This is a genomic window from Massilia sp. 9I (assembly GCF_902506415.1).
In the GTDB taxonomy this organism is placed as follows: Bacteria; Pseudomonadota; Gammaproteobacteria; order Burkholderiales; family Burkholderiaceae_D; genus Telluria.
Genome location: NZ_LR733275.1, coordinates 4054634 through 4111203, shown reverse-complemented (window position 1 = coordinate 4111203; position 56570 = coordinate 4054634). Strand labels below are relative to the sequence as shown.

Genomic DNA, 56570 nt, shown 5'->3' with positions numbered 1-56570 from the left:
AAGCGCGCCGGCCAGCACCTTGCGCCGCGCCATATCGGACAAGGGACGGCCAACGTAAACTTTCGAGCCCGGCACGCCGGGGATCAGGTGGCAGGACTGGCAGGCGTACTGGCTGACGGCGATCTTGCCGCGTTCCGGGTCGCCCTGCACGCCGGCGGGCGGGCGCTTGGGCGTGCAGCCGGCCAGGGCCAGGGCCAGCAGCAGCATCGGCAGCGTCTTCAAGGCGCCGCTCCCTGAGGAGCGTTCTGCGCCGTCCATGCGCGGTAGTCCTGCGCAGTCATGGTGGGCAGCACCGTGACGAAGGCGACCACCGCCCAGATCTCGTCTTCGCGCAGGTGGTATTCCCAGGCCGGCATGCCGCTCATCTTGATACCGTTCTTCGTCACCCAATACAGCTCGCGCGTCTTCCAGCGCTGGGTCGCGTCCACTAGCGGGCCGGGAATCGGCTGCATGCTCATGCCGATGGTGGACTGCGCAAACCCTGGACCGCCGTGGCACTGCGCACACTTGTCGCGATAGACCTGGGCGCCGAGCCGCAGCTGCTGCTCGCCCCCGAGCGGCGGCACCTTGACATCCTCGGCGTGGTTGCGCACCGAGTACTTCATCCCCGCTTCCAGCACGCGGTACACGGGAGGGAAATGCTGGGCGGTGGCGCCGATGTTGTACCAGCCGCCGAACAGCACGGCGAGACCCGCCGCGCCTGCGGTGACGCCCGCTGCCACGAGCGTAAGTACAGCGGTCTTGACGATCAGCCGTTGGCGGTTGTTCAGCATGGGCGGGGTGCGTCCGATTGGATTCGTTAAAAAAATTACATCACTGTTTGTGTATTATAAAAGCCACTCCACAATTCCGATTTCCAAGCGTGCGCACCCGTCCACCCTACGATTCCGTCCGCAAAAGCACACGACACGCCGGCCTGATGCTGGTGTCCGCCATGCTGCTCGGCGGATGCAAGGACGAGCCGCGCTCGATCGTTCCCGGCGGCGAGGTGGAGCAGGGCCTGCGCCTGGTGACCCAGTACCAGTGCGGCGCCTGCCACACGATTCCCGGCGTACAGGGCGCCGCCGGCAGCGATGGCCCCGCGCTCGACACGATCGGCCGCCTGAGCTACATCGCCGGCGGCATTCCCAACCGGCCCGACAACATGGTGCGATGGCTGCGCGTGCCGCATGCCGTCAAGCCCGGCACCGAGATGCCGCCGATGGGTCTTACGGAACAGGAGGCGCGCCACATGGCGGCCTTCCTGTACACCCTCAGGTAGGCGGCGCATGAACGATACGCTGCAATCGGTCCTGCATCCGGGCGGCTGGGACGCCGCCATCATCAGCCAGTTCGCCTGGGTGCTGTTCGGCGCCGGTACGCTGATTTTCGTGGCCGTGATGGCGCTGCTTTACTTGAGCCTGCGGCGCCGCGAGCGGCCGGCGCGCGCGCTGCTGTGGATCGGCGGCGGCGGCATCGCCTTCCCGGTCGTGGTGCTCACCGCACTGCTGGCATGGAGCACCTGGCGCAGCGCCCAGCTGGCGCCGCAAACCTCGCACGGCGCCCTGAACATCTCGGTGACCGCCAAGATGTGGTGGTGGGAAGTGCGCTACCACGACCCGGCCAGCGGGATTGAGGTCGTCACCGCCAACGAGATCCACATCCCGACCGGACGCGCCGTCCACCTGGGCCTGAATTCCGCCGACGTGATCCACAGCCTGTGGATTCCATCGCTCGCGGGCAAGCGCGACATGGTGCCGGGCCGCGTCACCAGCCTGACCCTGCGCGCCGAGAAGCCCGGCATCTACCGCGGCCAGTGCGCCGAATTCTGCGGCGCCCAGCACGCCAAGATGGCGCTGCACGTGGTGGCATCCAGTCCGCAGGAGTTCGAGTCCTGGCTGGCGCGCCAGGCCCAGCCGGCCCAGCTCGCCAGCACGCAGCTGCTCGAGCGCGGCCGCGCCGTATTCCTGGAGCAGCGCTGCCAGGCCTGCCACACCATCCGCGGCCTGGCGGAAGGCGCACGCCTGGGGCCGGACCTGACCCACGTCGGCAGCCGCATGTACATCGGCGCAGGCCTGCTGCGCACCCACCGCGACGCCCTCGGCGGCTGGATTGCCGACCCGCAGAAGGCCAAGCCGGGCGTCTTCATGCCGGGTTCCCGTGAGCTCGACAGCGAGACGCTGAACGCGCTGTCCACCTACCTCGAGCACCTGAAATGACGCAGCCGCTTTCCGACGCATTGCCTAATTCCCTGCCTCGCCCGGAGGGCGAACTCGAGCGTCTCAAGGAAGTCTGGCGCACGCCCACCGGCTGGCGCTTCTTCAAGTCGGTCAACAACACCAGCATCGGCCTGCTCTACATCGGCACCGCCCTGCTGTTCTTCATCCTGGCCGGCATCCTGGCGCTGCTGATGCGGGTCCAGCTGGCCGTGCCCGACAACGGCCTGCTCAGTCCCGGCACCTACAACCAGGTCTTCACCATGCATGGCACGGTGATGATGTTCCTGTTTGCGATCCCCATCGTCGAGGCGATCGCGGTTTACCTGCTGCCCAACATGCTGGGCGCGCGCGACCTGCCCTTCCCGCGCCTGTCCGCCTATGCCTACTGGGCCTATGCCTTCGGCGGCCTGGCCTTCTTCTGCACCATCTTCGTGGGACTGGCGCCGGACGGGGGCTGGTTCATGTACCCGCCCTATACCGGCAACCAGTATTCGCCCGGCCTGAACGCCGACTTCTGGCTGCTGGGGATCGGCTTCATCGAGATCTCGGCGATCGCCGGCGCGGTCGAGCTGATCGTCGGCATCCTGTTCACCCGCGCGCCCGGCATGACGCTGCGCCGCATGCCGGTGTATGCCTGGGCCATGCTGGTGGTGGCGGTGATGATCGTGTTCGCCTTCCCCGCGGTGATCGCCGGCACCGCCCTGCTGGAACTGGAGCGCGCCTTCGACTGGCCCTTCTTCATCGCCGAACGCGGCGGCGACCCGATCCTGTGGCAGCACCTGTTCTGGTTCTTCGGCCACCCCGAGGTCTACATCATCTTCCTGCCGGCGGCCGGCATGGTCTCGACCATGATCCCGACCATTGCCGCCACCCCGCTGGTGGGCCGGCGCGCCATCATCGTGGCGCTGGTGGGCGTGGGCTTCTTCAGCTTCGGCCTGTGGGCCCACCACATGTTCACCGCCGGCCTGGGCGTACTGGAGATGAGCTTCATCTCGGCAGCCAGCATGGCGGTCGCGATCCCGACCGGCATCCAGGTGTTCGCCTGGATCGCCACCCTGTGGAACGGGCGCGTGCAGATGCACTCGCCGGCCCTGTTCCTGATGGGCTTCATGTTCATCTTCGTGCTGGGCGGCCTGACCGGGGTGATGGTGGCCGTGATTCCTTTCGACTGGCAGGTGCACGACACCTATTTCATCGTGGCCCACCTGCACTACGTGCTCATCGGCGGCATGGTGTTCCCGGTGTTCGCGGCGATGTATTACTGGCTGCCCCTGGTCAAGGGCCAGGCGCTGTCGGAACGCGTGGCGCGCTGGGTGTTCTGGCTGATGTTCGGCGGCTTCAACCTGGCCTTCTTCCCGATGCACATCACGGGCCTGTACGGCATGCCGCGCCGGGTCTACACCTACGACGCCCAGATGGGCTGGGACTTCCTGAACCTGCTGTCCACGGTCGGGGCTTTTGTCTTCGCCTTCGGCGTGCTGCTGTTCATCTTTGACGTCGTGCGCAGCCTGCGCCGGCCGGAGAAGGAGGTGGGCAACCCGTGGAATGCGCCAACGCTGGAATGGCTCACCTCCGAATCCTACGGCAACCGCAGCATCCCGCGCATCACCTCGGTCAACCCGCTGTGGGACCAGCCTACGCTCTCGGATGAAGTCGACCGCGGCCAGCACTACCTGCCGCAAACCGCCACCGGCCTGCGCGAGACCATCGCCACCAGCCCGGTCAGCGCCGAGCCGCGCTACCTGATGGTGCTGCCGGGCGACAGCTGGCTGCCCGTGATCGCCGCCCTCGGCACTGCCGGCTTCTTCCTGCTGCTGACGGTGAAGGCCATGCTGCTGGCCTGGATATTCGGCTTCATGGCGGTGGCCGGCACCATCGCCTGGCTGTGGGAATCCGACCGCAAGCCGCCAGTCAAGCAGGCGCGGGTCAGCGACGACCTGGTGCTGCCGGTGAACGCCAAGACTACCTCTTCGCAATCCTGGTGGGGCACGATGGTGATGCTGGTGGTCGACGCCTGCATCTTCGCTTCCTTCGGCTACGCCTACGTCCACGTGTCGATGCGCCTGATGGTCTGTCCGCCGCCGGGCGCCGCCCTGCCCGAGCTGCCCTGGCAGCTGGCGTCCGGCGGCCTGCTGGTAGCCGGCTCGGTCCTGATGCTGCTGGCGCTGCGCGCGCTGGGCAAGCGGCGCCTGCCCTGGCTGGTGCTGGCGGCGTTGGCCTGTACCGCGGCCTCCTTCATGCTCGACCTGCGCGGCCACCAGTTCGCCGGGCTCGATCCGAGCGCCAGCGCCTGGGGCGCGGCGATCGGGGCCCTCCTCGCTTACCAGGGCCTGCACGTGGTGGTGCTGGCGATCGCCGGGCCCTACCTGTGCCTGCGCGCCTGGCGCGGCCACCTGGGAGAGCATAGCCGCGCCACGCTCGACAACGTCTCCCTGCTGTGGCACTACACGACGCTGCAGGGCCTGGCCGGCATGGCGCTGGTGCGCATCCTTCCGCTGCTGATGGAGTAGGCATGCACGATCATTTCTTCCGCCGGTTCGTGCGCGGCACCCTGCCGCTGCTGGTGTGGGCCGCGCACTTCGCCTTCTGCTACCTGTTGGCGGCGGCGCAGTGCACGCCGGCCGCGATGCGCGCCGGAGGACCGGACCGGATGCTCCTCGGGGGCGCCACCGCGCTGGCGCTGGCCGTGTGCGCGTGGCTGGCGTGGCGTGAGCGCGCCATCCTGCAGGACGCGCAAGGCGCGGGCCTGCTCCACTGGGCGGCAGCGCTCGGCGCCCTGCTGGCGCTGGTGGGGATCGCGTGGACCGGCCTGCCGCTGCTGCTGGTGGGCGACTGCGCGTAAATCAGCGGGCGCCCGGCGTCACGCGCCAGATCACGTTACCGACGTCGTCCGCCACCAGGATGGCGCCCGCCTTGTCCACCGCCACGCCCACCGGGCGGCCCAGCGCATCGCCCTGCTGGTCGACGAAGCCGCCCAGGATCTCGACCGGCTTGCCCGCCGGCCTGCCCGCCCTGAAGGGCACGTGGACCACGTTGTAGCCCGACAGCGGCGTGCGGTTCCACGAGCCGTGCTGGCCGATGATGGCGCCATTCGCGAATTGGGGCAGCAGATGGCCCGTATAGAAGGCCAGGCCCAGCGCCGCCACGTGGGCGCCGAGCGCGTAGTCCGGCACGATCGCCTTGGCCACCAGGTCGGGGCGTGGCGGCTGGACGCGCTCGTCCACGTGGCGGCCGTAGTAGCTGTACGGCCAGCCGTAGAAGCCGCCCTCCTTCACCGACGTCAGGTAGTCCGGCACCAGGTCGCTGCCCAGTTCGTCGCGCTCGTTGACGACGGTCCAGAGCACCCCGGTCTCCGGGTTCCAGGCCAGGCCGTTCGGGTTGCGCAGGCCGGAGGCGAACAGGCGCGTCCTACCGCTGGCGATATCGACTTCGAGGATGGCGGCGCGGTCGGTTTCCTTGTCGATGCCGTTCTCGGCGACATTGCTGTTCGAGCCCGAGGTCGCGTACAGCCGGCGGCCGTCCTTGCTGGCGATGATGTTCTTGGTCCAGTGGTGGTTCAGCGGCCCGCCCGGCAGCGCCGCTACCGGTTGCGCACCGGCCGTGATCTCGGTGGCGCCGTCCTTGTAGGGGAAGCGTACGATGCCGTCGGTATTGGCCACGTACAGCATGTCGCCCACCAGGGCCATGCCGAAGGGCGAGTTCAGGTTCTTCAGGAAGACCGTCTTCGTTTCGGCGGCGCCGTCGCCGTCGGCGTCGCGCAGCAGGGTGATGCGGTTGGCGCTCGGCACCGCGGCGCCGGCCTTGGCCATCACCTTGCCCATGATGTAGCCCCGGATGCCCTTCTTGTCTTCCGGCCGCTCAGGCGCATTGGTTTCGGCAACCAGCACGTCGCCGTTAGGCAGCACCAGCAGCCAGCGCGGGTGATCGAGGCCGGACGCAAAGGCCTTCACCGCGAGGCCGGCCGCGGCGACCGGTGTGCTCCCCGGCGGCCAGCCCTTGGCGGGCGCGATGTCGACGGTCGGGATGATGCGCTTGACCGGCGACGCGATCGCCGGCTCGAGGCCGACGTCGGCGCCGGGTGACAGGGTGGAACGGTCGCCGCAGGCGGCAAGCAGCAACAGCATGGCTCCGAGCGGGTAATGGCGCATGGTTTTCTCCTGTGGGCGGGCAGCATCCATCTTGCCAGATGCGGGCCAATCAGGGAATATCGCACTGCCCGCCGGCCTTCACGAGGGCGCCGCCAGTGCCTCCTCAACCCCGGCCGCGGCATGCGCCCGGCGCTCACGGCGCCGCCGCAGCACGAAGCCGACCAGCCCGGGCAACTGCACCGCCACCAGAACGGCAAACGCGGCGCGGTAGGCGATGGCGGGTGCATGGCCGCCCGCGTCGGCCGTCCACATCCCGACCATCACGCCGAAGCCCGCCTGCACCACGAAGGCGCCGATGAAGATCAGGAGGTTCAGGCAGGTGGCCGCGCGCCCGGTCAGTTCGCGCGGCATCGACTGGGCAACGATGGCGTACTCGATGCCGGTGATCGTGCCGACCAGCGTGAACAGCACCGACAGCAGCTGGAAGCTCGGCTGGTAGTTGACGATGAAGGCGGCCTGCACCAGCAGGAAGACACCGATGCCGGCGGCCGCGACGTCGAGCGGGGCGATGCCGCGCCGTCCCGCCCACTCGGTGATGGTGCCGACCGCGATGGCGCCGAAGATCACCGCCGTCATCCCCATGTAGAGCAGGTAGGCCACCGCATCGTCCGGGAAGCGCGCGACGTCGCTCAGCCAACGTCCGATCCACAAGCCCTGGATGCCGAAGAACACCGCATGCGGAATCAGGACCAGCGAGGCCGTGCTGCGAAACACCGGCGCCCGGAACACATCACGCAGCGCCTGGCCGAGCGGACCGCGCTTCGGCGCCGCTTGCGTGTCGCGCGGGTACAGCAGCGCGATCAGGAGCCCGGAGCAGGCGGTGAGCGCCCCCAGGATCGCGAACAGGCCACGCCAGTCGGTGTAGTCGAGCGCGAGCCGCACCGGCATGGTGGCGGTGGCGGCGCCCAGTCCGCCGACCGCGATCAGGTAGCCGTGCACCGAGGGCAGCTTGCTGGGCGCGATCCAGGTCGACACCGCCTTCACCGCCGCCATGAAGCAGCCACCCAGGCCGAGGCCCATGACGGCGCGCGCCACCAGCAGCTGGCCGAAGCCGCTGCCGCGCGAGAACAGCAGCGCACCCAAAGCGCCGACCAGCATCATCGCCAGCTGCACCCGGCGCGGTCCCCAGCGGTCGAGCGCAATCCCGACCGGCAGCTGGACCAGGGCGAAGGCGAAGAAGAAGGCGCTGGTGAGCAGCCCCAGTTCGCCCGGCGTGAGCGCGAGCGCCCCCACCAGGTGCGAGGCCAGCACCGCGTTCACGTTGCGCAGCAGCGAGGACAGGTAGTGTCCCAGCGCGAATGGCAGGAACACGTAGAAGAACACCGCCACGCCGGTCAGGCGTGGCGTCGTGGCGGGCGCCTGCATATCAGGTCCCTGAGGGCAGCTCAGGCCGCGTCCTGGGTGCTGCCGCACTCGCCATCGGCACGGATCTGCCCGGCCGGCACCAGCGGGATCACGCGCCCGCCGGGTCCGCGCAGCGGGCCGCCGCTCTCCTGCTCGAAGAAGAACTTGTCTTTCCCGAAGGCCGGCTTCAGGTGGTCGAGCCAGGTGGCGTCCGGATCGTACTTGGCGAAGAAGGGACGGCGCACCCACTCCGGATTACGCGCCTGCAGGAACTGCAGCGCGAACAGCTTCTCGCCGTTGATCGTGACCACGCCATCGATCACGACCTTGCCGGGGAAGGCGCTCATCGACGGCCCGCGCACGGTGCGCGACAGGCCCGACACCATCGAATAGGCCTCCTGGAAGATCTGGTGCGCGCGCGCCAGCGGCAGCGCGAAGTAGTCGCGCGGGCCGGTGTCGCGCTCGACGAACATGTAATAGGGAATGGCGCCCAGGCGCACGCCGGTGGTCCACAGTTCGGCCCAGCTCTTCGGGTCTTCGTTGATGTGGCGGATCAGGGGGCCCTGCATGCGCAAGGTGGCGCCGGTGCCGACGATGCGCTTGACCGCCTGCTGCGCTACGGACGCGCGCAGTTCCACCGCGTGATTGTAGTGGCCCATGATCGCCAGATTCTTGCCTGACCGGACCACCTTCTCAAACAGGCGCAGCAGGTCGTCGCTGTCCTTGTCCGACACGAAGCGCTGCGGCCAATAGGCGACCGACTTGGTGCCGATGCGGATGTTCTGGATGTGGGCCAGGTTCGGCTCCAGCAGCGGCTCCAGGAACTCGGCCAGGGAACGGGTGTTCATGATCATCGGGTCGCCGCCGGTGATCAGGACGTCGGTGACGTCGGTATGGCTCTCGAGGTAGGACACCAGTTCGCCGCATTCGCGCGCATCGAACTTCATGTCGTCCATGCCGACGAACTGCGGCCAGCGGAAGCAGAAGGTGCAGTAGGCGTGGCAGGTCTGGCCCGAGCTCGGGAAGAACAGCACGGTTTCCTTGTACTTGTGCTGCAAGCCCTTGAGCGGCGCATCGTTCACGCGCGGGACGTTGTGGGTCATCTGGCCGGCCGGGTGCGGGTTCATGCGCATCCGGATGCCGTGCACCAGCTTGGCGATCCCCGCCTCGTCCTTCTTGTACAGCACCAGATCGCGCAGCTGCTCGTATTCCTGCGCCGGCAGCATGTCGCGGTGCGGGAAGGTGAGGCGGTAGATCGGATCGTCCGGCACCTTGTCCCAGTCGATCAGCTCTTCCAGCACATAGGCATTCACGCGGAACGGCAGCACATGCGAGACCACCTGCACCGCTTCCTGCAGTTCCGGCGTCAGCCATTGCCACTGGCGCGCCGTATGGATCGATTGCCGGGTGTAGGGCTTGAACTTGGAGGGCGTCAATTCGGTCGTGGTCACGGGAATTCTCCAGGAGTGAATGAGGCCGGCGCGGAGCACATACACATGCAACGTTGCCGGGAAGAATTCATATTACGTTACGGAAAGTCTGGGAAATTGCCGTCAATCAACCAGAGTGTTCCGACAGCATGGGCTGGCACAACAATCGGGGCAATCCCTGTTCAGGAGCGTCCTACAAGGCTGAGTCAGCAACGACTGACACGAATGCGCAACGTTCCTAGGGCGTAGCGCAATGCGATTGCGCCACCGCAATTAGCCCCTCCCCCAGCCCGGTACATTTGCCAATGCACTTAAGAAATGTTGGTCCCAGAACATTCCACTCGAGGAGTTAATAATGAAACTGTTCGCAGCTACCGCCCTGTGCCTGGCTATCGTCGCCACCCCGGCTCTCGCCAATGCCCCGACCGAGAAAGACGCCATCGCGATGGTCGAACGCGGCGTGGCGCTGGTGAAAGCCAAGGGCAAGGACGAGATGATGAAGCGCATCAACGCCAAGGATGCGGAATACGTCCAGGGCGAGCTGTACATGGACATCCGCGACCTGAAGACCGGCATCGTGCTGGCCCATCCCTACAACCCCTCGATCGTCGGCAAGGACCTGACCGACGTGCCTGACGCGAACGGCAAGAAGTACCGCCGCGAGATCATCGAACTGGCTGCCGCCAAGGGCAAGGGCTGGGTCGACTACCAGTACAAGAATCCGACCAGCGGCAAGATCGAGCCGAAGACGACCTTCATCCAGCGCGTCGACGACGTGGTGCTGGAAGTCGGCATCTACAAGAAGTAAGTTTTCCTTTCCACGCCCGGAGTCAACATGCTGAACAAATTGCGGATCGGCCCGAAACTCCTGCTGGCCCCGGGCCTGGTGCTGGTGCTGCTGACGATGCTGTCGGCGGCCGCCTATTACGGCATGGTGCGCCAGAACGCCTCGCTCGAGCACATGGTGCAGGTGCGCGCCGCGCGCCTGCAGGCGGTGGCCGACGTGGCGGGCGAGGCGCGCTTCGCGCATGCCAACATCTACCAGCTGCTGGCCTGGGTCAACGGCAGCTTCGCGGCCAACCGCCTGGCCGCGCTCACCGCCGACATCCACAAGAAGCATGCGGGGATCAAGACCCGGCTGGACGACCTGGCCAAGCTGGCCGAGCCGAGCGAGCGCGCCGCCATCGAGAACGCACTGGCGGGGCTTGCCAGCTACCGCAAGATGGTGGCCGAAACCATCGAGCTGGCCGCGGTCGACCAGTCGATCGCCACCAATTCGATGCAAAAGGCCGAGAAGCAGTTCGTGGCGCTCGACAGCGCCCTGCAAAACCTGGCGGCGCTGGAAAAGAAGCTGAGCATGGAAGCCTACACCGCCGCCAAGGCCGAATTCCGCTCGCTCGGGATCACCATGGCCGCCCTGGTGCTGCTCTCGATCGCGCTGTCGCTGCTGGTGACGATGCTGGTGCGGCGCGCCATGCTGGCCGACATCCGCTCGATCGCCACCGTGGTCAATGAACTGGCCGACGGCCGCCTGCGTCCCTCCGGCACGCCCGGCGCCGGGCGCGACGAGATCGCCGACACCTCGCGCGCGCTCGACCACAGCATCGGGCGCCTGACCGGGGCCCTGCACAGCATCCTGGGCGCGGTGCGCTCGATCGACACGGCGTCGCAGGAAATCGCCAGCGGCAACCTGGACCTGTCGACCCGCACCGAGATGCAGGCCGGCTCGCTCGAACAGACCGCCAGCACCATGGAAGAACTGACCACCGCGGTGAAGGAAAACGCCAACAACGCGCAGCTGGCTTCCAACCTCGCGGCCGAGGCGGCGCAGCTGGCCTCGAACGGCGGCCAGGCCGTCGGGCGCGCGGTGGCGACCATGGAATCGATCCAGGCCAGCTCGCGCAAGATCGTCGAGATCACCGGTGTCATCGACGGCATCTCGTTTCAGACCAATCTGCTGGCCCTGAACGCCGCAGTGGAAGCCGCACGCGCCGGCGAGCAGGGACGCGGTTTCGCCGTGGTGGCGGCCGAGGTGCGCACGCTGGCCCAGCGCTCGGCGGCGGCGGCGCGCGAGATCAAGGCCCTGATCGCGGACTCGGTAAAGATCATCGAGGACGGCAGCGCCTCGGTGAGCGAGGCCGGCGCCAGCATGGGCGACATCGTCGCCTCGGTGCGCCAGGTGAACGACATCATCGGCCGCATCAGCATCGCCAGCACCGAGCAGGCCAACGGCATCGCCGAAGTGAACCAGGCGGTGGGCCAGATGGACGGCATGACGCAGCAGAACGCGGCCTTGGTGGAACAGGCCGCGGCGGCCGCCGAAAGCCTGCACGAGCAGACCGTGAACCTGGCCAAGGCGGTCTCGATCTTCAAGCTCGAGGGCGAGGACATCCCGGCCCTGGAGGAAGAGCCGATCGATGAGGATGGCGAATCCGCGGGCTTCCAGAACCCGCAGGAACGGCGTGCGGCGGGAAGCCCGATGCGCGGCAGGCCGGTCGCGGCCCTGCCCGCGGCTGCTGCGCCCCGGGCGAAACGGCGGCGCGCCTGACTAGCGGAAGGGCCGGCTGACGAAGCGCGAACCGGCTAGGCCAAAGCGCCAGGGCACGTCCATCGCCTTCGAGATGCCGATGCGCGGTCCGGTCACCACTTCCAGTCCTTGCGGCGCCGGCAGCAGCTCGAACGGCGGCGCCGACAGGGCCCTGCCGTTGTCGGCGCGCGTGACACCCAGCGCCTGGCACAGCTTGCCGGGGCCGGAGCACAGCAGCCAGACATCGTCCGCATCGCGGCGCCGGCGCATCTCATCCAAGCCCGCGAGCGGTTCCAGCGCGCGGATCAGGACCCCTGCCCCATGACCCTCTTCCCGGCACACGAAGTTCAGGCACCAGTGGATGCCGTAGGAGCGGTAGACATAGGTATGGGCGGGCGGCCCGAACATCGAGGCATTGCGCTCGGTCGGACCGGAAAAGGCGTGCGAGGCCGGGTCTTCGCGGTCGTAGGCTTCGGTCTCGACTATCCGTCCGCCGACGCCGTTCACCAGCACCGTCACACCGATCAATTGACGGGCGACGAGTTCCGCCGGCTGGGTGAAATCGATTCCTGCTATTGTCGAAATGGCCATGCGCGGATTCTACCTTGGGCGGTATTGCGGCGTCGTTTTGGTGGAATTGACACAAAAAATGATCCGAATGACAAAGGTTTGACATTGCCTTGCTGCAATAAAATAAGCGCTGAGGTATAGTGGAACGGTTGTTCGCTTTCCTCCCGCAATTCCTCCAGCCCGCGCCCATGAATACCGTCGCCGATCCTCTTCCGCAACTCGACCAGGTCGATGCCCTGATCAAGTCGATCCGCATCCCGCCGCGGCCGAGCCTGCTTGCCGACATGCAGCGCGAACTGGCCTCCGAAGACCCGTCGCCGGAAGCGATCGGCAAGATCGTCGCGAGCGACGTCGGCATGTCCGGCGCCCTGCTCAAGCTGGCCAATTCCTCGATTTACGGCGGACGGCGCAAGGCCAAGTCGATCGAGCAGGCGATCCTGTTCCTGGGGATTAACCAGGTGGCGGCCCTGATGACCGGCCTGCTGGCGCGCCAGGCGATCCCGACCAACAGCGCGGCCCTGGCCAGCTTCTGGGACATCTCGACCCGCCGCGCCCAGGCCATGGTGTTCCTGTCGCGCCGCCTGCGCATCGGCGAAGCGGACGTGGCCCACACCTTCGGCCTGTTCTGCGACACCGGCGTGCCCTTGCTGATGGACCGCTTTGCCGACTACGCGGCCACTTACGCCGCCGCCTCGCTGGAAGCCGAGCGCCCCTTCACCGCGCTGGAAGACGAGCGCCACTCGACCTCGCATGCCGCGGTCGGCTGCCTGCTGGCGCGCAATTGGGGCCTGTCGGCCGACGTCGGCTGGGCCATCCTGCACCACCACGATTTCGCGGTGCTCGAGGACGCCTCGACCGCCGGCGGCGTGCGTTCGCTGGTCGCTCTGTCGGTGCTGGCCGAGAGCGCGATCTGCCGCTACCAGGGCCACGCCGAGTCGCTCGAGTGGAACAAGGGTGGCGGCGCCGCCTGCGCCTACCTCGGCCTGTCGAGCGAGGAAACCGCCGAGCTGCTGGACGAACTGGTCGACGCCTTCCACGAAGAGTGAACGCTTTTTGACATCGCTTCGGCACAGGCAGATACTTCAGCCTGTAAGTACGATCCGGAGCACGTCATGAAACGCATCGCCATCCTGTTGTCCCTGTCCCTGCTGGCCGGTTGCGCCGGCATGCAGCCCCCCGCTGCCGCGCCGGTCCCCCTGTTCGCCGATGCGCGCTTCGCGCCGCCCTCCGAGAAAGTCGGGGCCGAGGAGCTGTTCACGCTCAGCCCGGCGATGCGCTCTTACCTGAACAGCCAGGCCTTTACCCGCCAGCTGCGCCAGCACGGCCAGCGCCAGGGCTTGGTCAGCGCCCTGTACAGCAAGAGCGACCTGAAGCTCGAATACGAATCCGCGCGCACCCGCACCGCGGCCGAGACCTTCGCCGACCGCTCCGGCAACTGCCTGTCGCTGGTGATCATGACCGCGGCCTTCGCCAAGGAGCTGGGCATGCCGGTGCGCTTCCGCAGTGTCGACGTCGACAGCACCTGGAGCCGCACCGCCGGCCTGTACCTGGCCAGCGCCCACGTCAACATCAGCATCGGCAGCCGCCGCGAAAGCGGCATGCGCAGCACCGACCAGGACGACATGCTGCTGGTCGACTTCATCCCGCAGGACGAAGCCTTGCGCATCCGCGCGCGCGAGCTGGAAGAGGACGAGATCGTCGCGCTCTACATGAACAACCGCGCCGCCGAGATGCTGGTGCAGGATCGCATCGACGACGCCTACTGGTGGGCGCGCGCCGCGGTGGCCAAGCGTCCGGGCATGGTCCCCGCGCTCAATACACTGGCGGTGATCTACGAACGCCACGGCGACGCCGCGCTGGCCGAACAGACCTACCGCACGGCGCTGCAGCGCGAACCTGAAAACATGACGGTGATGCGCAACCTGCAGCCGGTGCTGGCCCGGCTGGGCAAGGGCGACGAAGCGAAGACGCTGGCGCAGCGCATCGCCAGCATCGAGCCTTTCCCGCCCTACTACCACTTCGACAAGGGCATGGTGGCGCTGCGCGCAGGCGACTACGGCCGGGCGCGCGAGCTGTTCGAGCGCGAGGTCAAGCGCGCACCCTACAACGACGAGTTCCGCTTCTGGCTCGGCGTCTCGCACCTGAAGCTGGGCGACATCAGCCATGCGCGCGAGCAGATCGCGAAAGCGGTCGACACCAGCACGCGCCAGGAAATGCGCCAGGTGTATTCGGCCAAGCTGGCGCACCTGCGCCGCGTCGGCGCGGCGACCGGCACCCTGATCCGCTGAGGTCTCCCAGCAGGACGCCAGGCTTAAAACAGAGGCGCTTGCACAGCCCTCGGGTCCTTGCGCTTTGCTGGATCGGCTAGTTGACGCCAGACCTCCAGCTTCTGCTCGAAGCTCATCGCCATATGCGCCGGTGAGCTGGAGGGCAGCACGACGGTGCGATAGCCCGCCGCCGCAAACTGCGGCGCGAACTTGCCCGAAGCCTGGCCATTGAAACCGACCGTCTCCAGTACGGGGCACAGCGTGCGCAGGCGCTCGAAGTCGTTCGCGGCCGGGTTGCGGATGGCCGAATCCAGGCTGCCTTCGCGCTCGCAGCCGGCCAGCACGTCCCACAGGCCGAAGCGGTGCGCCAGCAGGCGCGGCAAGCGCTCCTCATAGGGCAGGCTCGCCAGGTCTTCGCCAATCACGGCCGAGATCAGCGGCCAGAACTGGTTACGCGGATGTGCGTAGTAACGCTGCGCCGCCAGCGAGGCCGCGCCCGGAAAACTGCCGAGGACGAGCACACGGGTATCCGGTGCGAGGACCGGGGCCAGCCCAGTTAACGATGGAGTCGAAGTCGCCATGGCGCGATTGTAGCCGGACGAAAAAAAGCGGCGAGCACTGTCGTACCCGCCGCAAAGGGCAAAACGCCTGGAGAGGTGAACTACAGGTACTACTTCATGGCGACGGCATTGCTGTCGATGCGGCCCGCATCCCAGCCACCGCCGAGCGAACGGATCAGGGCCACCGTCGTCACCGCACGGTTGCCGCGCAACTGGACCGCGGTGCGTTCGACCGCCGCCAGGTTGCGCTGCGCATCGAGCAGTTCGAGGTAGCTGGAACGGCCGGCGTCATACAGCTTTTGCGCGAGATCCGCCGAGCGGCGCGCCGACAGCAGCGCCGCGTCGATCTGCTCGGCCTGGCCCGACAGGATGCGCAGGCCGGCCAGGTTGTCCTCGACTTCGGCGAATGCCGTGAGCACGCTCTGGCGGTAGCTGCCCACCGATTCTTCCAGCACCGCTTCGCTGCGTTCGACGTTGGCGCGGTTGCGGCCGCCGTCGATCAGCGGCATCGAGGTCAACAGGCCCAGCACCCACGAGCGGCTGCTCCACTTGAACACTTCTGAGAAGGCGCCACCGACGCCGCCGCCGGCTGCGCTGATCGTCAAGGCCGGGAACATCGCAGCGCGCGCCACGCCGATGCGGGCGTTCGATGCCTCCATGGTGCGCTGCGCGGCGACAATGTCGGGACGGCGCTCCAGCAGCGAGGACGGCAGGCCGGCAGGGATCGCCGGCAGCAGCGTCGCGTCCAGCAGCGGGCTCGGACCGGCCACGTAATTGGCCGCTGGTTTACCCAGCAGGACCGCGAGCGCATGCTCGGCGGTGGCGCGCTGGCGCTGCAGGCCGATCGCTTCGGCGCGCGCCGTTGCCAGTTCGGTGCGGGCACGCGACAGGTCGAATTCACCGATGTCGCCCAGGTCGAAGCGGCGCTGCGTCACCTTCACGCTTTCCTCGCGCAGGCGCACGGTCTGCGCCACCGTTTCCAGCTCGGCATCCAGGGCGCGCAGGCGGAAGTAGGTTTGCGCCACGTCCGCCTGCAGGGCCAGCAGCACCGAGCGGTAATTCGCCTCGGAGGTCGCCGCATCGCTACGCGCCGCCGACACGCCGGCCGCGACGCGGCCGAACAGGTCGACCTCGTAGCTGGCCGTCAGGTTGGCCGTGTAGGTGGTCACGGGCTGGGTCGCGGTCCCTTGCGGCAGGCCGGATTCCAGTGCCGAAGGACGGGCGCGCTGGGCGCCAATGCCCACGCCGACCTGCGGCACACGGTCCGCCGCTGCGATACCGGCGATCGCCCTCGCCTGCTTGACGCGGCTTGCCGCCACCGCCAGGTTGGCGTTGTTGGCACTCGCTTCCTCGACCAGGGCGGTCAGCGCCGGGTCCTGGAAGGCGAGCCACCACTGGCCGCGCGGCTGCTGCTCGGCCGGTTGCGCGGGCTTCCAGCGCGCGCCTTCGATGCCTGCGAACTCCGCCGGGCCAGGCAGCTGAGAATTACGGAACGCGGTGGGCGTCTCGACGGCCGGCTGCTTGAAATCCGGGGTCGCGCAGGCGGTCAGCAGCAGTGCCGCCAACAGTGGGGCCACGCCCCTCGCAATCATGCTATTCATCTCAATGCACTCCTTCCAGATCCAGGACCGGGGCTTTGGCTTTCGCTACCGGCGCCTTTTTTTCGAAACGCTTAGCCAAAGTGCGCAGCAGGACGTAGAACACCGGTGTCAGGAACAGGCCGAAGAAGGTCACGCCCAGCATGCCGGCGAACACCGCCACACCCATCGCGTGACGCATCTCGGCGCCGGCGCCGGTCGAGAACACCAGCGGCACCACACCCATGATGAAGGCGATCGAGGTCATCAGGATCGGACGCAGGCGCAGGTGGGAAGCTTCCAATGCGGCGTCGACGATGCTGCGGCCGTGGTCTTCCAGTTCGCGGGCGAATTCCACGATCAGGATCGCGTTCTTCGAGGCCAGGCCGACCAGCACGAACAGGGCGATCTGGGTGAAGATGTTGTTGTCGCCGCCGGTGAGCTTGACGCCGATGAGGGCGCACAGGATCGACATCGGCACGATCAGGATCACCGCCAGCGGCAGGGTCCAGCTTTCGTACTGGGCGGCCAGCACCAGGAACACCAGCAGCACGCACAGGGGGAACACATACACCATGGTGTTACCGGCCAGGATTTCCTGGTAGGTCAGGTCGGTCCATTCGTAGGAGATCCCTTTCGGCAGGGTTTCCTTGGCCAGCTGCTCCATGATGGCCTGGGCCTGGCCCGAGGACACGCCCGGCGCCGCGCCGCCATTGATGTCGGCCGCCACGTAGTTGTTGTAGCGCTGGACGCGGTCCGGGCCATAGCTGTCCTTCACCTGCATCAGCGAAGACAACGGGATCATCTCGCCCTTGTCGTTGCGGACCTTCAGCTGCGCGATCTGCTCCGGCTGCGAGCGGAACTGCGCATCGGCCTGGACGCGCACCTGGTAGGTGCGTCCGAACTGGTTGAAGTCGTTCACGTACAGCGAACCGAGATTCACTTGCAGGGTCTGATAGATCGTCGCCAGCGGCACGCCGAGCTGCTTCGCCTTGACGCGGTCCACGTCCGCGAACAGCTGCGGCACGTTGATCTGGTAGCTCGAGAACACGCCTGCCAGCTGCGGGGTCGCCCAGGCCTTGGCCTGCAGCGCCTGCGTCGCCTTATACAGCTCGTCGTAACCGAGGTTGCCGCGGTCTTCCAGCATCAGCTTGAAGCCGCCGGTCGTGCCCAGGCCGTTCACCGGAGGCGGCGGCAGCACCATCACGAAGGCGTCTTCCACCGCGCCCATGCGCTTGTTGATCTCGGCGGCGATCGCTTCGGCGCTCTGCTCCGGATGGCCCTTGCGCTCGCTGAAGGGCTTCAGGCCCGTGAACACGATGCCGGCGTTCGGCGCATTGGTGAAGCCGTTGATCGACAGGCCCGGGAAGGCGATCGAGGATTCCACGCCCGGGATTTCCTTGGCGATGGTCGACATCTTGCGGATCACTTCATCGGTGCGATCCAGCGAGGCGGCATCCGGCAGCTGGGCGAAACCGATCAGGTAGCCCTTGTCCTGTGCCGGCACGAAGCCCGGCGGCACGACCTTGAACATGAACACCGCGGCCACGCCCAGCGCCAGGTAGACGCCCAGCGTCGCCGCTTTGCGGCGCAGGACGGTCTTCACGCCGCCCTCGTAGCTGTGCGAGGCACGGCCGAAGAAGCGGTTGAAGGCGGCGAAGAAGCGGCCCAGCACCTTGTCCATGGCGCGGGTCAGGCGGTCCTTCGGGGCATCGTGCGCCTTGAGCAGCGCGGCCGACATGGCCGGGGCCAGGGTCAGGGACACGAAGGCCGAGATCACGGTCGAAATCGCGATGGTCAGGGCAAACTGGCGGTAGAACTGGCCGGTCAGGCCCGAGACGAAGGCGATCGGCACGAACACGGCGCACAGCACCAGGGCGATCGCGATGATCGGGCCCGAGACTTCCTTCATGGCCTGGATCGTGGCGTCATGCGGCGACAAACCATTGCTGATGTTGCGCTCGACGTTCTCCACCACCACGATGGCGTCGTCGACCACGATACCGATCGCCAGCACCAGCCCGAACAGCGACAGGGTGTTGATCGAGAAGCCGAACATCAGCATCACGGCGAAGGTGCCCACCACCGACACCGGCACTGCCAGCAGCGGGATGATGGAGGCGCGCCAGGTCTGCAGGAACACGATCACGACCAGGGCCACCAGCACCACGGCTTCCAGCAGGGTCTTGATCACCGAGTCGATCGACTCGCGCACGAACTGGGTCGGGTCATACACGATGCTGTACTCGACGCCTTCCGGGAAGTCCTTCGAGAGCTCTTCCATCTTGGCGCGCACATCGCTCGACAATTGCAGCGCATTCGCGTTGGGCGCTTCAAAGATCGGGATCGCGACCGCCGATTTGTTGTTCAGCAGCGAACGCAATGCATAGGAGCTGGACCCCATCTCCAGGCGCGCCACGTCCTTCAGGCGCGTGACGGCGCCGTCCTCGCCGGCCTTGACCACGATGTCGCCGAATTCCTCGACGCTCGACAGGCGGCCCTGGGTGTTGACGGTCAGCTGGAACTCGGCGTCCTTGGAGGGGCCCTGGCCGACCACACCGGCCGCGACCTGCACGTTCTGCTCACGGATGCTCGAGACCACGTCGCCCGCGGTGAGGTTGCGCGCCGCGACCTTTTGCGGATCGAGCCAGACGCGCATCGCGTAGTCGCCCGAGCCGAACAGCTGTACTTCGCCCATGCCGTTCAGGCGCGCCAGCTGGTCCTTGATGTTCAGCACCGCGTAGTTGCGCAGGTACAGGTCGTCATAGCGGCCGTCCGGCGAATTCAGGTGCACCACCATGGTCAGGTTGGGCGAGCTCTTGACGGTGGTGACGCCGATCTGGCGCACCTCTTCCGGCAGGCGCGGCAGCGCGCGCTGCACCCGGTTCTGCACCTGGCTCTCGGCGCGGTCGATGTCGGTACCGATCGCGAAAGTCAGGGTCAGGGCCAGGGCGCCGTCCGAGGTGTTCTGCGAGGTCATGTAGAGCATGTCCTCGATGCCGTTGATCTGCTCTTCCAGTGGCGCAGCCACGGTTTCGGCGATCACTTTCGGGTTGGCGCCCGGGTACTGGGCGCGCACCACCACGGAGGGCGGCACCACTTCCGGGTACTCGGAGATCGGCAGCTTGAAGATCGAGATCAGGCCGCCGACGAAGACGATCACCGACAGCACGACCGCGAAGATCGGCTTGTCGACGAAGAAGCGGGAAAAGTTCATGTTCTTACTCCTTGGCGCTGTTCAGCGCCAGCTTGGTGTCCTTGGCCGCGGCCGCAGTCGCAGGCGCATCCATTGGCACGATCTGCGGCGTGACGGGCGAACCGGGACGCACACGCTGCAGGCCGTTGACGACGATCTTCTCGCCGGCTTTCAGCCCGCTGCGCACCACGCGCATGCCATCGACCACCGGGCCGAGCGTGACCGGGCGGTATTCGGCCTTGCCGTCGGCGCCCACGACCACCACGTACTTGCGGCTCTGGTCGGTGCCGACTGCGCGGTCGTTGATCACGATGGTCTTGTCGGCCACGCCGCTGCCCACCTGGACGCGCGCGAACAGGCCGGGGACCAGCGAACGGTCCGGATTGGCCAGGGTGGCGCGCATGCGCACGCTGCCGGTGCGGGCATCGAGCTGGTTGTCGACGAATTCCAGCTTGCCCTCATGCGGGAAGCCTTCGTCGTTGGCCAGGCCGACTTTCACCACCGCCGGCTGGGCGCGCTGGGCACGGGCGCCGACACGCAGGTAGGTCTGTTCGTCGCCGTCGAAGCTGGCGTAGATGCGATCCGTCGACACCACCGAGGTCAGCACGGCGCTGGCGTCCACCAGGTTACCCAGGGTGATCTCGGCCTTCGACACGCGGCCGTCGATCGGCGCCGTAATGCGGGTATAGGACAGGTTCAGGCGCGCCGCCTCGAACTGGGCTTGGGCGGCGCGAGCGCTGGCGTCGAGTTCCTTCTGGGCCGCGGCCTTTTCGTCGTACTCGCGCTGGGCGATGGCTTTGTCGGCCAGCAGGCGCTCGGCACGCTGCAGTTCCAGGCGCGCCAGGTCGGCACGGGCACGGGCCGCGTTGGCGGCGGCGCCGGCGCGGTCGGCTTCGGCCTGGTAAGGGCGCGGGTCGATCACGAACAGGACGTCGCCCTTCTTTACTTCGGCGCCCGGCTTGAAGTTGACGGCGGTGATGTAGCCGCTGACGCGCGGACGGATCTCGACGGTTTCCACTGCTTCCAGGCGGCCCGAGAATTCCTGGGTTTCGGCGACCTGCTTTTCGACGACGACCGCGGCGGAGACCGGCGGTCCGGCCGGTGCGGCAGCTGCCGCTTCGTTCTTGCTGTTGGCGTCGGAGCAGCCGGCCAGCACTGCCCCGGCGAGGCCCGCAGCGGCCAGCAGGCCGACGAGCGATTTCACTTTGCCCATGCTTCGTTTTTGGTTAGTCATGATCAACCTTTCTTATTGAGGAGACAAAAACATCCCTATCGATGCCGGGTGCGAGCCGGAATCGAGGAAAAAGAGGGACCTGTCCACGCCGCAGCGTGGATGGCCGATTCGTTACAGGTAAGGGGACCGCGCGGCGGCGGTCAGGGCGCCGGGATCAACAGCGCATCGGGCGCAGGTGGTGCATCTGCATGGCTCACCTCTTTCGTAGACGGTCCCTCACGTCGCGCTGGCGACGAATTTTGGGAAAAACGGGGCCCTTCCTCGTGCGCGCGGCACGTGGTTCTCGGAAGGCGGTATTGGTTGGAACTAGTGCTGGACGGTCAGCGATCCAGTCCCGCAAGGAAGTTGGCGATCTCGGCGAGCGCGTGCACCTTGCATGCACATTCGTTGCGCCCGTCCGGGTCCTGCAGGGGGGCCGGCGGCATGCGCCGCACCGTGGTGCGTACGCCGGCATTGATCAGTTTTGCGCCGTACTGTTCGGCCTCGTCGCACAATGGGTCGTCCTCGGCGGAGAGGATCAACGCTGGCGGCAAATTCTTGAGCCGGGTCGAGCGCAGCGGCGACGCATACGGGTGCGAACGGTCGGCGGCGTGCGGCAGGTAGCCGCGGTAGGCGGCGGCGCAGTCGCTCGTGACCTTCTCGCGGTCCGGGCACTGGTTCATCTGGCGCATCGAGCAGGTCGACAGGCCCGGGTCGAGCATCGGCATGATCAGGATCTGGCCGGCCAGCTTGGGAGCGGCGCGGTCGCGCGCCATGAGGGCGCACACGGCCGCCAGGTTGGCGCCCGCCTCGATCCCCATCACCACCAGCTTCTTGCCGGACCAGCCCAGCTTCGCCTTGTGCTTGGTGGCCCACAGCACCACGGCGTGCGCGTCCTCCACCGCGGCCGGGAACGGGCTCGCCAATGCCAGGGTGTAGTTCGAGGCCAGCACGGCGCGCTCGCCGTTGCACTGGGCCAGGTGGCGCAGGAATTCGTCCGCTTCCTGCAGGTCGCCGGAGACGAAGCCGCCGCCGTGGAAGAACACGATCAGGGTGTCGCGTTTTGCGACGGCTCCCGAGGTGTACAGCCGCGCGGCCAATGCTCCCTGCGCACCCGCGACTTCCAGCTCGCGCACGTCGACGTCCGCCGTCACCGCATCGACGACGGCGTCATCGCGCTCCAGCACCGCGCTCATTGAACTTCTCCTTCCGGCATGGCGACCAGACGGTCGGTTTTCCCTTGCGGGCATTCGTCGCAACGCATTTCGACCTGCATCGAGAGCGCCTTCAGGCCGCGCGCTTCCGCGCCGGCAGCCTGCGAATAGGCGTCGGTTCCCAGCAGGCCTGCAAGCGCTACCCCGCTCAGGGCGACTGCTACCGTGGTGAAGATTCCGTCCCGAATACTCATGGCCAGCTCCGATTTGTGTGTTTACTTTTTGTTGCGATGCACACACTATAGTCATCAACTACAATCAGATAAAGATGGCAATAACGAATTGATTGTTCAGAACACCGAACAATCGACCAATTCCAGAGTGGGAGGACCGGTCATGAACAAGCTTCAGGCCATGGAAGTATTTATCCAGGTGGTCGACTGCGGCAGCTTCACCAAGGCGGCCGAAATGCTGAACCTGCCGAAAGCGACCGTCTCGACCCTGGTCCAGACGCTCGAGACGACCCTGTCGGTCAAGCTGCTGCACCGCACGACGCGCCAGGTGATGATCACCTCGGACGGCGCCGCCTATTACGAGCGCTGCGTGCAGATCCTGTCGGACGTGCGCGACGCCGAGGAATCGTTGTCGCGCCATCGCCTCAGCCCGAGCGGCAGGCTGCGCGTGGATACCCCGACCGGGCTGGCCTCGGAAATCCTGATTCCGGCGCTGCCCGCCTTTTTCGAGCGCTACCCGGACATCACGATGGAACTGGGCAGCACCGACCGCCCGGTCGACCTGGTCGAGGAAGGCGTCGACTGCGCGGTGCGCGGCGGCGAGCTGGTCGACCCGAACCTGATCGCGCGTCGCATCGGTGTGATCAACTTCGTCACCGCGGCTTCGCCCGACTACATCGCGCGCCACGGCACGCCACAGCATCCGCGCGACCTGGACCGCCATCGCTGCGTCAACTACTTCTCGGCCAAGAACGGCAAGATCGCCAACTGGGACTTCACGCGCGACAGCGAACGCATCGAAGTGACCTTGCCCGGCGCGATCGCCCTGAACGATTCCAACGCCTATGTGCAGGCGGGACTGGCGGGCCTCGGCATCATCAACATGACCGACTACCTGCTGCTGCGCCACATCGAGGAAGGCCGCATGGTGCGACTGCTGCCCGAGTGGAGCGTGGACCCGCTGCCGGTGCACATCGTCTATCCGCAGAACCGCCACCTGTCGGCCAAGGTGCGGGTATTCGTCGAGTGGGTGTCGGAGCTGTTCGCGGCCCATCCGAACCTGCGCCTGCAGGCGCCGCGGCCGAGCGTTCAACAGGAGCTGGAGACGGTGTAGAATCAAGCGAAAAACCACAGGGCACCGGAGACAAACATGGACCACAGCTCACAACCGCGCAACATCGACATCCTGCTCGCGCGCTACGCCGAAAGCCATCGCGACCACACCAACGAGATCATCCACTTCGTGTGCATTCCGCTGATCGTCCTGAGCCTGCTGGGCATCCTGTGGGCGCTGCATCCGGTGGTGGCGATCGCCGCGACGCTCGCTTCGCTCTACTACTACGCGAAGCTGTCGCGCGGCTTCGCCGTCGGCATGGGCGTGATGAGCGCTGTGATGCTGGGGATCCTGGCGCTGATGCCCGACATGACGGTGCTGCCGGCGTCGATCGCGATCTTCGTGGTAGCCTGGATCGGCCAGTTCATCGGCCACAAGATCGAAGGCAAGAAGCCCTCCTTCTTCGAGGACCTGCGCTTCCTGCTCATCGGGCCGCTGTTCGTGCTGTCCTTCCTGTACCGCCGCATGCATCTCGCTTACTAACGTAGGGTGGGCAGGTTTCCTGCCCACGCGGCGATAGTTAGTTCAAGAATAGCCGCGCAGGCATCAGTACCGTGATTTGAACGCGTGGGCGGGATACCCGCCCACCCTACCACTGCAATAAATCGGCGGAGCACGTATACTCGCGCGATGCCCTCTTCCGTCCTGTTTACCGTCGCCTCGCTGATCTGGGGTTCGACCTTCTTCGCGATCACCCTGCAGCTGGGTGAAGCGCCGCCCGCCGTGTCGGTCGCCTACCGCTTCTTCCTGGCGGCGGCCACGCTGTTCGCGATCTGCCTGGTGCGGCGCGACAGCCTGCGGCTGCCGCTGCGCACCCACGGCTGGATGGCGCTGCAGGGCGTGCTCACCTTCTGCATTTCCTACCTCTGCACCTATCAATCGGAGCAGTACGTGGTCTCGGGCCTGGTGGCCGTGGTGTTCGCGCTGATGGTGTTCTGGACGCCGCTGCTGGGCAGCCTGTTCTTCGGCACCGCAATCAGCCGCCGCACCATCGCCTGCGGGGTGGCGGCCATCCTTGGGGTGGCCCTGCTGTTCTGGCATTCGATCGGCATCGCGTGGCGCGATTTCCAGCTTGGGGGCAGCCCCGCCTTCATCGCCGGCGTGGTGCTGGCGCTGGCCGCGACCATCGCCAGCTCGGCCGGCAGCATCGTGGTCACCAAGGTCAAGGAACAGTGCGAGAACCTGCCGCTCACCATGGCCTGGTCGATGCTGTGGGGCGCGTCGCTCGTCACCGTCTGGTCGCTGGCGCACGGCGACCAGTTCGTGCTGCCGCCAAGCCTGACTTACTGGGCCGCCCTGTTCTACCTCTCGATCTTCGGCTCGGTGATCGCCTTCTTCGCCTACTTCACCCTGATCGGGCGCATCGGCGCGCAGAAGACCGTGTACATCGGCGTGATCACGCCGGTGCTGTCGGTCCTGCTGTCGATCAAGCTCGAAGGCTACCGTCCCGGCGCGATCGAATTCGCCGGCATGATCCTGTGCCTGGCCAGTGTGGCCTATGCCCTGCGCGCACCCGCAGCCAAACCGGTGCAATCCGCAAACCTGAACAATCCACTCGAAACGCCATGACCACTTTTTCCATCCGTCCCGCCCAGCCAGGCGACGTCTCCCACATCCATTCCATGATCGTGGAACTGGCAGTATTCGAGAAACTCGAACACCTGGTGGTGGCCACCGAAGCGCTGCTGCATGAAGGCCTGTTCGGCGCGCGTCCCTCGTGCGAAGCCATCATCGGCGAGGAAGACGGCGAAGTGGTCTGCTTCGCGCTGTTCTTCCATAACTTCTCGACCTTCCTCACCAAGAAGGGCCTGTATCTCGAAGACCTCTACGTGCGCCAGTCGCATCGCGGCAAGGGCTATGGCACGAAGATGCTGACCCGCCTCGCGCAAATCGCGGTCGAGCGCAATTGCGGACGCTTCGAGTGGTCGGTACTGGACTGGAATGAACCGGCGATCGGTTTCTACAAGCAGATGGGCGCGGACATCTTGCCGGACTGGCGCATCTGCCGCGTCACCGGCGACAGCCTGAGCGCACTCGCCGAGCGCCGTACCTGAGCAGGCGCCCCCGCGGGCCACAGCCGATGTGGCCCCGCTGCGCTCCGTCTGATAGTATACCCCCCTACCCTATTTTCAAGAGAGGGGGAACAGCCCCATGTCCCACACTACGCGAGAAAAAGCCAAACTGCTGGCCCGGGTGCGGCGCATCCGCGGCCAGGTCGAAGCGCTCGAGCGCGCGCTGGAAGCCGAGGCGGGCTGCGCCGAGATCCTGCATCTGCTGGCGGCCAGCCGCGGCGCGATGAACGGCTTGATGGCGGAAGTCATCGAGGACCACGTCCGGGAACACGTCACTGCCGATGAGCTGAGCGCTTCCGCCCGCGCCGAAGGGGCGGACCAGCTGCTCGACGTGATCCGCGCCTATATCAAGTAAACACCGATGGCCGTGAAATCCCCATGTGTCGAGCTGTGCCAGTTCGACGGCAAGACCGGCTTCTGCACCGGCTGCCTGCGTACGCTCGCCGAGGCACGCGAGTGGAAGAAGATGACCGACCACCGCAAGCACCAGGTGATCAAGGACCGCGCACGGCGCGAGAAAAAGCTGCTTTCCCGGTAAGGGAAGCGAAAAGGAAACGACATGCAAGACCTGACCCGCCCTCATCCTGCCGACGCGCTGGCGCACGAACACATTTTCGACCAGGGCAACAACAAGGCCGAACGCGGCACGCGCCTGGTCATGTGGATCACCGCGGCCATGATGGTGATCGAGATCGCCGCCGGCTGGTGGTTCAATTCGATGGCCCTGCTGGCCGATGGCTGGCACATGAGCTCACATACCCTGGCCATCGGCCTGAGCGCCTTCGCGTATGCCGCGGCGCGCAAGTATGCGCACGATCCACGCTTCGCCTTCGGCACGTGGAAGATCGAGATCCTTGCGGGCTTCACGAGCGCCATCCTGCTGCTCGGGATCGCCGCCCTGATGGCGGCCGGCTCGATCGAGCGGATCTTCGCGCCCGAGCCGATCCATTATCGGGAGGCGATCGTCATCGCCGCGATCGGGCTGGTGGTGAACGTCGCTTGCGCGCTGATCCTCGGCCATGCCCATCACGGGCACGGGCACGGCCACGGTTATCATGGCCACCACGATCACGATCATGGCCACGATCACGGCCACCATGACCTGAACCTGAAGTCCGCCTACATCCACGTCATCGCGGACGCCGCAACCTCGGTGCTGGCAATCGGCGCATTGGCAGGTGGCTGGGCTTTCGGCTGGTCCTGGCTGGACCCGGTCATGGGCATTGTCGGCGCGGTGCTGGTCGCCGTATGGGCCAAGAACCTCATTGTGGAAACAGGAAAAATTCTGCTCGACCGCGAAATGGATGCGCCAGTCGTCGAGGAAATCCGCGAGGTCATTGCTGCGGCATCTGCCATGGGCGAGACCAGGCTGGCCGACTTGCACGTATGGCGTGTCGGACAACAGGCCTATGCTTGTGCCCTCACCATTGCGACGAACGATCCGTCACTGACCCCAGTCACGCTGCGCGAGCAGCTCGGGATCCACGAAGAGATCGTGCATGCGACGATCGAAGTGCATCAGCTCCCGTTCGAGAAAACCTGACACACAAAGAAAAACCCACGGGGCCGGGAGGCGCCGTGGGCGAACCCATTTTGGCAAATGGGGAGGGGAGATGGTGAATCACACGCTTCTACTATAGGTCTTGATTCTTAATGATCAATTAAACCTTACATCTGCTTACCCTTGTTACGAAGCGTATTTCTGCTGCCGTTAAGTTGATCATTCCCGAACTGGAATTTTGATGTTTGACGCGAGTCAAGCCGACGCCATTCAACTGGCGTCGCTTGTGAATACTTAAGGGATTAGGGAGCGTTTGTCTCCCGGATGCCTCACATGGCGATGTGCGCCTCGCGCAGGACGCCGCCGTTGACGACATGGCGGCACGGGTTGGATCCCATGGCATAGACCAGGTCCGCCGGGCGTGCGATGTCCCACAGGGCCAGGTCGGCCCGTTTCCCCACTTCGAGCGTACCGATATCCTTGTGCAGGCCGAGCGCGCGCGCAGCGTGCACGGTGGCGCCCTGCAGCGCTTCCTGCGGCGTCAGGCGCCACAGGGTACAGGCCATGTTCATGGCCAGCAGCAGGGACGTCATCGGCGAAGTGCCGGGGTTGCAGTCGGTGGCTACCGCCATCGGCACCCTTGCTTCGCGCAGCGCGGCAATCGGCGGCTGTACCGTCTCGCGCAGGAAGTAGTAGGCGCCCGGCAGCAGCACCGCCACGGTGCCGGCGCGCGTCATCGCCTCGATGCCGGCCTGGCTCAGGTGTTCGAGGTGGTCGGCCGACAGGCCCTGGTAGCGCGCCACGAGTTCGGCGCCCTGCTGGTCCGACAGCTGCTCGGCATGCAGCTTGACCGGCAGGCCAAGCCGGCGCGCCGCCGCGAACACGCGTTCGGTCTGCGCGATGGAAAAGCCGATCCGTTCGCAGAAGGCGTCCACCGCATCGACCAGGCCCTCCGCGGCCAGTTGCGGCAGCATGTGCTCGCACAGCGCGTCCACGTAGTCGTCGGCGCGTCCTGCGAATTCGGGCGGCAGCGCATGGGCGCCGAGGAAGGTAGTGGCGACGCGCACCGGCAAGCGTTCGGCTACCTGGCGCGCCGCGCGCAGCATGCGCGCTTCGGCGTCCAGTTCCAGGCCATAGCCCGACTTGATCTCGAGCGTGGTGACGCCCTCGGACAGGAGCCGCGCCACACGCGGCAGGCTTTGCGCCAGCAGCGTGTCGACGCTTGCTGCGCGCGTGGCGCGCACGGTCGACATGATGCCGCCGCCCTGGCGTGCGATGTCTTCGTAGGTGGCGCCGTTCAGGCGCGCTTCCCATTCGTTGCTGCGGTTGCCGGCGTGGACGATGTGGGTGTGGCAGTCGACCAGGCCGGGCGTCATCCAGGCGCCGCCGCAGTCATGCTGCGCACTAGCGGGCGGCGCGTCAGCGCGGGCGCCGAGCCAGGCGATGCGGCCATCCTTGACCGCCAGCGCGGCGTCCGGCATTTCGCCGTAAGCACCCTCGCCGGGAGGCACCATGGTCGCCAGGTGCACGTTGGTGAACAGCAGGTCGGCCGATTCACTCATAGGATTCTTCGTCTTCCTCTTCGTGGTACCAGACGTCCACGATATAGATCATGCCCTGCCCCGCTTCCAGCTTCCAGCGCGAGCCGGCTTCCAGCACCACGGCATCGAAGCGCACCAAGCCGATGCGCTCCTTTTCGTTGGACAGCTCGAGGGTATCGCCTTCGGCCAGGAACAGCACGGTGACGTCGGCGCGCGCGACAAAGGTCGAATCGCCCGACAGCCGCCGGCGGCCGAAGGTGTGGTAGCAGATGTCGCTGCGCGTCATGACGTTGAAGTCGGTGCTGCCGCCCCGGCTGAGCTTTGCCGTTACGTTCGAGCTGCCGTCGAAAGCCACCACCGGATCGCCATCGGTGATGAGGATCGGGTCGCCGTCGATATCGAGTGTCATCCCATGCCCCTCGACCAGGGCCAGGGTGCGGTCCACGCCGGGGAACAGCGAGAAGGCGCCGTCCTTTTCGATGGTGGCCAGGCTGACGCGCCACTCGAAGTCCTCGAAGCCCGATTCCGGCGGGCCGATGGCGATTTCGGTCGTGCTGCCACCGCCGTTTTTCCAGGGCACCGGCGACAGGCTTGCGAATGGGATCAGTACGGTCATTGGCTCACCTCACGTAATTCAGTCATCGCCTGGCGGTAGCGCTGCGAGATCGCATCCTGCGCCACGTGGCGTCCGCCCTGCACCACCCAGCGCCCGCCGCACAGCACGTCGCGCACAAGATTGTCGTTACCGCAGAACAGGAAGCGTCCGAGGACGTCCGCGTCCTGCACGCCATCCAGGTTCGGATGGCTTTCGTCCAGCACCAGCAGGTCGGCGCGCAGGCCCTCCGCCAATGCCCCCACCTTGCGCCCGGCCGCCTGGGCGCCGCCGCGCAACGCGGCCTGCCACAGGTACTGGCCGACGTCGCGCTGGCCCGGCGTAAACGCGACGTTGCGGCGCTGATGCAGCAGGCGCTGGCCGTATTCCAGCCAGCGCAGTTCCTCGACCGGGCTTTGCGACACATGGCTGTCGCTGCCGATGCCGAAACGCCCGCCCGCCGCGATGAAGGGCTGCAGCGGGAACAGGCCGTCGCCGAGATTGGCCTCGGTGGTCGGGCACAGGCCGGCGATGGCGCCGCTGCGTGCGAGCGCCTGCACTTCCTCGTCGTTCAGGTGGGTGGCGTGCACCAGGCACCAGCGTTCGTCCACGCTCACCTGCTCCAGCAGGTACTCGACCGGACGGCGCCTGGCGAAGGCGATGCTCTGCTCGACCTCGGCCTGCTGCTCGGCGATGTGGATGTGCAGCGGACGCCCGGCGGGCAGGCCGGCCGCAAGCAGACGCACCTGCTCGATGCTGGCCGCGCGCAGCGAATGCGGCGCGGCGCCCACTTCCAGCTGGCCGCCGCGCAGGGGCTGGAGCGCTTCGACGATGCCGAGGATGTCGTCGACATCGGTGCGGAAGCGCCGCTGCTCGGGGCGCAAGGGCTGCTCGCCGAAGCCGGCGTGGCTGTACAGCACCGGCAGCAAGGTCAGGCCCATGCCGGTGGCGTGGCCGGCAGCCGCGACACGCTCGGCGGTTTCGGCGGGACGCGCATAGGTCTCGCCATCCGGGCCGCGCTGCAGGTAGTGGAATTCGCACAGCGAGGTGTAGCCGTGGCGCAGGCATTCCACGAACAGCTGGGCCGCGATGGCCTCGATCTGCTCGGGCGTGATGCGCGCGGCGAAGCGGTACATCAGGTCGCGCCAGGTCCAGAAGCTGTCCGGCCCATCGCCCGCGCGTTCGGTCAGTCCGCCGAGGGCGCGCTGGAAGGCGTGCGAGTGCAGGTTGACCATCCCCGGCAGCACATGGTCGGCGCGTGGCACGCCCAAGGGAGGAGCAGCCTGAGCGTCGACGCGGGTCAGGTCGCCATGCGCATCCCATTCGAGCAGCACGTCGCGCTGCCAGCCATCCGGCAGCAGGGCATGGCGTGCGAACAGGGCTCTCATGCGCGCACCCAGTTGACTGAAGCGCCGATCATGTCCTTCAGCAGCGGCTGGACCTCGGCTGCAACGTCAGGACGATACTCGAACGGAGCCTCTTCGTTCATGTACAGGCACTGGCACATCTCGAGCTGGATCGCATGCACGCCCTGCTCCGGCTGGCCGTACTTGCGCGTGATGTGGCCGCCCTTGAAGCGGCCGTTCACGGCAATGCTGAACTGGTCCTGGGCGCGGGCGACGCCCACCACCGCCTGTTCCAGCCCTGGCGCGCAGGATTTGCCGTCGGCGGTTCCGAAATTCAGGTCTGGCAGGCGGCCTTCGAAAAAGCGCGGCACCCTCGATGCGATCGAATGCGCGTCCCACAGCACCACGCGGCCGAACTCGCGCTTGAGGCGGTCAAGCTCGGCGCGCAGCTGCTCGTGGTAGGGCATCCAGTAGCGCTCCAGACGACGGCGCACTTCCGCTTCGTCCGGTGTGCGGCCCGGCAGGTAGAGGCTCTCGCGGCTGAAAGTGTCGACCGGGCACAGGCCGGTGGTGTCCATGCCGGGGTACAGGTTGGTGTTCTCCGGCGGGCGGTTCAGGTCGATGAGGTAGCGCGACCAGCGCGCCGAGATGGTCGATATACCCATCTCTTCCAGGAAGCCGTACAGTTCGGGCAGGTGCCAGTCGGTGTCGGCGCGCGCACTGGCGCAGGGCGCCATCGTGCCAGCCACCTCGTCCGGGATGTCGGTGCCCGCATGGGGCATCGACACGAGCATGGGGAGCCTGCCTGCCTTGAACCGGAAATCCATTGCCTCTCCTGGGTGTAATGTTTACGGATGCAGTACGGTGAACAGTTCCTTGATTGATGCCGACAGTTCGCCGTTCACGACCATCAGGCGCGCAGCCTCGATGTCGGGAGCGAAGAAGCGGTCGGCATCGTAGGGCGCCACCCGCGCACGCAGCTGGGCATGCACGTGCTCGAGGTGGTCCGAACTCGTCAAGGGACGGTGGAACTCGATGCCCTGCGCCGCCGCCAGCAGTTCGATGCCCACGATCACGGACGTATTGTGCGCCATCTGATCCAGACGGCGCGCCGCGAAGGTGGCCATGCTGACGTGGTCTTCCTGGTTGGCCGAGGTCGGCAGGCTGTCGACGCTGGCCGGATGGGCCAGCGATTTGTTCTCGGACGCCAGCGCGGCCGCGGTGACGTGGGCGATCATAAAGCCCGAGTTCAGGCCCGGTTCCTTCACCAGGAAGGCCGGCAGGCCGGACAGGTTGGCGTCGATCAGCAGCGCGATGCGGCGCTCCGACAGCGCGCCGACTTCGGCGATCGCCAGCGCCAGGGTGTCGGCGGCAAAGGCGACCGGCTCGGCGTGGAAGTTACCGCCCGAAATGATCGCGCCATCTTCCGGGAACAGGAGCGGATTGTCGGTGACGGCATTCGCTTCGATCAAGAGGGTGCGGCCGGCATTGGCAATCAGGTCCATCGCCGCGCCCATCACCTGCGGCTGGCAGCGCAGGCTGTACGGGTCCTGCACGCGCTCGTCGCCCACCAGGTGCGAGGCGCGGATCGCGCTGCCCGCCACCAGTTCGCGGTAGATCTTCGCGGCCGCGATCTGGCCAGGCTGGCCGCGCACCGCGTGGATGCGCGCATCGAACGGCGCATCGCTGCCGCGCGCCGCGTCGACCGACAGGGCGCCCGCCACCATGCCCGCTTCCAGCACGCGCTCGGCCATGAACAGGCCGTGCAGCGCCAGCGCGGTCGAGACCTGGGTGCCGTTGATCAGCGCCAGGCCTTCCTTGGCGGCCAGGGTCACCGGCTCGAGGCCGGCGGCGCCCAGCGCCTGCCTGGCGTCCATCAGCTCGCCACGATAACGCACCGGACCCACGCCCAGCATGGCCAGGGTCATGTGGGCCAGCGGCGCCAGGTCGCCCGAGGCGCCGACCGAGCCTTGCGACGGGATGGCCGGCATGATGCCCGCGTTGTACAAGGCGATCAGGGTCTCGATGATCAGGGGGCGCACGCCCGAGTAGCCGCGCGCCAGGCTGCCGATCTTGGTCAGCACGATCAGGCGCACGATGTTGTCGGCGATGAGTTCACCTGTGCCCACCGCGTGCGACAGGATCAGGTTGCGCTGCAGCGTTTCCAGCTGCTCGTTCGGGATGTGGGCCTTGGCCAGGATGCCGAAACCGGTGTTGATGCCGTAGGCCGGATCGCCCTTGGCGGTGATTTTCTGGACCAGGGCGCAGGACGCGTTGACCGCATCCCAAGCTTCTGGAGCAAGCTTCAAGGGCACGTGCGCTGCCCAGACGGCGCGCAAGTCGGCAAGGGCCAGCTGGCCTGGTTGCAGGGTGAGAGTGTGGTGCGAGTCGTTCATATGTCTACTGCCTTACTTGATCATCGGGAGATTCAGGCCATTGCGCTTGGCCGTCTCGATTGCGCTTTCATAACCGGCGTCGGCGTGACGCATCACGCCCGAGCCGCTGTCGTTGACCAGCACGCGCGCCAGGCGTTTTGCCGCCGCCTCGGTACCGTCGGCCACGATCACCACGCCCGAGTGCTGCGAATAGCCCATGCCAACGCCGCCGCCATGGTGGAGCGACACCCAGGTGGCGCCGCCGGCGGTGTTCAGCAGGGCGTTGAGCAGCGGCCAGTCGGACACCCCATCGGTCCCGTCGCGCATGGCTTCGGTCTCGCGGTTGGGGCTCGCCACCGAGCCGGTGTCGAGGTGGTCGCGGCCGATCACGATCGGCGCTTTCAGTTCGCCGGTGCGGACCATCTCGTTGAAGGCCAGGCCGGCCAGGTGGCGCTCGCCCAGGCCCAGCCAGCAGATGCGCGCCGGCAGGCCCTGGAAGGCGATGCGCTCGCGCGCCATGTCGAGCCAGCGGTGCACGCGGGCGTGCTGCGGGAACAGCTCCTTGATCTTGGCGTCGGTTTTATAGATGTCTTCCGGATCGCCCGACAGCGCCACCCAGCGGAACGGGCCGCGGCCTTCGCAGAACTGGGGACGGATATAGGCCGGCACGAAGCCGGGGAAGTCGAAGGCGTTGTCCACGCCCTCGTCCTTGGCCACCTGGCGGATGTTGTTGCCATAGTCGACGGCGTAGGAACCCAGGGCCTTGAAGTCGAGGATGGCGCGCACATGCACGGCGCAGGATGCCGCCGCCGCGCTCTTGAGGCGTGCATGTTGCGAAGGGTCCTGCTGTGCGGCCTTCCACTCTTCGACCGTCCAGCCGGAAGGCAGGTAGCCGTTGATCAGGTCGTGGGCCGATGTCTGGTCGGTGACCAGGTCCGGCACCAGCCCGCCCGCTTTTGCGCGGCGCACCAGTTCCGGCAGCACGTCGGCGGCATTGCCGAGCAGGCCGATGGAGACGGCTTCGCGCTTGGCCGTGAATTCCTTGATCATGGCCAGCGCTTCGTCGATGCTATTGGCCTGCTTGTCCAGGTAGCGGGTACGCAGGCGGAAGTCGATGCTGCTCTGCTGGCATTCAATGTTGAGCGAGACCGCGCCGGCAAAGGTCGCGGCCAGCGGCTGGGCGCCGCCCATGCCGCCCAGGCCCGCGGTGAGGATCCAGCGGCCCGCCATGTCGCCGCCAAAGTGCTGGCGGCCGGCTTCGGCGAAGGTCTCGTAAGTGCCCTGCACGATGCCCTGGGTGCCGATGTAGATCCAGCTGCCGGCGGTCATCTGGCCGTACATGAACAGGCCCTTGCGGTCCAGTTCATTGAAGTGTTCCCAGTTGGCCCATTTGGGCACCAGGTTGGAATTCGCCAGCAGCACGCGCGGCGCGTCCGCGTGGGTCTGGAACACGCCGACCGGCTTGCCCGACTGGATGAGCAGGGTCTGGTCGTCTTCGAGTTCGCGCAGCGAGGCGAGGATCTGGTCGAAGCATTCCCAGTTGCGCGCGGCGCGCCCGATGCCGCCGTAGACCACCAGCGCCTGCGGGTTCTCGGCCACCTCGTTGTCGAGGTTATTCTGGATCATGCGATAGGCCGCTTCGGTCAGCCAGCTCTTGCAGGAGAGCTCGCTGCCGCGCGGGGCGCGGATGACGCGCGAAGGATCGAAACGGGGGTCGTGGGGCATCGGTGAATTCATGGCGGCTCCTGGGTTGGAAATGGCGCGCGCATCGATCGCACGCGCCATGTGCAGCAATGAGTCTAGGTTGTCTATACAACCAAGTCAATCCATTTTGTCACGACCCCACTGAAGCGTCTAACAAAACCCTCAGGGCAAGTGGTGCGGCAATCCGCCGCGTCGTCGAAGACAGTACGCTAGTACGGCGAGACGACGCAACGCCGCCATGAGGGGAATTGTTAGGCGCTTTTATTTTTTGAACACCTGTTTCCCGCCCACCCAGGTCTCCAGCACGCCGGTCTTGAAGATGTCGTAGGTCGGCATGCGGAACAGGTCGCGGTCGATCACGATGAAGTCGGCGTGCTTGCCCGGCTCCAGCGAACCCAAGCTGTTTTCCTGGTGGCCGGCATAGGCGGCGTCCAGGGTGAAGCAGCGGAAGGCTTCTTTCAGCGACATCGCCTGGTTCGGATACCAGCCCGCCACCGGCTGGCCGGCGTGGTCCATGCGGGTGACGGCGGCGTGAATGCCGAAGAAGGGGTTCGGCGACTCCACCGGGAAGTCCGAGCCGCAGGCAATGCGCGAACCCTGGTGCAGGAAGCTGCGCCAGGCGTAGGCGCCCTTGATGCGCTCCGGGCCGACCCGGGTTTCGGCCATGTTCTTGTCCGAGGTGGCGTGGGTCGGCTGCATCGACGGGATGATGCCGAGCGTCTTGAAGCGCGGGATGTCCGCCGGAGTCACCACCTGCGCATGCTCGATGCGGTGGCGCTGCGCTTCGCTCTTCGTCGCTTTCAACTCCTTCTGATAGATGTCGAGGATCTGCTTGTTGCCGGCGTCGCCGATGGCGTGCACGTTCACCTGATAACCCTTGCGCATGGCCTTGGTCATCATCTGGTCCATCTGCGCGCTCTTGTAGAACAGCAGGCCATGCGAATGCGGCTCGTCGCTATAAGGCTTGATCAGCGCGGCGCCACGGCTACCCAGCGCGCCGTCCGAATACAGCTTCACGGCGCGCAGCGCGTACATGCCGTCGCCGTAGTCCTTGAGCGGGCCATTTTTTGCCAACTGGTCAAAATCCTCGCCGGTGCCGCCGATCATGGCGTAGACGCGCGCGCTCAGCTTCTTTTTATCCGCGTAGTCGCGGTACAGGCGGTCTTCGCCGACGCCGATGCCGGCGTCGTGGACGGCGGTCAGGCCGACGCGCGCCAGTTCCTGCAGCGATTTATCCAGCACCATGCGGCCCTCGGCTTCCGTCTGGGCCGGCATGACCTTGGTCACCAGTTCCTGCGCCGCGTCGACCAGCACGCCGGTGGCTTCCCCATTCGCGTCGCGTTGAATCTTGCCGCCGGCCGGGTCCGGAGTGGACTTGGTGATGCCGGCCAGCGCAAGGGTGCGGCTGTTGGCCCAGCCGGCGTGGCCGTCGACGCGCTCCAGCCATACCGGGCGGTCCGAGACGATGGCATCCAGTTCCTGCGCGGTCGGGAAGCGGCCCAGCTTCCAGTTCTCCTGGTTCCAGCCGCGGCCGCGGATCCAGGCGTGGTTCGCGTTCGCCTTCGCATACGCCGCAATCGCTTTGGTGGCGTCGGCCAGCGAGGTGGTGGCGGAGAGGTCGAGCTGGGTCAGTTGCTGGCCGAGGCCGAACACGTGGCCGTGCGCATCGATCAGGCCTGGCAGCACGGTGCGTCCCTGCATGTCCACCTGGCGCGCGCCCTTGGCCTTGGCCGTCACCTCGGCATTGCTGCCGACCGCCGTGATGCGTCCGCGCTCATCGAAGGCCAGTGCGCTGAACTGCACCAGGTCGCCCTTGGCGTTCAGGGTGTAGCCGTTGGCGTTGGTGATGACGGTGTCGGCATGGGCCGACGACAGGACGCCGAGTCCGGCGAGGACGATGAGGGAAGACAGGGGGATCTGGCGCGCACGCATGTGTTCTATTCTCCGTGTTGTATAGACGTCCGCGCCTTGTGGGCGCGGCACGGAGAGTGTATAGAAAATCAAGGTGCGGGCATAGCTAACAGTTCTACGTGGCGTCGTGGAAGATGATGCCGAGCGTATGCCGCGTCCCGCGCCGTAGCCGGCTCACGCCGTGCCGCATCGCCACCCGGTAGACGCCGCGCGTGCCCTGCACCGGGCGCTGGTTGACGGCGAACACCACGGCGTCGCCCTGCCTGAGGGGCACCACCTCGGCGCGCGACTGCATGCGCGGGCGCTGCTCCGTCAATACAAACTCGCCGCCCTCGAAGTCTTCTCCCGGCTGCGACAACAGCACTGCCACCTGCAGCGGGAACACCAGCTCGCCGTACAGGTCCTGGTGCAGGCAGTTGTAGTCGCCCTCGCGGTAACGCAGCAGCAGCGGCGTCGGTTTCAATTGGCCGGCCGCGTGGCAGCGTGCCAGGTAGTCCCCGTGCTCGGCCGGGAAGCGCGTCTCGCTCCCGAGCGCGGTGTGCCAACGGTTGACGATCTCCGCCAAAGGAGGATAGAGACTGCCGCGCAGGGCGGCCAGCGGCGCAGGCAGCGGATAGGCGAAGTACTGGTACTCGCCCCGTCCGAAGCCGTGCCTTTCCATCACCACGCGGCTGCGAAACAGCGCCGGCCGGTCGTACAGCGCGGCCGCGGCCACGCAATCCTGGGGCGTCAGCAGTCCCGGGATGATCGCGCAGCCGTAGGCGTCGAGGTCCGCGGCGACGCGCGCCCAGTCGATCACTGTCCCGCCTCGCGGTCGAGCAGGGTGCGCTTGCGCTCGATGCCCCAGCGGTAACCGGACAGCGCGCCGTCCGTGCGCACCACACGGTGGCAGGGAATCGCCACCGCCACCGGATTGGCCGCGCAGGCGCCGGCGACGGCGCGCGCCGCCGTCGGCATGCCGAGGCGTTCGGCCAGCTCGCTGTAGCTGACCGTCCGGCCTGCCGGAATCGTGCGCAGGGCTTCCCACACGCGGCGCTGGAAGGCGGTGCCGCGCACGTCCAGCGGCAGGTCGAGCCCAATGCGCGGCGCTTCGACGAAGCCGACTACCAGCGCCACGGTGCGCTCGAATTCGGGCTCCGCGCCCATCAGTTCTGCCTGCGGGAAGCGCTTCTGCAGATCCTGCACGAGGGGCTCCGGCTCGTCGCCGATCAGGATTGCGCAGATGCCGCGTTCCGTGCTGGCCACCAGGATGGCGCCGAGCGAGCAGCCGGCCACGGCGAAGCGGATGGTCTCGCCCTGCCCGCCCGCGCGGTAGCGGCCGGGGGTCATGCCGAGCGCGCCGCCGCTGGCTTCGTAGAAGCGCCCGCTCGAGCCGAAGCCGGCCTCGTACAGCGCGTCGGTGACGCTCGGCGCCGCCGACAGCCCCTGCTGCAGGCGCGCGGTGCGGCGCGCCGCGGCATAGGCTTTCGGCGTGATGCCGGTATGCGCCTTGAAGATGCGGTGGAAGTGGAAGCGGCTCATGCCGACCGCCTGCGCCAGGCTGTCGAGGTCCGGCGCCTCTTCGCTTTCCTCGATCAGCCGGCAGGCCTGCGCCACCGCGGCGGCCTGGCGTTCGGCCAGCGGTGGCTGGCCTGGTTTGCAGCGCAGGCAGGCGCGAAAGCCCGCCGCCTCTGCCTCGAGCGGGCTGGCATGGAAGGCGACGTTGGCGCGCAAGGCGCCGCGCGACGGGCACGAGGGCCGGCAGTAGACGCCGGTGCTGCGCACGGAATAATAGAACTGGCCGTCGGCGTCGCGGTCGCGGCGCTGGACGGCGGCCCAGCGCGCCTCGTCGGTGTTGTAGATACTGGTCATGGCTGTCATGGCGAATCCCCGGTTGGGTAAGGAGTGCGATCAGCTTATGCGCCTTCCCCCTGCCAGGAACTCCGGGTCTTGCTTTCAAATTGCGATGATAAAATCCGGTGTCCGCGGCCGCTTGCCGCTTCGAGCCTCCCCGGAGAGTAGTTTGGAAGAACCCATCGCGCAAGACAGCACCCCCATTTTCCAGCGCATCAAGGATTACCTGGTCGGCGAGATCGCGTCCGGCCGCTGGAAAGAGGGCGACCTGGTGCCGTCCGAGCAGGCGCTGGTGCGCCAGTTCGGCGTCTCGCGCATGACCGTCAACCGCGCGGTGCGCGAGCTCACCGCCGAGCAGGTACTGACCCGGCGCCAGGGTTCGGGCACCTTCGTGGCGCCGCAAAAGTACCAGGCGACGCTGGTCGAGATCCGTAACATCGCCGACGAGATCCGCGCGCGTGGCCGCGCCCACCGCAGCCAGCTGCGCCTGCTGCGCGAGGAGGCGTCAAGCGACGAGCTGGCCGCCGAGTTCGAACTGGCCCCTGGCACGCCGCTCTACCACTCGGTCATCGTCCACTTCGAGAACGAGGTGCCGATCCAGGTCGAGGACCGCTGGGTCAACCCGGCCTGCGCACCCCACTACCTGGCGCAGGACTTCAGCAGCATCACCCCGAACGAGCACCTGATGGCGGCCGCGCCGCTGCAGGGCGCGACCTACGGTATCGAAGCCCAGCCCGCGCCACCGGAAGTCGCCACCATGCTGGGCATCGGGGAAGGCCTGCCCTGCCTGGTGCTGCACCGCCTCACCACATCTGGCGGACGGGTGGCCTCGGTGGCCACGATGTGGCATCCAGGCCACTTGGCACGCTTTACCGGCAGCGTTTGAGACCGACAGTCGTTCAAGATCGCCACGTAACTGGAAAACTTCGCCATAATGGCTCCCTTCCAGACGCCACGCACTTCCAGCATGAAGCCTCCCACCTCGTCCGCACCGCAGATCGCGCCGCGCCGCGTGCTGCTGCTCGACGATGACCGCTTCATGCTCGACGTGCTGTCCGAGATGCTGGGCATGCTCAATGCTTCGGGGCCGTTCGACATTCACGCCGAGATCGACGCGCGGCGCGCCTTGGCCCTGCTGCCGCGCCATGCGCCGGAACTCCTGATCTGCGACCTGGCGATGCCGGACATGGACGGCATCGAGTTCCTGCAGGCCGCCGCCATCCAGGGCTACAGCGGCCGGGTGATCCTGGTGTCGGCCATGGAAGACGGGGTGCGCAATGCCGCCACCGAGCTGGCGCGCGCCCTCGGATTGCAGGTGGCGGGCGCCTTCCGCAAGCCGCTCGGGATCGAGCAATTGCGCCTTGCCGTGCAATGTTGAGATTTTGTACAAACCGATCCACACTTTTTGAAAAAATGGGGTATTATTCGGCACATCCCCGCCTGACACCCCCTTGCCGTCTTTCCATATTGAATTTTGCACACAGTGCCTCCACCATTGTGTAGCAGCTAGTTATTCAATTAGCAGTACGCCAAGGCGTCGGGCCGCATAGCCCCGCAGGTTCGGCCCAGGCCGCCAGGCGTTAATTGATCCTTACCTCTTTTGAGGAACATATGAGCGAAAACATTAAACACATCACCGATGCAAACTTCGATGCCGAAGTGCTCAAGTCCGAGCGCCCGGTCCTGGTCGACTTCTGGGCCGAGTGGTGCGGTCCGTGCAAGATGATTGCACCGATCCTGGAAGAAGTCGCCCAGCAGTACGAGGGCAAGCTGGTGGTGGCCAAGGTCGACGTCGACGCGAACCAGGCCGTGCCGGCCAAGTTCGGCATCCGCGGCATCCCGACCCTGATCCTGTTCAAGAACGGTGTCGCGGCTGCGCAAAAAGTCGGCGCGATGGCCAAAGGCCAACTGGTTCAGTTTATCGACAGCAATATCTGATACTGCTACCATGAGCGGCGGCAGCGCGCCCGCGCTGCCGTCATCGTCGGGAAGCCAACCGCCTCCGGTTCTTCCAGCTTAATTAGACCTCGTAGTCCCCTCCCCTACCTTTACTTTCCCGTCACGGGACACCCACACAAACATGCATTTATCTGAACTGAAGGCAATGCACGTCTCCGCCCTGCTGGAGATGGCCATCGGCCTCGACATCGACAACGCAGCCCGCCTGCGCAAACAGGAACTGATGTTCGCGATCCTGAAGAAACGCGCGAAAGGCGGCGAACAGATCTTCGGCGACGGCGCCCTCGAAGTGCTGCCGGACGGCTTCGGCTTCCTACGCTCGCCGGACGCCAGCTACATGGCCTCGACCGACGACATCTACATCTCGCCGTCGCAGATCCGCCGGTTCAACTTGCATACGGGTGACTCGATCGAAGGCGAAGTGCGTACGCCCAAGGACGGCGAGCGCTACTTCGCACTGGTCAAGGTGGACAAGGTCAACGGCGAATCGCCGGAAGCCTCGAAGCACCGCATCCTGTTCGAAAACCTGACCCCGCTGCACCCCTCGGTGCCGCTGCGCCTCGAGCGCGACATGAACGGCGCCGAGAACATCACCGGCCGCATCGTCGACCTGATCTCGCCGATCGGCAAGGGCCAGCGCGGCCTGCTGGTCGCCTCGCCGAAGTCGGGCAAGTCGGTCATGCTGCAGCACATCGCCCACGCGATCACCGCGAACCACCCGGACGTGACCCTGATCGTCCTCCTGATCGACGAACGCCCGGAAGAAGTGACCGAGATGCAGCGTTCGGTGCGCGGCGAAGTGGTCGCCTCGACCTTCGACGAACCGGCCACCCGCCACGTGCAGGTCGCCGAGATGGTGCTGGAAAAAGCCAAGCGCCTGGTCGAGATGAAGAAGGACGTCGTGATCCTGCTGGACTCGATCACCCGCCTTGCGCGCGCCTACAACACCGTGATCCCGGCCTCGGGCAAGGTGCTGACCGGTGGTGTCGACGCCAACGCACTGCAGCGTCCGAAGCGCTTCTTCGGCGCCGCCCGTAACGTCGAAGAAGGCGGCTCGCTGACCATCGTCGCAACCGCGCTGATCGAGACCGGCTCGCGCATGGACGACGTGATCTACGAAGAATTCAAGGGCACCGGCAACATGGAAGTGCACCTCGAGCGCCGCCTGGCCGAGAAGCGCGTCTACCCGGCGATCAACCTGAACAAGTCGGGCACCCGCCGCGAAGAACTCCTGATCAAGCCGGACCAGCTGCAGAAGATCTGGATCCTGCGTAAGCTCCTGTACTCGATGGACGAGATCGAGGCGATGGAGTTCATCCTCGACAAGATGCGCGCGACCAAGAACAATGTCGAATTCTTTGACATGATGCGCCGCGGCGGCTAAGCCGACGCAGCGTGTTGCGCGAAGGGCGGCCTGCGGGCCGCCCTTTTCTTTGCGCGACAGTCGGCGCGCCCATGCTTGCCTCCACCTGCGTTTCACCCTATAATCGCCGGTTCAGTCCACCCCTGGCAAGTGATCGGCAATCGGGTCAAGAAGCAAGACGACCGACGAAGTGCAGTTTGGCTACCAACTTATTGAAAGCAAAATCATGAAGACCGATACCCATCCGGATTACCGCGAAGTCGTGTTCCACGACCTGTCCTGCGATTTCAAGTTCATCACCCGCTCGACCATCGCTACCCGCGACACCATCAACTTCGAAGGCAAAGACTACCCGCTGGTCAAGATCGAAGTCTCGGCTGAATCGCACCCGTTCTACACCGGCAAGCACAAGATCGTCGACACCGCTGGCCGCGTCGAGAAGTTCCGCCAGAAGTTCGGCGCCGTCGGTTCGAAGACCTCGGTCGCCAACGGCTAATTCGCCCAGGCGCCACGCAAGCCCCGGGCGAGCGCGCCCGGAGTTGCCAAAAAGAAGCCGGTTCGCCGGCTTCTTTTTTTTCGCGGCTATACTACGCGACAATTCTTTACCGCTTCACTGAACGATGAAACCCGTCCGCCTTCCCGCCGCCGCCACATTGGCACTGCCTCGATGGGCCCTGCTCGCGCTGGGCATGCTGTACATCCTGCCGGGCCTGATCGGCCGCCATCCCTGGAAGGAAGACGCCGGTTCCTTCGGCATCATGTGGACCATGGCGCACGGCGGCCTGGACGACTGGCTGTACCCGAACATCGCCGGCCTGGCCGCCGCCGAGGAAGGCCCGCTGGCCTTCTGGCTGGGCGCCATCTGCATCAAGCTGTTCGGCTGGCTGCTGGGTGACGTGCTGGCCGCGCGCGTCTCGACCATCGGCATCTTCGTTACCGGCGCCATGTCGCTCTGGTACACCGCCTTCCACCTGGGCCGCCGCGCCGAAGCGCAGCCGCTGCGCCTGGCCTTCGGCGGCCAGCCGGAGCCGGACGACTACGGCCGCACCCTGGGCGACACCGCGGTCCTGATCTACCTCGGCTGCCTGGGCCTGCTGGTGCAGAGCCACCTGACCCTGGCCGCCACCCTGCAGGGCGCCCTGCTCTCCTATTTCCTGTACCGCGCGGTGCGCTACGTCGAAGGCGCCTCGACCCGGAATGCCGTGCTGGTCGGCCTGTCGCTGGGCGCGCTGGCGCTGACGCGCGGCGTGGTGGCGCCGGCAGTGCTGGTGCTGGCCCTGTACGCCTGCACCCGCTACCTGAAGCTGGCCACCCGCGAGACCCTGCGTCACCTGGGCGTCGCCGCCGGTGTCGGATTTCTTATCACCCTGGTCTGGATCCTGCCGGCCGCGCTGCTGCAGCCCTACGGCCTGTCGCCGGTCAGCCAGTGGCTGGAGTGGAACGCGCACCAGGTCGGCTTACCGACGCTGAGCTCGCTCGGGGCCTTCTTCCGCATCGGCGTCTGGTTCTTCTGGCCGGCCTGGCCCTTCGCCGCGTGGGCGATCTGGGCCTGGCGCCGCCAGCAGCACCTGCTGCACATCGTGATGCCGGTGATGTTCTTCGGCGCCTTGACCCTGCTGCTCTTGTGCGACCCGGCGCTGGAAAACGCCGACTTCCTCAAGATGCTGGCGCCGCTGGCGCTGATGGCCGCCTTCGGCCTGCCGACCATGAAGCGCGGCGCCATCAATGCGATCGACTGGTTCTCGGTGATGGTCTTGACCATCCTGGGCGCGCTGGTGTGGCTGTTCTGGATCGCCAAACTCACCGGCTGGCCGGCACAGCTGGCCAAGAACGCGCTCAAGCTGGTGCCCGGCTTCAAGCCCGAGGTCGGCATCGTCGCCTTCCTGGTGGCGGCCGCGACCAGCATTGGCTGGATCATGCTGGTCCACTGGCGCCTGTCGCGCCAGCCCTCGGTGCTGTGGCGCGCCGTGGTGCTGTCTTCCAGCGGGCTGATCCTGCTGTGGGTGCTCCTGATGACCCTGTTCCTGCCGGACCTGAACTACAGCAGGAGCTACGCTGGCATGGCCCAGCAGATCGCGGCGCGCCTGCCGGCCGACACCGACTGCATCGAGACCAATGCCGGCCCGGCCCAGCGCGCCTCGATCGCCTACTTCGGCCGCCTGCCCTTCGTCAGCCTGGCCGGCGGTCACTGCCGCTACGTGCTGATCCAGGACAGCATCAAGAAGCGCGACGACGACGACCTGGCGCAGCGCTACGGCGTGCGCCCCGGCGCGGCGCTGTGGGAAGGCCAGCGCGTGTCCGACCGCGGCGACGAACGCTTCCGCCTGTTCCGCCGCGCACGCTGATCAGCAGCGCTTCGCACAAGCCGCCGGCCACCTTGCCGGCGGTTTTTCTTTTCTGGCACGATTCCTGCATCTTTTTCACCAGTGCGCGGTACGACAGCCTGATGTGAGAATCTACGCCTGTAAGGCAGTGTGTTTGAGCGGAGTCAATTTCACCCTTCGGCTGATCGTCACAATAAAACAGGTCGTTTTTTGTTGCCACAGGGGCTCAACCGATCAAGCAGCGCTGCGAGGAGACACCATGAAAAGCGTTACCTTTTCGGAAATTGTACGGATTCGTGAACGGCCCTTTTTCCTGCGCCGTCCCGCCACCTGGCGGCAGCTGTTCCCCTGGGCCCTCACCGTGGCCCTCGGCCTGCCGCTGTTGATGCTGGTGCTGCACGCCATCGACCCGGAGACCCCGCTGCCCTTCATCGTGCTGCCGGCCCTGGCTGGTGGGCTGATGCCGGTGGCCATGATGGGCCCGGGCCGCTTCGAGATGCGCACCCGCTTCGATGCCCACCACATGATCGGCACGCTCGACGCAGCCCTTGTTTCGCTCGGCTACCGCCGTACCGGGTCCGACCCGGATCGCATCAGCTACTTCCGGCCGCAGCCCTGGCTGCGCGGCCGCGAAGGCTCGATCGAGGTGGCGGTGCAGGAGCACCAGCTGCAGGTGGTCGGCCCGGTGGGCAGCCTGCGCCTGCTGCAGCAGCGCATGGCCGCCTGAGCGGCCGGACTGCCGCACGCCGCAATACTGGTCATCCGTGCAATCGATGTGCTAAGATGCGCGCCTGCTATCGGGCCTCTGTGGCGGAATTGGTAGACGCACTTGACTCAAAATCAAGCGCCGTAAGGCGTGCCGGTTCGATTCCGGCCGGAGGCACCACCCGACCAGCAGCAGTAGACAAGCCACCGCCAGGTGGCTTTTTTATTGGCAGCTGAACCGGATCAGTACCGGAATGGAGTGTCGGAAACTTTAACAGTCGAGTTCGACTTCAGGCGCCCGGGCCGCTCAAGGCAGTCGCTGCGGCTGGCCCCAGCTTTCATAACTGCGCTCGATGCGGCGTCCGGTGCCGTCGCGCGCGATCGATTCGAAGGCCGCGTTCAGGCGGCCGACGACGGCGTCCGGCACACCCGGATTGCAGGCCAGGTAGAGTTCGATGCGGTTGAACACCAGCACCGGCACGATCTTCTTGTCGTAGCCGTAACGGGTGAGGATGGTGCTGCCGCTGCGCAGGGCGGCTGCCCACAGGTCGATGCGGTCCAGCAGCAGTTTGCCGGCATTGGCGAGGTCTTCGTTGGCGGCATCGACCCGGAAGCCGCGCGCGCGCAGGTAGGCGTCGCGCGCGTCGCCGTTGTAGGTGCCGATGCGCAGGCCGCGCGCATCCTCGAGGCTGTGCAGCTTCAGCTTGCTGTCGGCGCGCGCCATCATCACCCACTGGCCGACGTCGGTCGGACCGACCCATTTGAACAGGCCTTCGCGTTCCGGCGTGCGCGACGTCGAATAGACGCAGGCGTCCGGGCGCTGACGCGCGGCCAGGTAGGCGCGTTTCCAGGGCAGTAGCTCGATGGTGTAGTCGACGCCGGCGCGCTGCATGGCTTCGCGCACCTTGTCGGTGGCGATGCCGATTACGCGCGTGCCGTCCATCATGCTCGACGGCGCCGAGGTTTCGGTCGTGATGTAGAGCCGCGGCCTGGCCGACGGCGCCGCATCCACCGCGGCGCCGGCCGCCCCACTGGCGACAGCGAGTGCGAATGCGAGATGTCGAATGAACAGCATACTTCCCTGAAGATGACTTGCCTTTTAAATACAGGTTAGCACTTTCAGTAATTTTTCCGCAACGCATGCCTAGCGGAACGTGACACACGGTGGCTTATGCGCTACACATTCGCGGGTCAAACCCGCATGATTCCTGTGCTCAACGAGACTTTCCCAAATGAAAATGCGATACTGCTGAGACCATTCCCGGGCGCTTTTCATTGCCCAAATATCGCAAAAGCTGCCCATGCTTGAATTATTCTCAGTACCGGATGATCCGTCGCTGCTCACCTTCGGCGTCTACGAACCGCGTTTCGTATTGCTGTCGGTCCTGATCGCCATTTTCTCTTCCTGGATGGGCCTGCAAATCGCCGGCCAGGCCGCAGCCAGCCGTACCCACCGCGCCATCGTGCTGGGCAGCGGCAGCCTGGCGCTGGGCGCCGGCGTCTGGGCCATGCACTTCATCGGCATGCTCGCCTTTAACCTGTGCACCCCGATCGACTACGATCCGTGGATCACCATCATGTCGGCCGTGCCCAGCATCGGCGCGTCGGCGGTGGCGCTGGCCCTGATCTCGCGCCAGCGCCTCGGCCCGGCCGGCCTGCTGGTCGGCGGCGTCGTGGTCGGCGCCGGTATCGGCGCCATGCACTACTCGGGCATGGCCGGCATGCAGATGAGCCTGCAATTGCGCTACGACCCCGCCATGTTCGGGCTGTCGATCGTGGTCGCCGTGGTGCTGGCCACCCTGGCGTTGGGCGTGCGCTTCGGCCTCACACGCTTCAAGAAGCTGAGCGAATCGCGCCGCCTGCTGTTGGCCGCCACCGTGATGGGCTGCGCCATCGCCGGCATGCACTACACCGGCATGGCTGCAGCACGCTTCGTCGGGCAGGTCGAGCCAAACAGCCTTGCCTCGTCGAACAGCTCCTTCCTGGCGATTGCGATCTCGCTGATCACCGTGGTCTTCACCGGCCTGGTGGTCGCCGCCAACGGCCTGCTGCGCTACCGCCAGATGTTCCTCGACCTGCAGCGCAGCGAAGCCTGGATGCGCGCCCTGCTCACCACCACGGTGGACGGCGTGATCACCATCGGCCGCGACGGCACCATCAGCGAATTCAACGCCTCGGCCGAGCGCATCTTCGGCTGGCAGCGCGACGAGATCGTCGGCCGCAGCGCCAGCCTCCTGATCGCCGACGACGACAGCGCCTCGCATGACGGCCTGCTCGGCCTGATCACCGACGGCTACACCCCATCGATGTCGGGCAGCAGCGAGATCATGGGCAAGCGCAAGGACGGCAGCCTGGTGCCGATCCGGCGCGCGATCGGCCATGCCCGCCTGGGCAACCAGGACCTGTTCGTCTGCTTCATCACCGACATCAGCGAACGGCGCGCCATCATGCAGGCGCTGCACGCGAGCGAACAGCAGTTCCGCTCCCTGATCGGCAACATCCCCGGCATCTCCTTCCGCAGCACCCTGGAGGGCGACTGGCCGATGGTCTTCATCAGCGACGCGGTCGAACGCGTCACCGGCTACCCCGCCGCGGACTTCATCGGCGACACGCCGCGCCGCGCCTTCGGCACCCTGATCCACGCCACCGACCGCGTGGAGATCAACGAGAAGATCGCCACCGCACTGCGCGAGGACCGCCCATACCTGATCGAATACCGCCTGCTGCACAAGGACGGCAGCGTGCGCTGGCTGTGGGAAAACGGCAGCGGCGTGCGCAACGACGACGGCGAGGTGACCTGGCTCGACGGCGTCATCCTCGATATCACCGAGCGCCGTTTGATGGAAGACGCGCTGCGCGACGCCAAGGACAAGGCCGAGCAGGCCGCCGCCGCGCGCGCTACTTTCGTCGCGAACATGAGCCACGAGATCCGCACGCCGATGAACTCGATCCTCGGCTTCACCGACGTGCTGCTCGACGGTGAGCTGAACAAGGAACAGCGGCGCCACCTCGACACCATCCGCAACGCCGGCCGCGCCCTGCTGCGCCTGCTCAACGAGATCCTCGACACCGCCAAGCTGGAAAAGGGCGCGGTCGAGCTGGAGCAGAACGACTACAACCTGCTGTCGCTGATCGACGAACTGTCCTCGACCCTGGCGGCGAATGCGCGCGCCAAGGGCCTGCACCTCGACATCCACTACGACCCGGCGCTGCCGACCGGCCTGCGCGGCGACGAGCTACGCGTGCGCCAGGTGCTGACCAACCTGCTCGACAACGCAATCAAGTTCACGCCGCAAGGCACGGTCACGCTGCGTGTCGCTGCCGACGGCGACCAGCTGTGCATCGCGGTGACCGACACCGGCATCGGCATTGCCCCGGAACGCCTGCAGGCGATCTTCAACCCCTTCACCCAGGCCGACGCCTCGATGACGCGCCGCTTCGGCGGCACGGGCCTGGGCACCACGATCAGCAAGCAGCTGGTCGAGCTGATGGGCGGCCGCATCTGGGCCGAGTCCGAACTGGGCAAGGGCACCACTTTCCACGTGCGCCTGCCGCTGGTGCTGGCGCGCTTCGCGCAGCAGGCGCCGCGCGTGCGCAGCGCCGCCGTGCTGCCGCCGCTGCGCGTGCTGGCCGCCGACGACGTGCCGCAGAACCTGGAACTGCTGCAGCTGCTGCTGGCGCGCCGCGGCCACAGCCTGACCGCGGTATCGGACGGCGCCGCCGTGCTGGAACAGGCCAAGCAGGGCGAATACGACCTGGTGCTGATGGACTTCCAGATGCCGACCCTCGACGGCTTGAGCGCCACCCGCGCGATCCGCGCCCATGAAGCCGCGACCGGCAAACGCCGCACGCCGGTGATCGCGATGACCGCCAGCGTGCTGGCCGAGCATCGCCGCGCCAGTGTCGAGGTAGGCATGGACGGCTTCGCGACCAAGCCGGTCGACTGGTTCACGCTGTCGCACGAGATCGCGCGCGTGCTGGGCATCGGCCAGCAGGCCGACAAGGACGCGCTCGCGGTCCCGGCAGCGGCGCGCGAAGTGCTGAACCGGCGCGCCGGCCTGCACCGCTGGGCCGACAAGGCCGACGTCTATGCCGAAGCGCTCGAGCACTTCGGCCGCCAGTACGGCGACCTCGCCGCCACGCTGCAGCTGCACGCGGCGGGCGGCTCGCACCAGGAACTGCGCATGCTGGCGCACCGGGTGCGCGGCGTTGCCGCCAACGTCGGCCTGGAGCAGCTGTCGGACGCGCTGTCGAAGCTGGAGCACGCCACGAACAGCGTGCCGACCGACGAGCGCGCGGCCGCGGCTGCACTCGAAGTCTCGACCGCGGCCCTGTCCGAGGCGCTGGCCGCGATCCGCGACAACAGCCCGCAGCCGACCGCGGCGCCGGAAGCGGCGCCCTACGACCTGGCGCGCGCACGCCGCGCGGGCGGCCTGCTGCTGCAGTCCTTGCGCCGCGGCGCCCTCGACGACGCCGCCCTGGCCGGCCTGGCGGCGGCGCTCGCCGGCCATCCGGTGGCGCCGCGCGTGGCCCAGATCCAGGGCGCGATCGGTGACTTCGAATTCGACTCCGCCCTGGAACAGCTGGAGACCGTGATGGTCACCCTGGGCACCGAAGAATAACAGCGCGTATCACAGGATTGACCAGAATGACCCAACCGAACAACCGGCCGCTGATCCTGGCGGTCGACGACGAGGCCAGCAACCTGCAACTGCTGCGCCAGATCCTGCAAGACCACTACCGCCTGCTGTTCGCCAAGGACGGCGCGCGCGCGCTCGAACTGGCGCGCCAGGAGAGTCCCGACCTGGTGCTGCTCGACGTGATGATGCCGGGGATGTCCGGCTATGAAGTATGCGCCGCGCTGAAGGCGAATCCCGCCACCGCCGCGATCCCGGTGATCTTCGTGACCGCGCTGACCGACACCGCCGACGAACTGGAAGGCTTCGAGGCCGGCGCGGTGGACTACATCACCAAGCCGGTCAGCCCGCCGATCGTGCGCGCGCGCGTGCGCACCCACCTGTCGCTGGTGCGCATGGAAGAGCTGCGCGCGACGCGCCTGGAGATCGTCCAGCGCCTCGGCCTGGCGGCCGAGTACAAGGACAACGAGACCGGCCTGCACGTGATCCGCATGAGCCACTTCTCGCGCATCCTCGGCATTGCGGCCGGCATGAACGAAGCGGAGGCCGACGATCTGCTGCACGCGGCGCCGATGCACGACGTGGGCAAGATCGGCATCCCGGATCGCATCCTGCAGAAACCCGGACCGCTCGATCCGGACGAATGGAAAATCATGCAGAGCCACGTCACGATCGGCGCCGAGATCATCGGCGACCATGAAGGCGGCATGCTGGCGCTGGCGGCGCAGATCGCCCTGACCCACCACGAGAAGTACGACGGCAGCGGCTATCCGCACGGCCTGCGCGGCAACGATATCCCGCTGGTGGGCCGCATCGTGGCGATCGCCGACGTGTTCGACGCCCTGACCTCGAAGCGGCCGTACAAGAAGGCGTGGACGGAAGAAGAAGCGCTGACCTTACTGCGCGAGCAGAAGGGCCGCCACTTCGACCCGGCGCTGGTTGACCTGTTCCTGGAACAGATGCCGGCGGTGCGGGCGGTGCAGCAGCGCTGGGCCGAAGCCTGATGTTTTTTCGGGTGGGCGCAACGCCCACCCACGCCGCGAGCTTTATCGGGTCGGCGGCACGCCCGCCAGTCCCACACCGGCGCCGGCATTCGCGGTCGCGCCGCGCGCCACAAGCTCCCGGTACAGGTCCGTATAGCTCGCCGCCATCTGTTCGGAGGTGAACAGCTCGTGGTAGCGCTGCTCGGCGCGCACGCCCATGCGGCGCGCCAGCTCCGGATCGTTCCACAGCGCCTGCATGGCGCCGCGCAGGGCCGCCGGATCGGATGGCGGCACCACCAGGCCGGTCTCGTTGGCGCGGTTGATGTAGGTGGTGCCGGTGCCGATCTCGCAGGAGATCATGGGTTTACCGTACATCGCGCCTTCCAGCAGCGAGATGCCGAAAGCTTCCGAGCGCAGGTGCGAAGGGAAGGCCAGCGCATGGCACAGCGTCAGCAGCGCCGCCTTGTCGGGCTCGTCCAGCGCGCCGGTGAACATGACGTGCTTCAGGCCCAGGCGCGCGGCCTGCTCCTTCAGCGCCTGCTCTTCCGGCCCGGTGCCGACGATCACGATCGGATAGTCCAGCCCCTTGGCCGCCTCTAACAGGATGTGCAGGCCCTTGTAGTAGCGCAGCACGCCCACGAACAGGAAGAACTTCGGCCCCACCTTTGCCCGCCAGTGCGCCAGGCGGCAGGGTTCCACGCTCGGGTAGGTCGCCTTGTCCAGGCCATAGGTGATGACGCGGGTCTTGTCGCGGTAGCGCTCCAGCACCGCCGAAGAATCGAGGTAGTTGGGCGAGGCCGCGACGATGGCGTCGACGCTGTCGAGGAAGCGGAACTTGAGCGGCTGGTACAGGCGCAGCCAGCGCTTCTGGCGCACGATGTCGGAGTGGTAGCTGACCACGGCCGGCTTGTTCACGCGCGCCATGAAGTGCGCCAGGTCCATGAAGGGCCAGGGGAAGTGGTAGTGCACCACGTCCGCATCCCGGGCCATGCGCGACAGCGCGCCCAGCGCCTGCCAGGAGCAGGCATTCGAGGCGATCTCGAAGTTCAGCGGCGTGCGCACCACGGTGTGGCCGTCGAACTGGATCGGGGCCAGCTCCTTCTGTCGCGACAGCGACAGCACGGTATTGGTCACGCCCAGGCGCGTCGTGCCGACACACAGCTGGCGGATCACCTGTTCGATGCCGCCGACCGAGTCCGGATAGTAGGTCTTGTAGAAATGAAGAACACGCATGTTGGAAGCTTACTGCGAAAGGACTGTACGGTACACCTCGGCCGTTTGCCGTGCGGTGGCGTGCCAGGTCAGTTGCTCGGCGCGTGCGCGCCCGGCGGCGATGCAGCGCGCGCGCTCGGCATTGTTCGTGGCCAGGGTATGCAGCGCCTCCGCCAGCAGGGCGGTGTCGAGCGGATCGACGTCCAGCGCCGCGCCTTGCGTCACTTCGGGCAGCGAGCTGGCGTTGGAAGCCACCACCGGCACACGCGAGGCGAAAGCCTCGACCACGGGAATGCCGAAGCCTTCGTACAGCGAAGGAAAGGCGAACACGCCGGCGCCCGCGTACAGGTGGCGCAGCGCCTGCGCGTCGGTCACCTTGTCGAGCCAGACCACGTTCTCGCCCTGGCCTTGCGCGGCCTGCAGGCGGGCGACCAACTCCTCGCAGCGCCAGCCGCGCGCGCCGACCACCACCAGCGCGCGCTCGTCGCGCAGCGCCTTGGGCAGCATCAGCCAGGCGTCGAGCAGGCGGCCGACGTTCTTGCGCGGCTGCAGCGTGCCGACGGTGAGGAAATAGCCAGGGTTCAGTTTGTATTCAGCCAGCGTGGCCGCCACGGCCTCAAGGTCTGCCGGTTCGAGCCATTCGTCGTCCACGCCACAATAGACCACGGAGACGCGCTGCGGGTTCACGTCGAAGCACTCGACCAGTTCGTCGATGGCGAAGTAGGACAAGGCGATCACGTGGTCGGCCTTGGCCGTGGCCTTGCGCTGCAGCCAGTTCTTGACGCTGCGCAGGCGCGGATTGCACCACTCGGGATACTTGATGGGCAGCGCGTCGTGCAGGGTCGCGACGACGGGACAGTCCATGCGCACGATGCGGTAGTCGGTGACGTGGAACAGGTCGGCCGGCATGTGGACGCGGTGGGCGCCGGGCGTGGCCAGGTCGACCAGCGAGGCTTTTTCGAAGGATTGCGGCATGGGCTGGCCGATGCTGATGCCCTCCCCGCTCGCGCTTTTTCCCATCCTTGGGCGCGGCCAGGAATACGGAAGCACGGTGCAGCCGGTCCGCGGCAAGTGGCGCAGCAGCGCCCGGGTGTAGACCCCGATGCCGTCGAGGCGGCCGCCGGTCAGGCCCGGTTCGATCATGGTCGTTCCGAGTCCGACGGTGAGACCGCCGCCACTCACGCCAGGTACATCCAGCGCAGCGTCTCGGACAGCGGCGTCGGTTCGAGTTGGCCGATGACGGCGGTCAGCTTGCTGTTGCTGCCCGCCAGCGTCAGCACGTCGTTGGCGCGGACAAAGGCCGGGTTGACGTGGACGTCGATGTGGTAGCCGGCGATCTCGCTCATCATGTCGATGAGATTGGCCAGCGAGTGCGAGCTGCCGGAGCAGACGTTGAAGGCTTCGCCGCTCGGCGCCACGGCCATCAGGCGGCGGTAGGCGCGCGCCACCATGCGCACGTCGGAGAAGTCGCGCGCGATCGCCAGGTTGCCCAGCTCGATGCGCTTCTCGTTGCGGCGGAAGTGCGACACGATCTTCGGCAGCAGGAAGTTCTCGGCCTGGCCGATACCGGTGTAGTTGAACGGGCGCGCGATGACGATCGGCAGCTTGTCCATCCACAGGCGCGCCATGTATTCCATGGCCAGCTTGGAAACGGCGTAGTCGTTGGCCGGCGCGGGCGCCACGTTCTCGTCGATGACGGGCACGCTGGCGTTGCCGTAGATGTTGGCCGAAGAGGCCAACAGCACGCTGGTGGGGCGGTGCTTGCCGTTGGCGAGCGCCTCCAGCAGGTTGCGCGTGCCGACCACGTTGACGCGGTAGATCAGTTCGGAATTGGTGTGGGCCACGAAGGCGATGCCGGCCAGGTGCGCGACCACGTCGGGCTGCACCTCGTCGACCATGCGCTGCACCGCTTCGCGGTCGCACAGGTCGACGGCATGGATGTCCGGTCCCAGCTCTTCACCCGGCATGACGGTGCCGTAGACACGGTAGCCGGCAGCCGTGAGCTCCTGCGCCATGTAGTAGCCGGTGAAACCGCGCAGGCCCGTGATGAGCGCGCGCCGTCCCTCGCCTTCCCTCCCGCCGATGAACGCCGGGATGTCATCCGTGGCCATGCGTTCCATGATTTAGAACGAGAATCCGATTTCGTTGCGACGCAGGTCGGCGTCGACCATCATCTGGCACAGTTCTTCGAGCGTGGTCTTGGGCTCCCAGCCGAGCACGCGCTTGGCCTTGGCCGGATCGCCGATCAGCAGGTCGACTTCGGCCGGGCGGTAGAACTTCGGCGACACGCGCACCAGCTCCTTGCCGGTACGGGTGCAGCGCCCGGTTTCGTTCTCGCCTTCGCCGCTGAATTCCACGGTGATGCCGGCGCCCTTGAAAGCCATGCTGACGAAGTCGCGCACGGTCTCGGTGCGGTTGGTGGCCAGCACGAAAGTGTCAGGCTCGTCGGCCTGCAGGATGCGCCACATGCCTTCCACGTATTCCTTGGCAAAGCCCCAGTCGCGCTTGGCGTCGAGGTTGCCCAGCTCGAGCACGTCGAGCTTGTTCAGGACGATCTTGGCGACCGAGTCGGTGATCTTGCGGGTGACGAATTCGCGGCCGCGCAGCGGCGACTCGTGGTTGAACAGGATGCCCGAGGAACCGAAGATGCCATAGGACTCGCGGTAGTTGACCGTCATCCAGTGGGCGTACAGCTTGGCCACGCCGTAGGGGCTGCGCGGGTAGAACGGGGTGTCTTCCACCTGGGGGATCGCCTGCACCTTGCCGAACATTTCGGAGGTCGAGGCCTGGTAGAAGCGGATCTTGGGGTTGATGATGCGGATCGCTTCCAGCAGGTTGACCGCGCCCAGGCCCGTGATCGAGGCGGTGGTGACCGGCTGCTCGAAGGACACGCCGACGAAGCTCTGCGCCGCCAGGTTGTAGACCTCGTCCGGCCGGCTGCTTTCGACCAGGCGGATGCTCGAGGACAGGTCGGTCAGGTCATATTCGACCAGCGCCAGGTTCGGATGCTTGTCGATGCCGAGCTCTTCGATGCGCCAGAAGTTGACGGAACTGGAGCGGCGGAAAGTGCCGGTCACGTGGTAACCCTTCTCCAGGAGAATCTGCGCCAGGTAGGCGCCATCCTGGCCGGTAATGCCAGTGATCAGGGCTCTTTTTGTTGTTTGCATATTCTTGGGTTCTTGAAGGAGGTCTTGCCGGCAGCCGGGCCCAGCAAATCAGGACAGCCGGGATTGTATCAGAGAGGATAATGCGTGCACCTTGCACGGTAGAAATAGCTGCAATAAAAGCAACAAATTATCCCGACATTATGCCCTGAAACAGATGGGGTACGTCGCCCGCTTACGGTTTGTTACCGTTGTATTTGTGCGAAGACAAATGGCGAAACTCGGAGACAAAAACGCCTGACGCAGCGCAAAAAGCCAGATCAGGCGCGTGTCTTAACGCGTGTTAGCGCTTACTTACCGCTGCGACACTGCATCCACAACACACAACGCCGTCATGTTGACGATGCGGCGCACCGTCGAGGACGGCGTCAGGATGTGCACGGGTCGTGCGCAGCCGAGCAGCACCGGGCCGATCGCGATGCCGTTGCCGGCCGCGCTCTTGACCAGGTTGTAGGAGATGTTGGCGGCATCGATGTTCGGCATCACCAGGAGGTTGGCGTCGCCGGTCAGGGCCGAGTGCGGCATGATCTTCATGCGTACCTTGGCTTCGATCGCGGTGTCGCCGTGCATCTCGCCGTCGATTTCCAGGCCGGGCTTGGCAGCCTGCACCAGCGGCAGCACCGCGCGCATCTTGCGCGCCGATTCGCTGTTGTAGGTGCCGAAGTTCGAGTGCGACAGCAGGGCCGCGCGCGGGAGCAGGCCGAAGCGCTCCATCTCTTCGGCCGCCATCACGGTGATCTCGGCCAGTTCCTGGGCGTTCGGGTTCTCGTTGACGTGGGTGTCGACGATGGCCAGCTGGCGGTCCTGGGTGATCAGGAAGTTCATCGCCGCGTACACGTTGGAACCGGCGCGCTTGCCCAGCACCTGGTCGATGTAGTGCAGGTGCATCTGGGTGGTGCCGTAGGTGCCGCAGATCAGGCCATCGGCATCGCCCTTCTTGACCATCATGGCGCCGATCAGGGTATGGCGGCGGCGCATTTCGAGCTTGGCCATGTCGACGGTCACGCCCTTGCGCATGCCCAGCTCGTAGTAAGCCTGCCAGTATTCGCGGTAGCGCTCGTCGAAGTCGGGGTTGATCACGTCCACGTGCTGGCCCAGTTTCAGGCGCAGGCCGAACTTCTCGATGCGCTTTTCCAGCACCGCCGGACGGCCGACCAGGATCGGACGCGCCAGCTTCTCGTCGACCACCACCTGCACCGCGCGCAGCACGCGCTCGTCCTCGCCTTCGGCGTAGACGATGCGCTTGGCTTCCATCGGCGCGGCCTTGGCCACCGAGAACAGGGGCTTCATGAAGGTGCCGCTGCGGTACACGAACTGCTGCAGGCTCTCGGCGTAGGCGGCCAGGTCTTCGATCGGACGGGTGGCGACGCCGCCGTCCTGGGCCGCCTTGGCCACCGCCGGAGCGATGTGGGTCAGCAGGCGCGGATCGAAAGGCATCGGGATCAGGTATTCCGGGCCGAAGGACAGGTTGTTGATGCCGTAGGCCGAGGCCACGATGTCCGACTGTTCGGCGTGGGCCAGGTCGGCGATCGCATGCACCACCGCGATTTCCATTTCGCGGGTGATGGTGGTCGCGCCGCAGTCCAGCGCGCCGCGGAACATGTACGGGAAACAGAGCACGTTGTTGACCTGGTTCGGGTAGTCCGAACGGCCGGTGGCGATGATGGCGTCGCTGCGCACCGCCTTGACGTCTTCCGGCAGGATTTCCGGGTTCGGGTTGGCCAGCGCCAGGATCAGCGGGTTCGGCGCCATGGTGGCGACCATGTCCTGTTTCAGGACGCCGCCGGCCGACAGGCCGAGGAAGATGTCGGCGCCCG

At 66.5% G+C, this 56570-nt stretch carries 51 protein-coding genes and 1 tRNA gene (2 of these 52 running past the window's edge); 25 read left to right on the top strand and 27 right to left on the bottom strand.

Annotated elements, in window-relative coordinates; all coding sequences use genetic code 11:
• On the bottom strand, positions 1 to 222 hold the 5' portion of the coding sequence (locus tag GV068_RS25270; RefSeq protein WP_229464320.1) for a cytochrome c family protein. Its footprint begins 132 nt before the window's first position; 222 of the gene's 354 nt are visible here — the first part of the coding sequence; its start codon is at positions 220 to 222; the stop codon falls past the left edge of the window.
• The gene (locus GV068_RS25265) at positions 219 to 773 is read right to left on the bottom strand and encodes a cytochrome c (protein WP_229464318.1); all 555 of its coding nucleotides are present in this window, start codon (positions 771 to 773) and stop codon (positions 219 to 221) included. The genes GV068_RS25270 and GV068_RS25265 overlap by 4 nt, the downstream gene beginning before the upstream one ends.
• 89 nt (positions 774 to 862) lie before the next feature.
• Here GV068_RS25265 and GV068_RS18370 point away from each other — a divergent pair, with 89 nt between their 5' ends.
• The 4 genes from GV068_RS18370 to GV068_RS18355 are packed head-to-tail and all read left to right on the top strand — an operon-like array spanning position 863 to position 5040.
• Entirely contained in the window at positions 863 to 1261 is a 399-nt protein-coding gene (locus GV068_RS18370) for a cytochrome c family protein (protein WP_229464316.1), read from the top strand.
• Between the two features lie 7 nt (positions 1262 to 1268).
• On the top strand, positions 1269 to 2198 hold the full coding sequence (coxB, locus tag GV068_RS18365; protein WP_159701043.1) for a cytochrome c oxidase subunit II: 930 nt from the start codon (positions 1269 to 1271) through the stop codon (positions 2196 to 2198).
• A complete protein-coding gene (ctaD, locus tag GV068_RS18360) occupies positions 2195 to 4708 on the top strand; it encodes a cytochrome c oxidase subunit I (RefSeq protein ID WP_159701040.1) in 2514 nt (837 codons plus the stop codon). Before coxB ends, ctaD begins: the two co-directional genes overlap by 4 nt.
• 2 nt (positions 4709 to 4710) lie before the next feature.
• On the top strand, positions 4711 to 5040 hold the full coding sequence (locus GV068_RS18355; protein WP_159701037.1) for a hypothetical protein: 330 nt from the start codon (positions 4711 to 4713) through the stop codon (positions 5038 to 5040).
• Position 5041: 1 nt separating this feature from the next.
• Here the strand turns inward: GV068_RS18355 and GV068_RS18350 are convergent, their stop codons facing one another.
• The 3 genes from GV068_RS18350 to GV068_RS18340 form a co-directional block, all read right to left on the bottom strand.
• Complete coding sequence (locus GV068_RS18350) at positions 5042 to 6346, bottom strand: sorbosone dehydrogenase family protein (protein WP_159701034.1); 1305 nt, start codon at positions 6344 to 6346, stop codon at positions 5042 to 5044.
• A 78-nt stretch (positions 6347 to 6424) separates the two neighbouring features.
• On the bottom strand, positions 6425 to 7711 hold the full coding sequence (locus tag GV068_RS18345; protein WP_159701031.1) for an MFS transporter: 1287 nt from the start codon (positions 7709 to 7711) through the stop codon (positions 6425 to 6427).
• A gap of 20 nt (positions 7712 to 7731) precedes the next feature.
• A complete protein-coding gene (locus GV068_RS18340) occupies positions 7732 to 9141 on the bottom strand; it encodes a KamA family radical SAM protein (RefSeq protein WP_159701028.1) in 1410 nt (469 codons plus the stop codon).
• Between the two features lie 334 nt (positions 9142 to 9475).
• On the opposite strand from GV068_RS18340, the gene GV068_RS18335 reads away from it, so the two are divergent.
• Positions 9476 to 9928, top strand: coding sequence for a cache domain-containing protein (locus GV068_RS18335; RefSeq protein ID WP_159701025.1), 453 nt, complete (start codon positions 9476 to 9478; stop codon positions 9926 to 9928).
• 27 nt (positions 9929 to 9955) lie between these two features.
• Entirely contained in the window at positions 9956 to 11668 is a 1713-nt protein-coding gene (locus GV068_RS18330) for a methyl-accepting chemotaxis protein (RefSeq protein ID WP_159701022.1), read from the top strand.
• Here the strand turns inward: GV068_RS18330 and GV068_RS18325 are convergent, their stop codons facing one another.
• Complete coding sequence (locus tag GV068_RS18325; RefSeq protein ID WP_159701019.1) at positions 11669 to 12238, bottom strand: DNA-3-methyladenine glycosylase; 570 nt, start codon at positions 12236 to 12238, stop codon at positions 11669 to 11671.
• A 167-nt stretch (positions 12239 to 12405) separates the two neighbouring features.
• Between GV068_RS18325 and GV068_RS18320 the strand changes: the two genes are divergently transcribed.
• Both GV068_RS18320 and GV068_RS18315 read left to right on the top strand, forming a co-directional pair.
• Positions 12406 to 13263: an HDOD domain-containing protein gene (locus GV068_RS18320; protein ID WP_159701016.1), complete on the top strand. Its 858-nt coding sequence runs from the start codon at positions 12406 to 12408 to the stop codon at positions 13261 to 13263.
• 66 nt (positions 13264 to 13329) lie between these two features.
• Positions 13330 to 14505 (top strand): tetratricopeptide repeat protein, encoded by a 1176-nt coding sequence (locus GV068_RS18315; RefSeq protein ID WP_159701013.1) that lies wholly within the window; start codon positions 13330 to 13332, stop codon positions 14503 to 14505.
• A 23-nt stretch (positions 14506 to 14528) separates the two neighbouring features.
• Here the strand turns inward: GV068_RS18315 and GV068_RS18310 are convergent, their stop codons facing one another.
• The 6 genes from GV068_RS18310 to GV068_RS18285 all read right to left on the bottom strand — a co-directional run bounded on the left by GV068_RS18310 (position 14529) and on the right by GV068_RS18285 (position 22438).
• Positions 14529 to 15065: a DNA-deoxyinosine glycosylase gene (locus GV068_RS18310; RefSeq protein WP_159701010.1), complete on the bottom strand. Its 537-nt coding sequence runs from the start codon at positions 15063 to 15065 to the stop codon at positions 14529 to 14531.
• Between the two features lie 89 nt (positions 15066 to 15154).
• On the bottom strand, positions 15155 to 16645 hold the full coding sequence (locus GV068_RS18305) for an efflux transporter outer membrane subunit (RefSeq protein WP_159701007.1): 1491 nt from the start codon (positions 16643 to 16645) through the stop codon (positions 15155 to 15157).
• Position 16646: 1 nt separating this feature from the next.
• Positions 16647 to 19838, bottom strand: coding sequence for an efflux RND transporter permease subunit (locus GV068_RS18300; RefSeq protein ID WP_159701004.1), 3192 nt, complete (start codon positions 19836 to 19838; stop codon positions 16647 to 16649).
• A gap of 4 nt (positions 19839 to 19842) precedes the next feature.
• Entirely contained in the window at positions 19843 to 21030 is a 1188-nt protein-coding gene (locus GV068_RS18295) for an efflux RND transporter periplasmic adaptor subunit (protein ID WP_159701001.1), read from the bottom strand.
• A gap of 341 nt (positions 21031 to 21371) precedes the next feature.
• Positions 21372 to 22226, bottom strand: coding sequence for an alpha/beta hydrolase (locus GV068_RS18290; RefSeq protein ID WP_159700998.1), 855 nt, complete (start codon positions 22224 to 22226; stop codon positions 21372 to 21374).
• Entirely contained in the window at positions 22223 to 22438 is a 216-nt protein-coding gene (locus tag GV068_RS18285) for a hypothetical protein (protein WP_159700995.1), read from the bottom strand. The genes GV068_RS18290 and GV068_RS18285 overlap by 4 nt, the downstream gene beginning before the upstream one ends.
• 142 nt (positions 22439 to 22580) lie before the next feature.
• Here GV068_RS18285 and GV068_RS18280 point away from each other — a divergent pair, with 142 nt between their 5' ends.
• From GV068_RS18280 to dmeF, 7 genes are all read left to right on the top strand, one after another.
• Positions 22581 to 23531 carry a LysR family transcriptional regulator gene (locus GV068_RS18280; RefSeq protein WP_159700992.1) on the top strand — a complete coding sequence of 317 codons (951 nt, stop codon included), beginning with the start codon at positions 22581 to 22583 and terminating at the stop codon, positions 23529 to 23531.
• Positions 23532 to 23567: 36 nt separating this feature from the next.
• Positions 23568 to 24014, top strand: coding sequence for a DUF962 domain-containing protein (locus GV068_RS18275; protein ID WP_159700989.1), 447 nt, complete (start codon positions 23568 to 23570; stop codon positions 24012 to 24014).
• Positions 24015 to 24161: 147 nt separating this feature from the next.
• A complete protein-coding gene (locus tag GV068_RS18270; RefSeq protein WP_159700986.1) occupies positions 24162 to 25100 on the top strand; it encodes a DMT family transporter in 939 nt (312 codons plus the stop codon).
• Positions 25097 to 25585, top strand: a complete 489-nt coding sequence (locus GV068_RS18265; protein ID WP_159700983.1) for a GNAT family N-acetyltransferase — start codon at positions 25097 to 25099, stop codon at positions 25583 to 25585. Before GV068_RS18270 ends, GV068_RS18265 begins: the two co-directional genes overlap by 4 nt.
• A 97-nt stretch (positions 25586 to 25682) precedes the next feature.
• Positions 25683 to 25958 (top strand): metal/formaldehyde-sensitive transcriptional repressor, encoded by a 276-nt coding sequence (locus tag GV068_RS18260; RefSeq protein ID WP_159700980.1) that lies wholly within the window; start codon positions 25683 to 25685, stop codon positions 25956 to 25958.
• A gap of 6 nt (positions 25959 to 25964) precedes the next feature.
• On the top strand, positions 25965 to 26141 hold the full coding sequence (locus tag GV068_RS18255; protein ID WP_159700977.1) for a DUF1289 domain-containing protein: 177 nt from the start codon (positions 25965 to 25967) through the stop codon (positions 26139 to 26141).
• A 21-nt stretch (positions 26142 to 26162) separates the two neighbouring features.
• Positions 26163 to 27146, top strand: coding sequence for a CDF family Co(II)/Ni(II) efflux transporter DmeF (dmeF, locus tag GV068_RS18250; protein ID WP_159700974.1), 984 nt, complete (start codon positions 26163 to 26165; stop codon positions 27144 to 27146).
• A 287-nt stretch (positions 27147 to 27433) separates the two neighbouring features.
• Here dmeF and hutI read toward each other — a convergent pair whose 3' ends face one another.
• The 9 genes from hutI to ada all read right to left on the bottom strand — a co-directional run bounded on the left by hutI (position 27434) and on the right by ada (position 38433).
• A complete protein-coding gene (hutI, locus tag GV068_RS18245) occupies positions 27434 to 28666 on the bottom strand; it encodes an imidazolonepropionase (RefSeq protein WP_159700971.1) in 1233 nt (410 codons plus the stop codon).
• Complete coding sequence (locus GV068_RS18240; RefSeq protein ID WP_159700968.1) at positions 28659 to 29261, bottom strand: HutD family protein; 603 nt, start codon at positions 29259 to 29261, stop codon at positions 28659 to 28661. The genes hutI and GV068_RS18240 overlap by 8 nt, the downstream gene beginning before the upstream one ends.
• On the bottom strand, positions 29258 to 30625 hold the full coding sequence (locus GV068_RS18235; RefSeq protein WP_159700965.1) for a formimidoylglutamate deiminase: 1368 nt from the start codon (positions 30623 to 30625) through the stop codon (positions 29258 to 29260). The genes GV068_RS18240 and GV068_RS18235 overlap by 4 nt, the downstream gene beginning before the upstream one ends.
• Positions 30622 to 31410, bottom strand: coding sequence for an N-formylglutamate deformylase (gene hutG / locus GV068_RS18230; protein WP_159700962.1), 789 nt, complete (start codon positions 31408 to 31410; stop codon positions 30622 to 30624). Before hutG ends, GV068_RS18235 begins: the two co-directional genes overlap by 4 nt.
• 21 nt (positions 31411 to 31431) lie before the next feature.
• Positions 31432 to 32979, bottom strand: a complete 1548-nt coding sequence (gene hutH, locus GV068_RS18225; protein WP_159700959.1) for a histidine ammonia-lyase — start codon at positions 32977 to 32979, stop codon at positions 31432 to 31434.
• Positions 32980 to 32991: 12 nt separating this feature from the next.
• Positions 32992 to 34695 carry a urocanate hydratase gene (gene hutU, locus GV068_RS18220; RefSeq protein WP_159700956.1) on the bottom strand — a complete coding sequence of 568 codons (1704 nt, stop codon included), beginning with the start codon at positions 34693 to 34695 and terminating at the stop codon, positions 32992 to 32994.
• Between the two features lie 228 nt (positions 34696 to 34923).
• A complete protein-coding gene (locus tag GV068_RS18215) occupies positions 34924 to 36594 on the bottom strand; it encodes an amidohydrolase (RefSeq protein ID WP_159700953.1) in 1671 nt (556 codons plus the stop codon).
• 94 nt (positions 36595 to 36688) lie between these two features.
• Complete coding sequence (locus GV068_RS18210) at positions 36689 to 37420, bottom strand: 2OG-Fe(II) oxygenase (RefSeq protein ID WP_159705214.1); 732 nt, start codon at positions 37418 to 37420, stop codon at positions 36689 to 36691.
• Positions 37369 to 38433 (bottom strand): bifunctional DNA-binding transcriptional regulator/O6-methylguanine-DNA methyltransferase Ada, encoded by a 1065-nt coding sequence (gene ada / locus GV068_RS18205; RefSeq protein ID WP_373888419.1) that lies wholly within the window; start codon positions 38431 to 38433, stop codon positions 37369 to 37371. Before ada ends, GV068_RS18210 begins: the two co-directional genes overlap by 52 nt.
• Before the next feature lie 142 nt (positions 38434 to 38575).
• On the opposite strand from ada, the gene hutC reads away from it, so the two are divergent.
• The 8 genes from hutC to GV068_RS18165 all read left to right on the top strand — a co-directional run bounded on the left by hutC (position 38576) and on the right by GV068_RS18165 (position 44938).
• Positions 38576 to 39292 carry a histidine utilization repressor gene (gene hutC / locus GV068_RS18200; protein ID WP_229464312.1) on the top strand — a complete coding sequence of 239 codons (717 nt, stop codon included), beginning with the start codon at positions 38576 to 38578 and terminating at the stop codon, positions 39290 to 39292.
• Positions 39293 to 39373: 81 nt separating this feature from the next.
• Positions 39374 to 39784, top strand: coding sequence for a response regulator (locus tag GV068_RS18195; protein ID WP_159700947.1), 411 nt, complete (start codon positions 39374 to 39376; stop codon positions 39782 to 39784).
• Between the two features lie 233 nt (positions 39785 to 40017).
• Positions 40018 to 40344: a thioredoxin TrxA gene (trxA, locus tag GV068_RS18190; protein WP_159700944.1), complete on the top strand. Its 327-nt coding sequence runs from the start codon at positions 40018 to 40020 to the stop codon at positions 40342 to 40344.
• A 142-nt stretch (positions 40345 to 40486) separates the two neighbouring features.
• The gene (gene rho / locus GV068_RS18185) at positions 40487 to 41749 is read left to right on the top strand and encodes a transcription termination factor Rho (protein ID WP_159700941.1); all 1263 of its coding nucleotides are present in this window, start codon (positions 40487 to 40489) and stop codon (positions 41747 to 41749) included.
• 205 nt (positions 41750 to 41954) lie between these two features.
• Complete coding sequence (locus tag GV068_RS18180; protein WP_159700938.1) at positions 41955 to 42224, top strand: type B 50S ribosomal protein L31; 270 nt, start codon at positions 41955 to 41957, stop codon at positions 42222 to 42224.
• 124 nt (positions 42225 to 42348) lie between these two features.
• Positions 42349 to 44073 (top strand): glycosyltransferase family 39 protein, encoded by a 1725-nt coding sequence (locus GV068_RS18175; protein WP_159700935.1) that lies wholly within the window; start codon positions 42349 to 42351, stop codon positions 44071 to 44073.
• A 238-nt stretch (positions 44074 to 44311) separates the two neighbouring features.
• Positions 44312 to 44779 carry a hypothetical protein gene (locus GV068_RS18170; RefSeq protein ID WP_159700932.1) on the top strand — a complete coding sequence of 156 codons (468 nt, stop codon included), beginning with the start codon at positions 44312 to 44314 and terminating at the stop codon, positions 44777 to 44779.
• A gap of 74 nt (positions 44780 to 44853) precedes the next feature.
• Positions 44854 to 44938: transfer RNA gene (locus tag GV068_RS18165), tRNA-Leu, on the top strand.
• Positions 44939 to 45064: 126 nt separating this feature from the next.
• Here GV068_RS18165 and GV068_RS18160 read toward each other — a convergent pair.
• Positions 45065 to 45832 (bottom strand): ABC transporter substrate-binding protein, encoded by a 768-nt coding sequence (locus tag GV068_RS18160; protein WP_159700929.1) that lies wholly within the window; start codon positions 45830 to 45832, stop codon positions 45065 to 45067.
• Between the two features lie 226 nt (positions 45833 to 46058).
• On the opposite strand from GV068_RS18160, the gene GV068_RS18155 reads away from it, so the two are divergent.
• Together GV068_RS18155 and GV068_RS18150 are read left to right on the top strand one after the other, a co-directional pair.
• Entirely contained in the window at positions 46059 to 49379 is a 3321-nt protein-coding gene (locus tag GV068_RS18155) for an MHYT domain-containing protein (protein ID WP_159700926.1), read from the top strand.
• A gap of 26 nt (positions 49380 to 49405) precedes the next feature.
• Positions 49406 to 50398 carry a two-component system response regulator gene (locus tag GV068_RS18150; protein ID WP_159700923.1) on the top strand — a complete coding sequence of 331 codons (993 nt, stop codon included), beginning with the start codon at positions 49406 to 49408 and terminating at the stop codon, positions 50396 to 50398.
• Between the two features lie 42 nt (positions 50399 to 50440).
• Here GV068_RS18150 and GV068_RS18145 read toward each other — a convergent pair whose 3' ends face one another.
• From GV068_RS18145 to GV068_RS18125, 5 genes are all read right to left on the bottom strand, one after another.
• Positions 50441 to 51610, bottom strand: a complete 1170-nt coding sequence (locus tag GV068_RS18145; protein ID WP_159700920.1) for a glycosyltransferase family 4 protein — start codon at positions 51608 to 51610, stop codon at positions 50441 to 50443.
• 9 nt (positions 51611 to 51619) lie between these two features.
• Entirely contained in the window at positions 51620 to 52732 is a 1113-nt protein-coding gene (locus GV068_RS18140) for a glycosyltransferase family 1 protein (RefSeq protein WP_159700917.1), read from the bottom strand.
• Positions 52733 to 52767: 35 nt separating this feature from the next.
• Positions 52768 to 53700: a GDP-mannose 4,6-dehydratase gene (locus GV068_RS18135; RefSeq protein WP_229464310.1), complete on the bottom strand. Its 933-nt coding sequence runs from the start codon at positions 53698 to 53700 to the stop codon at positions 52768 to 52770.
• A gap of 12 nt (positions 53701 to 53712) precedes the next feature.
• Positions 53713 to 54756 (bottom strand): GDP-mannose 4,6-dehydratase, encoded by a 1044-nt coding sequence (gene gmd / locus GV068_RS18130; protein ID WP_159700911.1) that lies wholly within the window; start codon positions 54754 to 54756, stop codon positions 53713 to 53715.
• 291 nt (positions 54757 to 55047) lie between these two features.
• On the bottom strand, positions 55048 to 56570 hold the 3' portion of the coding sequence (locus tag GV068_RS18125) for an NADP-dependent malic enzyme (RefSeq protein ID WP_159700908.1). The gene runs 790 nt beyond the window's last position; only the last 1523 of its 2313 coding nucleotides appear in the window; the start codon falls outside the window, past its right edge — the gene reads right to left on this strand; the stop codon is at positions 55048 to 55050.

Excerpts from the sequence above, each read along its gene's own strand:
- GV068_RS25265 (WP_229464318.1), bottom strand. The coding sequence starts at position 773 with ATGCTGAACAACCGCCAACGGCTGATCGTCAAGACCGCTGTACTTACG.
- coxB (WP_159701043.1), top strand. The coding sequence starts at position 1,269 with ATGAACGATACGCTGCAATCGGTCCTGCATCCGGGCGGCTGGGACGCC.
- ctaD (WP_159701040.1), top strand. The coding sequence starts at position 2,195 with ATGACGCAGCCGCTTTCCGACGCATTGCCTAATTCCCTGCCTCGCCCG.
- GV068_RS18355 (WP_159701037.1), top strand. The coding sequence starts at position 4,711 with ATGCACGATCATTTCTTCCGCCGGTTCGTGCGCGGCACCCTGCCGCTG.
- GV068_RS18350 (WP_159701034.1), bottom strand. The coding sequence starts at position 6,346 with ATGCGCCATTACCCGCTCGGAGCCATGCTGTTGCTGCTTGCCGCCTGC.
- GV068_RS18345 (WP_159701031.1), bottom strand. The coding sequence starts at position 7,711 with ATGCAGGCGCCCGCCACGACGCCACGCCTGACCGGCGTGGCGGTGTTC.
- GV068_RS18335 (WP_159701025.1), top strand. The coding sequence starts at position 9,476 with ATGAAACTGTTCGCAGCTACCGCCCTGTGCCTGGCTATCGTCGCCACC.
- GV068_RS18330 (WP_159701022.1), top strand. The coding sequence starts at position 9,956 with ATGCTGAACAAATTGCGGATCGGCCCGAAACTCCTGCTGGCCCCGGGC.
- GV068_RS18325 (WP_159701019.1), bottom strand. The coding sequence starts at position 12,238 with ATGGCCATTTCGACAATAGCAGGAATCGATTTCACCCAGCCGGCGGAA.
- GV068_RS18320 (WP_159701016.1), top strand. The coding sequence starts at position 12,406 with ATGAATACCGTCGCCGATCCTCTTCCGCAACTCGACCAGGTCGATGCC.
- GV068_RS18315 (WP_159701013.1), top strand. The coding sequence starts at position 13,330 with ATGAAACGCATCGCCATCCTGTTGTCCCTGTCCCTGCTGGCCGGTTGC.
- GV068_RS18310 (WP_159701010.1), bottom strand. The coding sequence starts at position 15,065 with ATGGCGACTTCGACTCCATCGTTAACTGGGCTGGCCCCGGTCCTCGCA.
- GV068_RS18305 (WP_159701007.1), bottom strand. The coding sequence starts at position 16,645 with ATGAATAGCATGATTGCGAGGGGCGTGGCCCCACTGTTGGCGGCACTG.
- GV068_RS18300 (WP_159701004.1), bottom strand. The coding sequence starts at position 19,838 with ATGAACTTTTCCCGCTTCTTCGTCGACAAGCCGATCTTCGCGGTCGTG.
- GV068_RS18295 (WP_159701001.1), bottom strand. The coding sequence starts at position 21,030 with ATGGGCAAAGTGAAATCGCTCGTCGGCCTGCTGGCCGCTGCGGGCCTC.
- GV068_RS18290 (WP_159700998.1), bottom strand. The coding sequence starts at position 22,226 with ATGAGCGCGGTGCTGGAGCGCGATGACGCCGTCGTCGATGCGGTGACG.
- GV068_RS18285 (WP_159700995.1), bottom strand. The coding sequence starts at position 22,438 with ATGAGTATTCGGGACGGAATCTTCACCACGGTAGCAGTCGCCCTGAGC.
- GV068_RS18280 (WP_159700992.1), top strand. The coding sequence starts at position 22,581 with ATGAACAAGCTTCAGGCCATGGAAGTATTTATCCAGGTGGTCGACTGC.
- GV068_RS18275 (WP_159700989.1), top strand. The coding sequence starts at position 23,568 with ATGGACCACAGCTCACAACCGCGCAACATCGACATCCTGCTCGCGCGC.
- GV068_RS18270 (WP_159700986.1), top strand. The coding sequence starts at position 24,162 with ATGCCCTCTTCCGTCCTGTTTACCGTCGCCTCGCTGATCTGGGGTTCG.
- GV068_RS18265 (WP_159700983.1), top strand. The coding sequence starts at position 25,097 with ATGACCACTTTTTCCATCCGTCCCGCCCAGCCAGGCGACGTCTCCCAC.
- GV068_RS18260 (WP_159700980.1), top strand. The coding sequence starts at position 25,683 with ATGTCCCACACTACGCGAGAAAAAGCCAAACTGCTGGCCCGGGTGCGG.
- GV068_RS18255 (WP_159700977.1), top strand. The coding sequence starts at position 25,965 with ATGGCCGTGAAATCCCCATGTGTCGAGCTGTGCCAGTTCGACGGCAAG.
- dmeF (WP_159700974.1), top strand. The coding sequence starts at position 26,163 with ATGCAAGACCTGACCCGCCCTCATCCTGCCGACGCGCTGGCGCACGAA.
- hutI (WP_159700971.1), bottom strand. The coding sequence starts at position 28,666 with ATGAGTGAATCGGCCGACCTGCTGTTCACCAACGTGCACCTGGCGACC.
- GV068_RS18240 (WP_159700968.1), bottom strand. The coding sequence starts at position 29,261 with ATGACCGTACTGATCCCATTCGCAAGCCTGTCGCCGGTGCCCTGGAAA.
- GV068_RS18235 (WP_159700965.1), bottom strand. The coding sequence starts at position 30,625 with ATGAGAGCCCTGTTCGCACGCCATGCCCTGCTGCCGGATGGCTGGCAG.
- hutG (WP_159700962.1), bottom strand. The coding sequence starts at position 31,410 with ATGGATTTCCGGTTCAAGGCAGGCAGGCTCCCCATGCTCGTGTCGATG.
- hutH (WP_159700959.1), bottom strand. The coding sequence starts at position 32,979 with ATGAACGACTCGCACCACACTCTCACCCTGCAACCAGGCCAGCTGGCC.
- hutU (WP_159700956.1), bottom strand. The coding sequence starts at position 34,695 with ATGAATTCACCGATGCCCCACGACCCCCGTTTCGATCCTTCGCGCGTC.
- GV068_RS18215 (WP_159700953.1), bottom strand. The coding sequence starts at position 36,594 with ATGCGTGCGCGCCAGATCCCCCTGTCTTCCCTCATCGTCCTCGCCGGA.
- ada (WP_373888419.1), bottom strand. The coding sequence starts at position 38,433 with ATGACAGCCATGACCAGTATCTACAACACCGACGAGGCGCGCTGGGCC.
- GV068_RS18195 (WP_159700947.1), top strand. The coding sequence starts at position 39,374 with ATGAAGCCTCCCACCTCGTCCGCACCGCAGATCGCGCCGCGCCGCGTG.
- trxA (WP_159700944.1), top strand. The coding sequence starts at position 40,018 with ATGAGCGAAAACATTAAACACATCACCGATGCAAACTTCGATGCCGAA.
- rho (WP_159700941.1), top strand. The coding sequence starts at position 40,487 with ATGCATTTATCTGAACTGAAGGCAATGCACGTCTCCGCCCTGCTGGAG.
- GV068_RS18180 (WP_159700938.1), top strand. The coding sequence starts at position 41,955 with ATGAAGACCGATACCCATCCGGATTACCGCGAAGTCGTGTTCCACGAC.
- GV068_RS18175 (WP_159700935.1), top strand. The coding sequence starts at position 42,349 with ATGAAACCCGTCCGCCTTCCCGCCGCCGCCACATTGGCACTGCCTCGA.
- GV068_RS18170 (WP_159700932.1), top strand. The coding sequence starts at position 44,312 with ATGAAAAGCGTTACCTTTTCGGAAATTGTACGGATTCGTGAACGGCCC.
- GV068_RS18160 (WP_159700929.1), bottom strand. The coding sequence starts at position 45,832 with ATGCTGTTCATTCGACATCTCGCATTCGCACTCGCTGTCGCCAGTGGG.
- GV068_RS18155 (WP_159700926.1), top strand. The coding sequence starts at position 46,059 with ATGCTTGAATTATTCTCAGTACCGGATGATCCGTCGCTGCTCACCTTC.
- GV068_RS18150 (WP_159700923.1), top strand. The coding sequence starts at position 49,406 with ATGACCCAACCGAACAACCGGCCGCTGATCCTGGCGGTCGACGACGAG.
- GV068_RS18145 (WP_159700920.1), bottom strand. The coding sequence starts at position 51,610 with ATGCGTGTTCTTCATTTCTACAAGACCTACTATCCGGACTCGGTCGGC.
- GV068_RS18140 (WP_159700917.1), bottom strand. The coding sequence starts at position 52,732 with ATGATCGAACCGGGCCTGACCGGCGGCCGCCTCGACGGCATCGGGGTC.
- GV068_RS18135 (WP_229464310.1), bottom strand. The coding sequence starts at position 53,700 with ATGGCCACGGATGACATCCCGGCGTTCATCGGCGGGAGGGAAGGCGAG.
- gmd (WP_159700911.1), bottom strand. The coding sequence starts at position 54,756 with ATGCAAACAACAAAAAGAGCCCTGATCACTGGCATTACCGGCCAGGAT.